The 50261-nt window shown below is 73.8% G+C and carries 46 protein-coding genes and 2 pseudogenes; 22 read left to right on the top strand and 26 right to left on the bottom strand.

The features are described from left to right. The 5 genes and pseudogenes from BBH68_RS42380 to BBH68_RS33660 all read left to right on the top strand — a co-directional run. A pseudogene (locus BBH68_RS42380) lies at positions 1-265 on the top strand (asparagine synthase-related protein); the annotation flags it as partial. 49 nt (positions 266-314) lie between these two features. After that, a complete protein-coding gene (locus BBH68_RS33675) occupies positions 315-575 on the top strand; it encodes a lasso peptide biosynthesis PqqD family chaperone (protein ID WP_065967560.1) in 261 nt (86 codons plus the stop codon). Next, complete coding sequence (locus BBH68_RS33670) at positions 572-994, top strand: lasso peptide biosynthesis B2 protein (RefSeq protein ID WP_065967559.1); 423 nt, start codon at positions 572-574, stop codon at positions 992-994. Before BBH68_RS33675 ends, BBH68_RS33670 begins: the two co-directional genes overlap by 4 nt. Positions 995-1008: 14 nt before the next feature. After that, positions 1009-1899, top strand: coding sequence for a JmjC domain-containing protein (locus tag BBH68_RS33665; protein ID WP_065967558.1), 891 nt, complete (start codon positions 1009-1011; stop codon positions 1897-1899). A 112-nt stretch (positions 1900-2011) separates the two neighbouring features. After that, on the top strand, positions 2012-3010 hold the full coding sequence (locus BBH68_RS33660; protein ID WP_065967557.1) for an AraC-like ligand-binding domain-containing protein: 999 nt from the start codon (positions 2012-2014) through the stop codon (positions 3008-3010). A 73-nt stretch (positions 3011-3083) separates the two neighbouring features. Here BBH68_RS33660 and BBH68_RS33655 read toward each other — a convergent pair whose 3' ends face one another. The 5 genes from BBH68_RS33655 to BBH68_RS33635 form a co-directional block, all read right to left on the bottom strand. Next, positions 3084-4094, bottom strand: a complete 1011-nt coding sequence (locus tag BBH68_RS33655) for a DUF2797 domain-containing protein (protein WP_065967556.1) — start codon at positions 4092-4094, stop codon at positions 3084-3086. A gap of 37 nt (positions 4095-4131) precedes the next feature. Next, positions 4132-4395, bottom strand: coding sequence for a DUF6332 family protein (locus tag BBH68_RS33650; RefSeq protein ID WP_245738434.1), 264 nt, complete (start codon positions 4393-4395; stop codon positions 4132-4134). A gap of 56 nt (positions 4396-4451) precedes the next feature. Further along, positions 4452-4928: a DUF4442 domain-containing protein gene (locus BBH68_RS33645; protein ID WP_245738433.1), complete on the bottom strand. Its 477-nt coding sequence runs from the start codon at positions 4926-4928 to the stop codon at positions 4452-4454. 61 nt (positions 4929-4989) lie between these two features. Beyond that, a complete protein-coding gene (locus tag BBH68_RS33640) occupies positions 4990-5724 on the bottom strand; it encodes a maleylpyruvate isomerase family mycothiol-dependent enzyme (RefSeq protein WP_065967553.1) in 735 nt (244 codons plus the stop codon). 57 nt (positions 5725-5781) lie between these two features. Then, positions 5782-7125 carry an MFS transporter gene (locus BBH68_RS33635; RefSeq protein WP_065967552.1) on the bottom strand — a complete coding sequence of 448 codons (1344 nt, stop codon included), beginning with the start codon at positions 7123-7125 and terminating at the stop codon, positions 5782-5784. Between BBH68_RS33635 and BBH68_RS33630 the strand changes: the two genes are divergently transcribed. Beyond that, positions 7104-8369 carry an ROK family protein gene (locus BBH68_RS33630; protein ID WP_174589126.1) on the top strand — a complete coding sequence of 422 codons (1266 nt, stop codon included), beginning with the start codon at positions 7104-7106 and terminating at the stop codon, positions 8367-8369. The two genes, BBH68_RS33635 and BBH68_RS33630, sit on opposite strands and share 22 nt — an antisense overlap. 99 nt (positions 8370-8468) lie before the next feature. On the opposite strand, the gene BBH68_RS33625 is transcribed toward BBH68_RS33630, so the two are convergent. The 7 genes from BBH68_RS33625 to BBH68_RS33595 form a co-directional block, all read right to left on the bottom strand. Further along, positions 8469-9392: a phosphotriesterase family protein gene (locus tag BBH68_RS33625; protein WP_065967550.1), complete on the bottom strand. Its 924-nt coding sequence runs from the start codon at positions 9390-9392 to the stop codon at positions 8469-8471. Next, positions 9386-9973, bottom strand: a complete 588-nt coding sequence (locus tag BBH68_RS33620; RefSeq protein ID WP_065967549.1) for a DUF4865 family protein — start codon at positions 9971-9973, stop codon at positions 9386-9388. Before BBH68_RS33620 ends, BBH68_RS33625 begins: the two co-directional genes overlap by 7 nt. 68 nt (positions 9974-10041) lie before the next feature. Continuing rightward, complete coding sequence (locus tag BBH68_RS33615; protein WP_076971263.1) at positions 10042-10635, bottom strand: TetR/AcrR family transcriptional regulator; 594 nt, start codon at positions 10633-10635, stop codon at positions 10042-10044. Positions 10636-10775: 140 nt separating this feature from the next. Then, positions 10776-11318, bottom strand: coding sequence for an ATP-binding protein (locus BBH68_RS33610; RefSeq protein ID WP_079151378.1), 543 nt, complete (start codon positions 11316-11318; stop codon positions 10776-10778). A 225-nt stretch (positions 11319-11543) separates the two neighbouring features. Then, positions 11544-11873: a hypothetical protein gene (locus BBH68_RS33605; RefSeq protein ID WP_065967566.1), complete on the bottom strand. Its 330-nt coding sequence runs from the start codon at positions 11871-11873 to the stop codon at positions 11544-11546. A 355-nt stretch (positions 11874-12228) separates the two neighbouring features. Then, entirely contained in the window at positions 12229-12702 is a 474-nt protein-coding gene (locus BBH68_RS33600; protein WP_065967546.1) for an SRPBCC family protein, read from the bottom strand. A 24-nt stretch (positions 12703-12726) separates the two neighbouring features. Next, entirely contained in the window at positions 12727-13575 is an 849-nt protein-coding gene (locus BBH68_RS33595; RefSeq protein ID WP_065967565.1) for a DeoR/GlpR family DNA-binding transcription regulator, read from the bottom strand. A 298-nt stretch (positions 13576-13873) separates the two neighbouring features. On the opposite strand from BBH68_RS33595, the gene BBH68_RS33590 reads away from it, so the two are divergent. Then, complete coding sequence (locus tag BBH68_RS33590; RefSeq protein WP_245738435.1) at positions 13874-16111, top strand: alpha/beta hydrolase family protein; 2238 nt, start codon at positions 13874-13876, stop codon at positions 16109-16111. On the opposite strand, the gene BBH68_RS33585 is transcribed toward BBH68_RS33590, so the two are convergent. The 5 genes from BBH68_RS33585 to BBH68_RS33565 all read right to left on the bottom strand — a co-directional run bounded on the left by BBH68_RS33585 (position 16081) and on the right by BBH68_RS33565 (position 23805). After that, positions 16081-18522 carry a right-handed parallel beta-helix repeat-containing protein gene (locus BBH68_RS33585; RefSeq protein WP_065967544.1) on the bottom strand — a complete coding sequence of 814 codons (2442 nt, stop codon included), beginning with the start codon at positions 18520-18522 and terminating at the stop codon, positions 16081-16083. The genes BBH68_RS33590 and BBH68_RS33585 overlap by 31 nt on opposite strands. Before the next feature lie 155 nt (positions 18523-18677). Further along, positions 18678-19280: an Rv1733c family protein gene (locus tag BBH68_RS33580; protein ID WP_065967543.1), complete on the bottom strand. Its 603-nt coding sequence runs from the start codon at positions 19278-19280 to the stop codon at positions 18678-18680. 545 nt (positions 19281-19825) lie between these two features. Next, positions 19826-20710, bottom strand: a complete 885-nt coding sequence (locus BBH68_RS33575) for a universal stress protein (protein WP_065967542.1) — start codon at positions 20708-20710, stop codon at positions 19826-19828. Positions 20711-20814: 104 nt separating this feature from the next. Then, a complete protein-coding gene (locus BBH68_RS33570; protein WP_065967541.1) occupies positions 20815-21240 on the bottom strand; it encodes an ATP-binding protein in 426 nt (141 codons plus the stop codon). Between the two features lie 183 nt (positions 21241-21423). Next, positions 21424-23805, bottom strand: a complete 2382-nt coding sequence (locus BBH68_RS33565; RefSeq protein ID WP_065967540.1) for a phosphoketolase family protein — start codon at positions 23803-23805, stop codon at positions 21424-21426. A 287-nt stretch (positions 23806-24092) separates the two neighbouring features. Between BBH68_RS33565 and BBH68_RS33560 the strand changes: the two genes are divergently transcribed. The 3 genes from BBH68_RS33560 (at position 24093) to BBH68_RS33550 (ending at position 26137) form a co-directional block, all read left to right on the top strand. Continuing rightward, on the top strand, positions 24093-24542 hold the full coding sequence (locus BBH68_RS33560) for a Crp/Fnr family transcriptional regulator (RefSeq protein WP_065967539.1): 450 nt from the start codon (positions 24093-24095) through the stop codon (positions 24540-24542). Between the two features lie 91 nt (positions 24543-24633). After that, positions 24634-25224 (top strand): TlpA family protein disulfide reductase, encoded by a 591-nt coding sequence (locus BBH68_RS33555; RefSeq protein WP_065967538.1) that lies wholly within the window; start codon positions 24634-24636, stop codon positions 25222-25224. Positions 25225-25420: 196 nt separating this feature from the next. Continuing rightward, positions 25421-26137, top strand: a complete 717-nt coding sequence (locus BBH68_RS33550) for a response regulator (protein WP_170066627.1) — start codon at positions 25421-25423, stop codon at positions 26135-26137. A gap of 340 nt (positions 26138-26477) precedes the next feature. Here the strand turns inward: BBH68_RS33550 and BBH68_RS33545 are convergent, their stop codons facing one another. Together BBH68_RS33545 and BBH68_RS33540 are read right to left on the bottom strand one after the other, a co-directional pair. After that, complete coding sequence (locus BBH68_RS33545) at positions 26478-27347, bottom strand: MOSC domain-containing protein (RefSeq protein ID WP_065967536.1); 870 nt, start codon at positions 27345-27347, stop codon at positions 26478-26480. A 148-nt stretch (positions 27348-27495) separates the two neighbouring features. Continuing rightward, positions 27496-28005: a DUF6643 family protein gene (locus tag BBH68_RS33540; protein ID WP_065967535.1), complete on the bottom strand. Its 510-nt coding sequence runs from the start codon at positions 28003-28005 to the stop codon at positions 27496-27498. 259 nt (positions 28006-28264) lie between these two features. Here BBH68_RS33540 and BBH68_RS33535 point away from each other — a divergent pair, with 259 nt between their 5' ends. Then, a complete protein-coding gene (locus BBH68_RS33535; RefSeq protein WP_065967534.1) occupies positions 28265-29584 on the top strand; it encodes a TerD family protein in 1320 nt (439 codons plus the stop codon). Positions 29585-29593: 9 nt separating this feature from the next. Here the strand turns inward: BBH68_RS33535 and BBH68_RS33530 are convergent, their stop codons facing one another. Then, entirely contained in the window at positions 29594-30820 is a 1227-nt protein-coding gene (locus BBH68_RS33530; protein ID WP_065967564.1) for a glycosyltransferase, read from the bottom strand. Positions 30821-30899: 79 nt separating this feature from the next. On the opposite strand from BBH68_RS33530, the gene BBH68_RS33525 reads away from it, so the two are divergent. From BBH68_RS33525 to BBH68_RS33515, 3 genes are all read left to right on the top strand, one after another. Further along, on the top strand, positions 30900-31697 hold the full coding sequence (locus BBH68_RS33525) for a glutamate racemase (protein ID WP_065967533.1): 798 nt from the start codon (positions 30900-30902) through the stop codon (positions 31695-31697). A 74-nt stretch (positions 31698-31771) separates the two neighbouring features. Next, positions 31772-32332: a hypothetical protein gene (locus BBH68_RS33520; protein WP_065967532.1), complete on the top strand. Its 561-nt coding sequence runs from the start codon at positions 31772-31774 to the stop codon at positions 32330-32332. A gap of 121 nt (positions 32333-32453) precedes the next feature. Next, positions 32454-33470 (top strand): methyltransferase, encoded by a 1017-nt coding sequence (locus BBH68_RS33515; protein WP_065967531.1) that lies wholly within the window; start codon positions 32454-32456, stop codon positions 33468-33470. An 81-nt stretch (positions 33471-33551) separates the two neighbouring features. Here BBH68_RS33515 and BBH68_RS33510 read toward each other — a convergent pair whose 3' ends face one another. Then, a complete protein-coding gene (locus BBH68_RS33510) occupies positions 33552-33770 on the bottom strand; it encodes an MbtH family protein (protein ID WP_065967530.1) in 219 nt (72 codons plus the stop codon). 448 nt (positions 33771-34218) lie between these two features. On the opposite strand from BBH68_RS33510, the gene hppD reads away from it, so the two are divergent. The 3 genes from hppD to BBH68_RS33495 are packed head-to-tail and all read left to right on the top strand — an operon-like array spanning position 34219 to position 37867. Then, complete coding sequence (gene hppD, locus BBH68_RS33505; protein WP_079151377.1) at positions 34219-35340, top strand: 4-hydroxyphenylpyruvate dioxygenase; 1122 nt, start codon at positions 34219-34221, stop codon at positions 35338-35340. A 56-nt stretch (positions 35341-35396) separates the two neighbouring features. Continuing rightward, positions 35397-36539 carry an alpha-hydroxy acid oxidase gene (locus BBH68_RS33500; protein WP_065967562.1) on the top strand — a complete coding sequence of 381 codons (1143 nt, stop codon included), beginning with the start codon at positions 35397-35399 and terminating at the stop codon, positions 36537-36539. Beyond that, positions 36536-37867 carry an aminotransferase-like domain-containing protein gene (locus BBH68_RS33495; RefSeq protein WP_065967529.1) on the top strand — a complete coding sequence of 444 codons (1332 nt, stop codon included), beginning with the start codon at positions 36536-36538 and terminating at the stop codon, positions 37865-37867. Before BBH68_RS33500 ends, BBH68_RS33495 begins: the two co-directional genes overlap by 4 nt. A 3-nt stretch (positions 37868-37870) precedes the next feature. On the opposite strand, the gene BBH68_RS33490 is transcribed toward BBH68_RS33495, so the two are convergent. Then, positions 37871-38926, bottom strand: coding sequence for an O-antigen ligase family protein (locus BBH68_RS33490; RefSeq protein WP_065967528.1), 1056 nt, complete (start codon positions 38924-38926; stop codon positions 37871-37873). A 246-nt stretch (positions 38927-39172) separates the two neighbouring features. Between BBH68_RS33490 and BBH68_RS33485 the strand changes: the two genes are divergently transcribed. From BBH68_RS33485 to BBH68_RS33475, 3 genes are all read left to right on the top strand, one after another. Then, on the top strand, positions 39173-39652 hold the full coding sequence (locus tag BBH68_RS33485) for an NUDIX hydrolase (RefSeq protein ID WP_065967527.1): 480 nt from the start codon (positions 39173-39175) through the stop codon (positions 39650-39652). Positions 39653-39707: 55 nt separating this feature from the next. Continuing rightward, positions 39708-40517, top strand: a complete 810-nt coding sequence (locus BBH68_RS33480; protein WP_065967526.1) for a 3-hydroxybutyrate dehydrogenase — start codon at positions 39708-39710, stop codon at positions 40515-40517. Between the two features lie 116 nt (positions 40518-40633). After that, the gene (locus BBH68_RS33475) at positions 40634-42637 is read left to right on the top strand and encodes a helix-turn-helix domain-containing protein (RefSeq protein ID WP_065967561.1); all 2004 of its coding nucleotides are present in this window, start codon (positions 40634-40636) and stop codon (positions 42635-42637) included. A 71-nt stretch (positions 42638-42708) separates the two neighbouring features. On the opposite strand, the gene BBH68_RS33470 is transcribed toward BBH68_RS33475, so the two are convergent. Further along, entirely contained in the window at positions 42709-44124 is a 1416-nt protein-coding gene (locus BBH68_RS33470; protein WP_065967525.1) for an MFS transporter, read from the bottom strand. Positions 44125-44349: 225 nt separating this feature from the next. On the opposite strand from BBH68_RS33470, the gene BBH68_RS33465 reads away from it, so the two are divergent. Beyond that, positions 44350-45354, top strand: coding sequence for a helix-turn-helix transcriptional regulator (locus BBH68_RS33465; RefSeq protein WP_065967524.1), 1005 nt, complete (start codon positions 44350-44352; stop codon positions 45352-45354). 105 nt (positions 45355-45459) lie between these two features. Next, positions 45460-45834 (top strand): nuclear transport factor 2 family protein, encoded by a 375-nt coding sequence (locus tag BBH68_RS33460; RefSeq protein ID WP_065967523.1) that lies wholly within the window; start codon positions 45460-45462, stop codon positions 45832-45834. 41 nt (positions 45835-45875) lie between these two features. Here BBH68_RS33460 and BBH68_RS33455 read toward each other — a convergent pair whose 3' ends face one another. The 3 genes and pseudogenes from BBH68_RS33455 to BBH68_RS44655 form a co-directional block, all read right to left on the bottom strand. After that, the gene (locus tag BBH68_RS33455) at positions 45876-48440 is read right to left on the bottom strand and encodes a polysaccharide lyase family 8 super-sandwich domain-containing protein (protein ID WP_065967522.1); all 2565 of its coding nucleotides are present in this window, start codon (positions 48438-48440) and stop codon (positions 45876-45878) included. A 94-nt stretch (positions 48441-48534) separates the two neighbouring features. After that, positions 48535-49407, bottom strand: a complete 873-nt coding sequence (locus BBH68_RS44660) for an IS1634 family transposase (RefSeq protein ID WP_425428879.1) — start codon at positions 49405-49407, stop codon at positions 48535-48537. Continuing rightward, a pseudogene (locus BBH68_RS44655) lies at positions 49394-50191 on the bottom strand (IS1634 family transposase); the annotation flags it as partial. The gene BBH68_RS44660 and the pseudogene BBH68_RS44655, both read right to left, overlap by 14 nt. Positions 50192-50261: the final 70 nt, after the last annotated feature.

Here is a 50261-nt window from a genome sequence, read left to right as displayed (position 1 = left end):
GCCGGATTACGTCCTCGACCGGACCACCAAGAGCCATTTCACGATGGACGTCTATACCGGTCGGAAGCGCAGCCTTCCCAAGATGCGGGAGATGTGTGAGGAGTCGCGCCTCGCCGAGCTGGGGCTGGTCGGTCGCGAAGGCTTCCGCCGTGTGCTCTCGGACCTCATGCCGGACCCCAAGCACATGGGTCCGCTCGACAAGACATTGGCCTGCGAGGCATGGCTCCGCTCCCTTTCGGTGAAGACCGTCCCGCAGTCGCGCTGACGCGCCGAAGCAGTCGCGCTGACGCGACGACCAAACCAGGAGGCACTGGATGGCAGACATAGCCCTTTCCCCCTTCGTCACGATGATCGAGTCCGAGGACGGAATGGTGTTCCTCAACCAGCGGACCGGACGGTACTGGCAGCTGAACGGCACGGGGTCGGAGGTCGTCCGGCTGCTGCTGAGCGGCGAGACCGTGGAATCGGCGGCGAGCCGGCTCCAGGAGAAGTACCCCGAAGCGTCCGGTCAGGCCGTCTCGGACGTCCGCACGCTGGTGCGCCGGCTCCAGGCCGCGAAGCTGCTCGCCCGATGAGCATTTCGATGGTCAACGAGCGGGCGGTCTCACCGCCGCCCCTGTGGATCCGCCCGCTGGCGAGATCGGCGGTCCTGCTGGCCCGAGGCATCGCGAAACTGTCGCCGGAGCGCCAGTTCGCACTGCTCGGAGCCTTCCGCCGCGGCGCACGCGCGAGTAGCGCGGACGAAGCTCACCGGGCCCGCAACGCCGTCCTCTTCGTCAGCGTGATGTGTACGGGCCCGTGGTGTCTGCAGCGGTCCATGGCCACCGCGCTGTTGTGCCGTATCTGTGGCACCTGGCCCGAATGGTGTGTGGGAGTGCGCACGGAGCCCTTCTCCGCTCATGCCTGGGTACAGGTGGACGGCATACCGATAGACGAGGACACGGAGCAACTCGAGAGCTTCCACAAGATGGTCGTCATCCGGCCGCGATCGTGACAGGAGCCGTCGACATGACGAGAGCACACGGGTTCGACCTGCTCACCGCCGAAAGCGACTCGGTCATCGAAAGGGCGTGGGGGGAACGGACGAGTTCGCTGTCCGTCGCACCGTCCTTTCTCGCCTCCCTCGACCGCATCACGATCGACCGACTGCTGGAGGAGAGGTCGCTCCGGCCGCCGGACATCACCTTCGCCCAGAAGGGAAGACAGCTTCCGGACCGTGAGGTGACCGTGGGAAGGACGAGGGCGGCGAACACGGACGCCGGGCTCCTGGACCGGATGAAGGCCCGGTGCCTGCTGGCCGACGGGGCCACCGCGATGGTCTACCACGCCCACCACCTGATCGGCCCGCTCGGCGCGGTCGCCGCGCACATCTCGTCGGCGCTGCGCGCCTCCTGCGACACGACCGTCTTTCACACTCCGGCCCACAACCCCGGACTCGGCTGGCACCGGGACGGCCAGCACGTGGTCGCCGTGCAGATCACCGGCTCGAAGGAATGGCGGGTGGAGAAGAGGCCCCCGTCGCACTGGTGGACCTCCGGCGCCCTGGTCACCGACGGGCCCGACACCGAGGTCCTCCATGTCACCCTCCGCCGCGGAGAGGCGCTCTACCTGCCGCCGGGGGTCGCCCACACCGCACGCGCCACGGACGAGTCGAGTACCCATGTGTCGTTCGTCGTCCAGGAGCCGGAGACGAAGGACCTCGCACTCGCCATGTTCGAACGCGCTTCCCGGGGTGTCACAGCCCGGCTCGAGCAGGGGCCGGTCACGGAGCGCGCGGCGCGGGCGGCCGCCGTAGCGCGTCAGCTCTCCTCGGCCATCCGCGAACTCGACGTCGACGAGTTGCTCGCCATGGTGGAGGAAGACGCCATGGAGGCCGGGCAGCCGCCTTCCCGCGGGTGACGACATGGAGCATGACGATCACGAAGGCGGCCGAAGTCATTCTGGTCCACATATGTACTCCATGCCAGGGTTGAGCCATCAGCGGTAAACCGGAAACGGGGGTGGCTGGGTCATGTTGGTGACGGATTTCAACACGGAGGTCGTGTCGGCGCCGGAGCGGTTCGCGTTGTGGGAGGAAACGACGAATCGGTCGCATATACGCAATCGGCAGCGCAGCAAAAACCACGAAGACTTCCGCGCCAGAATGCGCCTCCTGAACTTGGGAGAAGTCCATGTGTCGGCGCTGTCCTTGCCGCATCTGGAGCTCGTGCGGACAGCGAAACTGGTGCAGCAGTCCGACCCTGAGATGTACCAGATCAACTACTTTCTCGACGGGGGCGGGGCGGTCTGTCTGGACGGGAGTTCCACGGCGCTGCGCGCCGGTGACCTCATGGTGGTCGACAGCAGTCGTCCTTACCGCGGTGATGTCCGCGCTGTTCCGGACAGGTGGTCGCACATGACGGTGCAGTGCCCTCGTAGCCTGTTGCCGCTGCCGGAGAAGACGGTGCGGCGACTGCTTGCCGTCCCGATCAGCGGGCGCAGCGGCATGGGCGCGCTGTTCACCCGCTGGCTGACCGACCTCAACACGCGCGCCGGCGAGTTCACCCCCGCCGACATCCCCACCCTCGCCTCGGTCACCCTGGACCTCCTGGCGTCCGCACTCGCACGATGCGTGGAGGCCGATGCGGAGCTGAGTCCGGACGCGCGCCGGCGCGCCCTGCGGGCCCAGATCAACGCGTTCGTCGAGCAGCACCTCGCCGACCCGGACCTGACTCCCCGGACGATCGCGGACGCTCACCACATCTCCCTGCGCCATCTCCAGCAGTTGCTCGCCGAGGACGACACGTCGCCGGCGGCCTGGATACGCCACCGCCGTCTGGAACGTTGCCGCCTCGACCTGACCAACCCCCGTCTGCGCGCCCGCCCTGTCCAGGCCATCGCCGAACGCTGGGGCTTCACCAACGCGACACACTTCAGCCGCCTGTTCCGGGCCACCTACGGGATACCCCCACGGGACTACCGAAACCTGCCGCACACGGCCCGCGCGGACCGCCGACGAGCCTGCGGGTGACGAGAATTACCGGGGACGGCCCGCCGCGGCCCGCCGTCTGTCCGATCCCCGGTGAACCCGCCGGCCACCTCGCCTACGCGTCCGTCGGCGCCGAGATCGCCGAGCTGCCGAAGAGCACCTGCGGCTCCGCCGCCTCCCGCGCCGGCGCGGCCACCTCGGCCGTGGTGGCGGCGTCCGCGGGGGCCGCGGCCAGGGGCCAGCCCGCGAGGTGGCGGCTGTCCAGCAGGAGGGTGCGGCCGGCCGAGTCGGTCAGGTAGACGTCCGGCCCGGCCGCCGCCTCCACGCGGCCCGCCACGGTGCGGCCGGGGCCGAGCCGGATCAGCCCGTGCGCCGGGCGCACGCGGTCCAGGTGGAAGACGGCGTCGTGGTGGACGGGCGCACAGGGGCACAGGGTCAGGGACTCCGGCAGGCCGCCCAGGGCGACTGCCCGCGCGTGGAGCGCGGCGAGCTGTGCCGCGCGCTCCCGCTGGGGCGGCGGGGCCTCGCGGGCGGCCCGCTTGGCGGCGTACGGGAACCGGTCCGGGACGCCGAGCGCGGCGCCCAGCACGGCCTCGGCCCGGCGCGCGGCCATCAGGGGGCCGCTGCCGAGCAGCGTGTAGGACAGCGCGGCCTGTTCCAGCAGACGGGCGCCCCCGCGCTCGGCCGCGGTGATCCCGACCTTGATCAGCTCCGGGCCGAACCAGGCGAGATAGACGTCGTACGGGCGCGGGTCGTCGGTGCGGGTGTCGGCGGCGACGGAGTACGAGCGGTCGAGCCGGGCGCAGTCCGGGCACCGCGCGGAGACCGCGGACACGGGCACCTCGGCGCCGGCCGGACACGGCGTGTGCCGGGCGCCCCTGCGCACCCCGACGCAGCCGCGGCCGGTCGCCGCGCCTTCCCGCTCGCCGCTCCGTCCACGCGACGCCGTCGCGGGCACCGCGGCCGTCCGCGGCCCGGCGGCAGCGTCGGCGTCGCTCACCACGGTGAAGGCCAGCGGGTGGCCGGGCGGCAGCGGGGAGACCCGGTCTCCGTACACGGGGTGGTGCCAGGCAAGCGCGGGGCCCGAGCGGTCCCAGCGCAGCCCCGCGCAGCGCCACCGCGTCATTTCCGGGCCCCTTCCCGATGGTCCTGTGCCGGGGGCGTCAGCCGCGCCGCTTGCGCGGCAGCCACCACAGCACCTGGAGGACCCGGGCCAGGAACCCGGCGCCGGCCACGGTGCCGGCGGCCGTCACCCAGGTCTTCTCCGCCGCCGGATCCAGGTCCCCGAACAGCGCCGGGCTCGCGAAGGCGAAGAACAGCAGCGCGGCCAGCAGCGCGCCGGTGACGACCGCGAACATGATCTCCACGGTGGCGGCGTCGCGCTCGGGCTGGGTGCGGGGACCGGTCATGGCGTGGGGGTCTCTCATTCCGTCAGCTTATGCCGACTCGTCGCGGCCCTCTCGAAGGTCAGGACGATTGAAGGTCAGGACGCTTGAAGGTCAGGACGCTTGCGGCGGACGTAGAGTTGCTTCCGTACGCGGGCCACCACGGTGCCGTCCGCGGCCACGACGTCGTACCCGAACCACGGCAGTGCCTTGCCGCCGTCGGCCGTCGCCTCCCGGATCTCCTCCAGCCGGTCCTCGGTGAGCTTGAACTCGGCGAACACATCACCGCGGCCGGGCGAGACGAAGTCGATCTCCCCCGTCTTGTCCCAGACGATGTAGTCACCGCCGAGCCGGTTCATCGTCAGCAGCATCCAGAACGGATCGCCCATCGCGAAGAGCGAACCGCCGAAGTGCGTGCCGACGTAGTTGCTGTTGAAGCGGTGCAGCCGCAGCCGGACGCGCGCGCTCGTCCAGTCGTCGGCGATGTGCAGCACCCGCACACCGGAGAAGAGGTAGGGCGGCCACCAGTTCATGGCGCGGCGCAGCGCCCTGGGGGACATGGAGCGACGAGACATGAAGCGAAGCTAACATGGATTATTACTCACCGGTAACCCTCTTGGTGGCCGCCCGTCCGCCTCACAGGGCCGAGCGCTCCCGCCACAGCTCGGCCAGAGCGGGGTCGCCCGTGGCCCGCAGCCCCGCGAGCGGCAGACGGTTCCACAGGGTCAGATACAGCTCCTCCACCGACCCGGACAGCTCGCAGTCGGCGTCCCCGGCGTCGTCGGCCTCGGCGCGCGGCACGCCGTCGGACAGCCGCACCGTCCAGACGACCTCGGCGTCCGTGGCCCGCAGCCGCAGGGTGCGCGGCTCCTCGGTGCGCACCTGGCTCCGGTCCTGGCTGTGGAATCCGGCCAGCAGCTCATCGAGGCCGTCGGCCGCGAGGGCCGGGCCGACGGGGGAGAGGTCCTTGCCGAGCGCCGATTCCGCGTCCACCCGGTGGATCGCCGTCTCGTGAGCCTGGCGCCGCGCCCAGAACGCGAGCGGCGAGGGGGCGGGCAGCAGGGTGAAGTACGGCACCTGCGGATCGGCCTCGGTGAGCGCCTTGACCAGCGCGCGGTGGCCGTCGCGGAACCAGGGCGTCAGATCCGCGTCGCCGGGCTCCTGGCCGGTCCGGGGCGGCGCGAACTCGGTCAGTCTCTCACTCACGTTCCGGGTGGCCCAGCGGTGCACCATTCCGATGTGCGCCAGCAGGTCCCGCACGCGCCAGTCGGGACACGTGGGCACCTGGGCGTCCGGCCCGGCCTGCTCCGCGGCGTCGGCCAGCAGCCGGCCGTCCCGGTCCAGGGCGTCGATGAACTCGGCGATTTCCATGGCGGGATTCTGCCACCGGCCACCGACATCCGGCGCTCACGGCGGGCGAGACGGGGTTCAGGACGGGCCACCGCCGGCCCGCCCGGCCCCGCGCGTCCCGTACGCGACGACCGCCGCCACCGCCGCCAGCAGGGCGACCGTGGTCAGGGCGATCGGCAGGGAGAGCCCGTCGGCCAGGAAGCCGATGGCGGGCGGCCCGAGCAGCATGCCGCCGTAGCCGACGGTGGAGGCCGCGGCGACCCCGCTGGGCCCGGTCAGGGCGCCCGCCCGGGCGATCGCGACCGGGAAGAGGTTGGCCAGACCGAGGCCGGTGACGGCGAAGCCGAGGAGCGCGAGCCAGACGGTGGGGGCGAGCGCCCCCAGCAGCATGCCGGCCGCGGCCGTGGCGCCGCCCGCGGCGAGCGTGCGGGTCTGGCCGAGCCGTTCGAGCAGCGCGGTGCCGCTCAGCCTGCCGACGGCCATCATCAGGGCGAAGACCGAGTAGCCCGCGGCGGCGACGCCCGGACTCGCGTCGAGGTCCTGGTCCAGGTGGAGCGCGGCCCAGTCGGCCATCGCCCCCTCGCCGTACGCCGTGCACAGCGCGATCAAGCCGAAGACCGCGACGAGCCGCCGCGCCGTGCGGCGGGCCGGGTCCTCGGGCGTCCGCCCGGCCGGTGTCGCGCCCTCCTCGACCGACGCCGACGCCGACGCCGACCCCGACCCCGAAGCCGAAGCCGAAGCCGAAGCCGACGCCGACCCCGACGCCGACGCCGACCCCGACGCCGAAGCCGACAGGGCCGGCTCCGGCACCGGGAGGCGGAGCAGCGCCCGGCCCGCGACCGCGGTGACCAGCAGCCCGACGGCGGCGAGCAGCGCCAGGTGCGGCGTGGGGGCCAGCCGTCCCGCGATCAGCCCGCCCAGGGCCGCGCCGGCCATCCCGCCCAGGCTGAACGCGGCGTGGAAGCCGGGCATGACGGGGCGGCGCAGCGCGGCGATGAGATCGACGGCCGCGCTGTTCATGGCGACGTTGAGCCCGCCGAACCCGGCCCCGAAGACCAGCAGGACCAGCCCGAGGGCGAGCGCGGAGCCGGTCAGCGGCGGCAGCGCGACGCCGAGCGAGAGCAGGACGGCCGCGGCCACCGTCGTGGGATGGCTGCCGAAGCGGCGGCAGAGCCGGCCGGTCACCACCATGGTGGCGACCGCGCCCGCGGACACCCCGAGCAGGGCGAGCCCGAGGGCGCCCTCCGACGCGCCGGTCCGCTCCTTGATCGCGGGGATCCGGACCACCCAGCCGGCGAACACGAATCCGTCGAGGGCGAAGAACGCGGTGATGGTGGTGCGCAGTTGGGTCAGCGAACGGTCCGCCGTGGCGGAGCGCCGCCGGCCCGGAATGGCGCTCCATGTTTTGTTTGGCGTCGGCACAAAGTGAGAATAGGGGTGTGACCCAGACACGGACAAGGCTCGAGCGGGGCCGAAGCGCTCTCGGCCCGGCGCTGGAGCTCGTACACACCGGCCGGGCGCCCACGCGGGCGGTGCTCACGGCCGAACTCGGGGTGACCCGCGCGACCGCGGGCGCCGTCGCCGCCGAACTCGAAGCGCTCGGCCTGATCCAGGTGGACTCGCGCCCGCTCGGGGCCGCCGGGGCACAGGGCCGCCCCTCGCACCGCCTCTCGATCGCCCCCCGCGGCCCGGTCGCTCTCGCGGCCCAGGTGCACGCCGACGGCTTCCGCGCGGCGCTGGTCGGACTCGGCGGCCGGATCGTGGCCACCGCCCCCGGATGCATGACCGTGCCCGCCGATCCGGCACAGGTCATCGACGCGGTCGTCGAGGCCGGGGCCCGGCTGCTGCGCGAGAGCGGCCGCCGCTGCGTGGGCGCCGGCCTCGCGGTCCCCTCCGCGGTCGCCGAACCGGAGGGCACCGCCCTCAACCCGCTGCACATCGCCTGGCCCGCCGGCGCGCCCGTACGCGAGCTGTTCACCGAGAGCCTCGCCGCGGCGGGCGTCCACGGCCCGTCCGGGGAGCCCCTCACCGGCCTCGTCGGCAACGACGTCAACCTCGCGGCCCTGGCCGAGCACCGCCATGGCGCGGGCCGCGGCGCGCAGCACCTGCTCTGCGTCGCCACCGGCCACCGCGGGGTGGGCGGGGCGCTGGTCCTCGACGGACGGCTGCACACCGGCAGCGCGGGCCTGGCCATGGAGGTCGGCCATCTGACCGTCAACCCCGAGGGGCCGCCCTGCCATTGCGGCAGCCGCGGCTGCCTGGACATCGAGACCGACCCGCTGGCCTTCCTCCTCGCCGCCGGGCGGGACCCGGGCCCCGAGGGCTCCCTCCTGCAGCAGGCGCGCGACCTGCTGCGCGAGGAGTACGGCGAACCGTCGGTACGGGCCGCCGCCGACCTCCTCATCGACCGGCTCGGCCTCGGCCTCGCCGGGCTGGTCAACATCCTCAACCCCGACCGCATCATCCTCGGCGGGCTGCACCGCGAGCTGCTGGAGGCCGACCCGGAGCGGTTGCGGGCGGTCGTCGCCGAGCGCAGCCTGTGGGGGCGCAGCGGGGGCGTGCCCGTCCTGCCGTGCACCCTTGACCACAACAGCCTGGTCGGGGCGGCGGAGTTGGCCTGGCAGGCGGTGCTCGACGACCCGCTCCAGGCGCTCGCCGCCGGCTGACGCCGCCCCCTGCGCGCCCCCGCGGTGCTCCGGGCCCCTGCGCGCCCCGGGCCGGCCGCCCCTGAGACGGCCGGCCCTGAGACGGCCGGCCCCGGGGGGCTACCCCGCGCGCCAGGCCACGGTCAGGGCGCCGGCCGGGTTGGTGGTGAGCATCCGGCGCACCACGTCGGCGCCCACGGCGAGTTCGAGCCGCGGGCGCAGCCGGCGCAGCAGATACGGCATGCCCGGGCCGCCGTTCACCGACCGGGCCTGCGCCGTCGTCGTGTCGCCGCCCAGCAGCAGCTGTCCGGCGTACCCGGCGTCCACGAGCGCGGCCAGCGCGTCCGGCAGCCGCCAGTCGGTGGCGTGGTTGGCCCGGGAGGGCCCGTCGAAGGCGAGGAACGCCCCGGCTGCGGCCGCCTCCCGGTGCACGGCCGGGTCCGGGAAGCGGTTCAGATGGCCGAGGATCACGCTCCGCGGCGCCACCCCATGCTCGCCGCACAGCAGGTCCAGCACGTCCAGCGCGCCCGTCCCCAGCTCCAGATGGACGGCGATGGGCGCGCCGGTGCGGTGGTGGGCCTCGGCGGCCGCCGCCATGGTGCGGCGGGCGTGGGCGTCCAGCCCGTGGAAGCCGCCGGCGACCTTGATCAGCCCCGCCCGCGGCCCCGTGCCGCCGATGCCGTGCGTCAGCTCCTCGACGAAGAGCTCGGCCAGCCCGTCGAGCACCGCCTCCACCGCGCCCGGCGCGTAGTGCTCCGCCTGGTGCAGGCCCGTCGCGGCCACCAGATGGACGCCGGTGGCGCGGGAGAGCCCGGCCAGCTCGCCGGCCGCCCGTCCGAGGCCGTACGGCGTCCACTGCACCACCGTGCGCCCGCCGAGCGCGTGGAAGGCCCGCAACTCCTCCCGCGCCGAGGCCACGTCGGCCAGCTCCTGCCCGGGCAGCCGCGCGCTGCGGATGAACAGGTGGTCGTGCGCGTCGCAGACGCCCAGCGCGTCGCCGGGGACGTCGCCGAGCACGGTCCGTACGGTCGCCGCGCTCACCACTGGCGCCCCTTCGGGAGCCGGGCCAGGTCGGGCGTGGACAGATGGAGCACCTGGTAGCGGTCGCCAGGGGCGTCGGGCGGGGCGGCGTCCTCCCAGAGGGTGAAGCGCAGCAGTTCCCAGCGGCGCGGATCGACGGCGAGGGCCGTGGAGTGCACGCCGTCCGTACGGGCCGACTCCCGCAGCTCCTCCAGCGCGCCCTCGACCGCGCCCGACGGGCCGGCGCCCGCCGGGACGGCCACGGCGTGGCGGGTGGCGGCGCGCGGGGCGGCGGCCCGGGACGGGCCGGGCTCGAAGGCGAGCCCCTGCCAGTGCTCGACCACCGGCCGGCCGAAGTCCCGGACGACGCCCTGGAATCCGGGGCCCCACAGGAAGCGGTTCATGGCCTCGGGCGCGGCCCACAGGTAGAACGGCGCGTACTGGTTGACCGGGGAGCCGTCCACCCCGCGCTCGCGGATGCCGTACGCCTTCAGCCCGAGCCCCGGGAAGTCGTCCAGCAGATGGCCCTTCGACTTCACCCGATGTCGGATGATCTCCATGTCGTAGTCGGCGGGCAGGGTGATCCGGTACTGCATCGCGTGCAAGAACAACTCCTGTGGTGTCATGGCGGCGCGGGCGCGCCGGGAGGGAAGCGGGGGGAGCGCGCGGCGGCTCAGGGGGCGGGCCGGTGGGGCGCGCGGGCGGCGAGCAGGTCCAGCAGGCCCTGGACGGCGCTGTCGAAGGGCGCGGGCGACCCCGCGGCGCGCGCCAGCACATAGCCGCCCTGGACGGCCGCCACGACCGAGGCCGCGGTCCGCTCCGGGGCGAGCCCCGCGTCGAACTCCCCGCGCTCGACGCCCTCGGCGAGGACCTCGGCCAGCCGCCCGCGCAGCCAGTCGAGGGTCTCCTCCACCGGACCGCGCAGCACCGGGTCGGCGATGACGTCCGGATCCATGGTCAGCCGGCCGATCGGGCAGCCGCGCAGCACGTCCCGCTCCCGCAGCAGATACCCGCGCACGCGCTCGTACGCCGTCCCGGGCGCGGACAGGCACGCCTCGGCCGTGGCGCGCATCTGCTCGGCGGTGCGGCGGATGGCGGCGAGCGCGAGGTCGGGCTTGCCGCTGAAGTGGTGGTACATGCTGCCCTGGCCGGCGCCCGCGCGCTGCTGGATGGCCTTGGGGCTGGTGCCCACGTAGCCGCGCTCCCACAGCAGGTCCTGAGTGCTCTCGATCAGCCGTTCCGCAGTGCTCATGAGGCTACTGTACATACTAGTAAGTACAGAAGGGGAGATCTTCGCCGCCGGGACGCCGCCGGGACGCCGCCGGGGCGCCGCCTGGGGAGGGGCGATCGGCGCGGGGCCGGGTCCGGCGCGGCTGCCGGGCCCGGCGGGATGCGGCGGGAGCCGGCTCAGTGGGAGACGGCGGACCGGGCGGCGGGCGCCCGCTCCCGGACCCCGGCCGGGGGCGCGGGACGGGAGAGGTCCGTGCGGTCGGGCGGGGCGGTGCGGCCGGCCCCGTGCGCCGCCAAGGGGGGCTTGGCGGGGGCGGCGGGCTGCGGTACGGCCAGGGTGAACCACACGACCTTTCCGCTGCCGTCGTCCCGGGCGTGCATGCCCCAGCTCTGGCTGACCGAGGCGACCAGCGCGAGCCCGCGGCCGCGGGTGGCCATCGGGTCGCACTCGGGGACGCACGGCAGCCGCGGATCGTGGTCGCGGACGGAGACCGTGAGGCGGTCCAGCATGAGGACGATCTCCACCGTGCACTGCTTGTCCGGCTCGGCGTGCCGGTGGACGTTGGTGAGCAGCTCGGTGACGGCGAGCGCGGCGGGATCGATGAGCGGATCCAGGTGCCAGTAGCGCAATTGCGCGGAGACGATTCTGCGGACCTGTCCGATCCGCGACGGCAGGGCCTGCAGCTCCACCGTGCAATGTCTGCTTGGACGACTGATCACGGCTGCGACTCCCTGAAGAAGTGGTGGCTAGCCTGATGCAGATGCGGGCGTCGAACGCGCCGGCGGCCACCTTGCAGCAGTGGTGTCTGCCGGGCGCGACCGGTAAGGCCGGTTCTCAGCGTCACCGCCTGTTGACCCTCAGTGATACCGGTACGCGTCCAGGGTCTGCCCCGTCGCCCGCACGCGCAACTCAGGGGATGCCTCCCGGCGGTGGCGGGGGAGGTGTCAGCCCTTGGGCGAGTGGCCTCGCGCGCTGCGGATCACATCGAGGAAGCGGCTGGCGGCGCCGGGCGCGGCGGCCTTCGCCGCGGCGTCCCGCTCGCCCAGGGTGAGGCGGTAGCGGGTGCCGTTGACCGTCGCGAGAGCCTGGTCGCCGTCGGTGAACCACGGCTTGCTCGCGTGCACCGACTGCACGGGGGCGCTGTCGATCTCGCGGCCGTAACTGGTCAGCAACTGCAGCCTGCCGTCCTTGATCAGGACCTGGCCGGCATGCGTGACCGAGCGCAGGAACTTCTCGATCCGCACCCCACGGGCGTTGAACTCCGTATCGGCCACGGTGACCGCCTCCCCGGTGACTCTCGCCGGCATGCGCGCCGCTCTCCCACATCCATCTTCCCTGCTGCGCAGTGTGCCCGGGACCGGCCCGGGATACCAGGGCGCACAGGTGCCCACTTCCGACCCGCAAGGGTCGGAGTGCGCCATCGGGCCGGCACGAGAAGCACGGGCGGCGCACGGACGGCGCGACGGCGCTCCCGTGCCACGGCGGCGCCGCCCCGTGGTGGACGGCGCGCGGACGAGGTGCGAGAAGCCGCTCGCGCTCACGGCCGGGCCCGGCGTCCCGCACCCGCACCAGGCCGCCTACGCCGAACGGCCGCCGCGCGGGCCGGACTCGGGCCGCCCACGCCGGAGGTCACGCCGACCGCAGGCCGTCAAGGGCGCGCACCGCGTCGCGGAAGGCACGCCGCAGCCCCGGGCGCAGCAGCCACAGGGCGCCCCGCACCGGCGCCACCGCGTCCACCGCGAAGGTGTACCGCACCAGCGAGCCGGTGCCGGAGACCGACGGCACCAGCCGCCACTCCTCCAGCAGAGCCCGAAGCCCGGGCACGTTCGTCTCGTCGACGCGGTAGGCGTAGCGCTCCCCGGGATCCGCCGCCATGACCGTCTCGGCGAAGCGGACGCCGCCCCGCAAACGGATCTCGCGGCCCGCGCCGTCCTCGGTGGACCGCGCCGTGGCGACCTGGCGGTACCACCGCGGCCAGCCCTCGACGTCGGCCAGCGCCTTGAACACCGCCTCGGGCGGGGCGGCGGCCTCGGCGACGAACACCAGCCGCAGCGGGGCCGTGCGGACGAACTCCACACCCACGGGACGCAGACGATGTCTCATGCACCCACGGTAACTGGCGGGCCGTCAGATGTCTGCGGCGACAGCGGCCTCGCCCGCCACCACCAGCCCACCCGGCAGATGCTCCAGGATCTCCGCCCGCGCCTCCTCCGGCAGCCCCGGATCCGTCACCAGCGCGTCCACATCGTCCAGCGAGGCGAACGAACTCAGGCCCACCGTGCCCCACTTGGTGTGGTCGGCGACCACCACCACCCGCCGCGCCGACCGGACGAACTGCCGGTTGGTCTCCGCCTCGGCCAGGTTCGGGGTCGACAGCCCCGCCTCCACCGATATCCCGTGCACCCCCAGGAACAGCACGTCGAAGTGGAGCGAGCGCACCGCGGCGTCCGCGACCGGGCCCACCAGCGTGTCCGAGGGCGTGCGGACCCCACCGGTGAGCACCACCGTCGCCGCCCCCGGGCGCGGCCCCGCCCCACCGCCGGCGGCCGACCGCTGCGCGTTGTAGAAGACGTCCGCCACCCGCACCGAGTTCGTCACCACGGTCAGGTCCGGCACCTCCAGCAGCTGCTGCGCCAGCGCGAACGCCGTCGTCCCGCCGGCCAGCGCGATGGCCGTGCCCGGCGCCGCCATCGCGGCCGCCGCCTTCGCGATGTCCTCCTTGGCGCTCAGCTCCAGCCCCGACTTGGCCTCGAACCCCGGCTCGTACGTGCTCGCCTCGGCGACCGGCACCGCGCCGCCGTGCACCTTCTCCACCATGCCCAGCCGGGCCAGCGCGTCCAGATCGCGACGGACCGTCATGTCCGACACGTTCAGCTTGCGGGTCAGCTCGTTGACCCGCACCCCGCCGCGCCGTCTGACCTCGTCGAGGATCAGGGCACGCCGCTGCTCCGCGAGGAGATTCTGGTTGTCGCTCACCGCGGCCCGTCCCTTCCCATCGGTCCTCGCCTCCACCCGCGGGCTCATCTTCGCATGCCGCCGGGCCCCACGATCGCCCCGAACCCGTGTGATTACGATTTCGCCACGCCCGGCGCCGCCGCGTCGGGCCCGCGCGCCGCGGGCACGATCCTGGACGGGACAACCACACCGGGATCGGGGGGGCACGGTGGCAGCGGCGACACACACCGGTACGGGCACGGCGGCGGGGGACGGCGGCCAGCCCCCGCCCGACCTGGAGCTGCTGGTCCACGGCGTCGGCGGAACCACCCCGCAGGAGATGCTCACCGACCCACGGACCGTGCTGGTCACCGGCGACGAGACCGCCGGGGTCTACCGGCGCGTCGACGACGCCGACGCCGAGGAGCGCCCGCAGGACTACCGCGAGACCCCGATCCGCGAGGCCTACTGCTGGTCCAACCTCACCTCCGGCAACGGCGCCCGCGCCCTGTGGCTGCTCCTGCTGCCCTTCATGGTCGTCAACCTCGCCCACTGGATGCGGCCCGCCGCCGACCGGCGCGAGCGCACCGTACGCACCTACGGCCTCGTGGTGCGGCTGATCGCCCTCAGCCTCACCGTCCTGCTGATCGCCGGGGCCTGCGAGGTGGCGCTCGACCTGGTCGCCTGGCAGTGCGTCGGCGCCCGGGCCTGCGGCGACCACAGGTCCTGGCTCGCCTTCATGTCACCCCGCGACCACGGCTGGTGGAGCCAGCCCGGCCGCCGCCTCGCCCTGGCCTCACTCGTGCCCACCGCCCTCGGCGGACTGCTGTGGTACCTGTCCAACCGCACCTGGAGCGCGTACGAGTCACAGCCCCCGCTGCGCCGGCCGGTGGACGAGTGCGACCCCGCCGCCGGCAACCGCGCCGCCCTCTGCCTGCCCGGCTTCTGGTACGGGCGCCGGATCGTCGCCCGGCTGCGCGCCGCCCACACCGCCGCGAGCTTCCTGACCGTCGCGGCGGGCCTCACCGCGGCCACCGCCGCCTACGACCGCGAGCCGGGCGGCAGCGCCCTCCTCGACGTCTTCGGGTGGCTGCTGCTGGCACTGCTGGCCGCGGCCGGGCTGCTCGTGGTGTACGTGGTGTGCCGCCGGGGCCGCAGCGAGAGCAGGCTCGACGACGAACTGGACCGGGTCACCACCGCCGCCCTGCCCGGGACCGCCCTCGGCCTGCTCGCCCTGGCGATGCTGTACGCCGGCTGGTCCCGGCCCGGCTGGGCCTCCCACGGGCGACTGCCGGGCGACGCGACGTTCGGAATCCTCGCGCTCGTCCAGGGCGCCCTCGTCGTCGCCCTGGCCGGCTGCGCCGTGGTGCTGCACCGCACCGCGCCCGTCGGGCGCACCCCGCTGCGCGGTCTCGCCGGCCCGGCCGTCGCCATGCTGGCCTGCGGGCTGGGCGCGGTGCTCTCCGGCGGGGTCGCCCAGCGCGTCGCGGACTGGCTCGACGGCGGCGCCACGCCCGGCATGGAGCACGGCCCGATCGCCGGACCCCCGGTGCTGCTGTCCTGGCAGGCCGCGGTCATCCCCGCCGTGCTGCTCACGGTGGTGCTGGTGGCCCTGTTCTTCGCCGTCCGGGTGTGGCGGGTGCGGCGGCGGCTGGAGCGCACCGTGCCCGACGGCTACCCCGGGGAGCGGCCCGACGCGGTGCGCACCCGCAAGATCGCGGGCGCGATCGCCCGTGCCGGGCTGACCGACTCCGCCCCCGGCATCGTCGGCCCCGTCGCCCTGTTCACCCTCCTCCTCGGCGCCGCCGCGGTCGCCGGGGCCTGGGCCACCGAGCAGGTGCCGGGACGGGCCGCCGACGGCACGCCCGCCGTCGTCGAGGCCGCCGCCCAGACCGCGCAGGCGCTCGGCTCCTGGCTGATGGGCCTGGCGTTCCTGCTGCTGGTCACCTGGGCCCGCCGCGCCTACCGCAGCCCCTCCGCCCGCCGCACCATCGGCATCCTGTGGGACGTCGGCACCTTCTGGCCGCGCGCCGCCCACCCCTTCGCGCCCCCCTGCTACGCCGAGCGGGCCGTCCCCGACCTGACCTGGCGGATGGAGACCTGGACCCGGCGCCACGGCGGGCGGCTGGTGATCTCCGGCCACTCGCAGGGCAGCGTGCTGGCCGCCGCCGCGGTCTGGCAGGTGGACCGGCACACCCGCGGCCGGGTCGCCCTGCTGACCTACGGCTCACCGCTGGAGCGGCTGTACGGGCGCTGGTTCCCCGCCTACTTCGGCATGGCCGAACTGTGCTCCCTGCACGACGAGGTGCGCTGCTGGCGCAACCTGTGGCGGTACACCGACCCCATAGGCGGCCCCATCCGGCTGCCGGACGGCACCGGCCCCGAGGTCGACCACGACGGGCTCAAGGACCCGCTCGCCTACGGCCGCACCCCCGATCACCCGCTGCCCGCCCCGATCCTCGGCCACTCGGACTACCAGGCCGACCCCGCCTTCTGCCAGGAGCGGGCCGGGCTGCTGGCCCGCCTCCCGGAACAGCACACACCGCCTCAGAAGAGTTCCGGCAGGTCCTCCGGGTAGAGCAGCGTCAGCTCGTCCGTACTCGGATCGGGGAGCTGCGCCACCCGGCCCGCGTGCCGCTCCACCATGGCCTCGAAAGTCTGCCGGGCGGTCCGGCCGTTGCCGAACGCCGGGCCCTTGGGGAGCGCCGTGAAGTACTTCAGCAGCGCCTCGGCCGCCCCCTCGCCGATCCGGTACTCGTGCTCCTCCGCCTGCTGCTCCACGATCCGCAGCAGCTCCTCCGGGGAGTAGTCGCCGAAGGTGATGGTGCGTGAGAAACGGGAGGCCACACCCGGGTTGACCGACAGGAAGCGCTGCATCTCCTCCGTGTAGCCGGCCACGATGACCACCACCGCGTCCCGGTGGTCCTCCATCAGCTTCACCAGCGTGTCGATCGCCTCTCGGCCGAAGTCCCGCCCCGAGTCCTCCGGCGACAGCGCGTACGCCTCGTCGATGAACAGCACCCCGCCGCGCGCCCGGTCGAACGCCTCCTGGGTGCGGATCGCCGTCGAGCCGATGTGCTCGCCGACCAGGTCCACCCGGGAGACCTCCACCAGATGGCCGCGCTCCAGCACCCCGAGCGAGGCCAGGATCTCCCCGTACAGCCGGGCCACCGTCGTCTTGCCGGTGCCGGGGGAGCCGGTGAAGACCAGATGGCGGCGCACCGACGCGGCCTTGAGCCCCGCCTGCTGCCGGCGCCGGCCCACCTCGATCATGTCGGTGAGGGCCCGCACCTCGCGCTTGACGCTCTCCAGGCCCACCAGCGCGTCCAGTTCGCCCAGCACCGCCTTGGACGGGCGCACCGACACCGGCGGCTTCGCCTCGGCCGGCGCGGCCTGGGCGCCGCCGTCGCCGGTGCGCTGCGCCGGAATGCTGCCCAGCAGCCCGCCCGTCGAGGTGGCCGTCTCCACCGCGGGCTTCCCCGCCGCCGGGACCACCGCCCGCGCGGCGGGCGTGGCCGCGCTCTCGTCGCTCGTGCAGTCCTCGACGATCGGCCCTGCCTCGGAGAACTCGTAACCCCCGCGCGAGCACCGCTCCGTACGGCACCGGGTCAAGGTGGTCCGGCAGCCGTCGATGATGTGGAAGCCGTAGCCGCCGCTGCCGGTCACCCGGCAGTTGTCGAAGGTGCCGCGCCCCTCGGCGGACACATAGAAACCCGCCTCGGCGGGGGAGGTGACCGTGGTGCGCTCGACCGTCGGGTCGGCGCCCTTGGTGACGATCACCCCCGTCGCGGCCCCGTCGATGGTGCAGCCCGCCAGCGTGCCGCCGCTGCCGTGGTCGCGGAACCACGCGCCCGTGGCCGCCTCCCGGATCCGGCAGTCGTCCAACTGCGCGGTCGCCCCGTCGCTCACCGACACCGCCGTGTTGCGCACCTGCGACAGGTCGCTGTCGACGACATCCACCCGCGACCCCCGGTCCAGCACGAACAGCGCGTCCGGCACGTCGTGCACCCGGCACGAGTCCAGCACCGCCGTCGCCCCGTCGCTCACCCACACCGCCGGATAGTCGCCCGTACTCTCGTGCAGCTCGCACTGGTTGGCGTCCACCCGCGTGCCCGGGTCCCACACCGACAACCCGTTGCGCCCGAACCGGCGCACCTTGGACCGGGTCAGGGTGAGCACCGACCGGGACCGCAGGTCGATCGCGTTCTCCGGGACGTCGTGGATGTCGCAGTCCGCGAGCGTGAGCACCGCGTCCGTGTCCAGATTGACGCCGTCCGCACTCGTGCGGTGCACCCGGCAGTCCGTCAGATGCCCCGTGGCGCGCGCCGAGACCTGCACCCCCGCGCCCCTGACCTCGTACACCTCGCAGCCCACCGCCTCCAGTGCGCTGCCCTCGCCGGTCAGCGAGAGACCGGCCCCCGAGGCGTGGTGGATCCGGCAGCGCTCCAGCCGCGGATGTCCGCCACCGCGCACATCGACGCCCGACTGGCCGGCCGCCATCACCTCACAGTCCTCGAACACCCCGCCGGCCCCGTCCAGCACGCTGAACCCCACGCCCGCCGGGTTGTCCACGGTGCAGCGCCGCACCGTCGGGCGGGCGCTGCCGCGCACCTCGATCCCCACCGCCGAGCGCGTCGCGACCCGCACATCCGCCAACTCCGGTGCCCCGTCCTCGACGAGCAGCGCGGGCGAGGCCGAGTCCTGCCCCTCGATGTGCAGATCCTGGATGACCGCGGACGCGCGTATGGTCAGGGCGACGCCGTCCACCGGGGCGATCCGCACCGAGCCGCGCCCCGAGCCCTCGGGGCCGCGCAGCGTGACGGCCCGGCCCACCACCAGATTCTCGCGGTAGGTGCCGGGGGAGATGGAGAGCACATCACCGTCCCCCGCGGCCTCCAGGGCCGCCGAGAGGGAGGCGTACTCTCCTGTGCGGCGCCGCCACCGCGACGTTCCGCTGTGCGTCACCTGGACGACCGAGCCCTGTGCCATGGCGCTGTTGTGCCCCCACCTCGTGCGTATGCCGGCTGCGCGCGACTGTGCCGCTGTGTTGTGAAGGCCCCACCGTAGCGTGCGCGGGACCAGGCACTGAACGCCCGGCTCCGCCTCCGCGCCCCACCCCGCCACCACGCGGTGGCACAGGGCCGTCAGCTGTCGGCACCCGCCCGGCCCCAGTCCTGGCCCGCCCGCTCCCACGCGGTGTCCCACTGGGCGAAACGCCGGCGCATCAGCCGCCATACGACCAGCCGCCGGGCGCCCTCGAACAGCCCCGCCGCGCCCGCCGCGGCCGCCGTCCCCGCCAGCACGGCATGGGTGGCGGCGGTCGCCTCGTCCAGCGGGCGGCCCGTCGGCCGGCCCCGGTCGTCGGTCCAGATGCGGAACCGCTCGCCGGCGTCGGCGCCGGGGTGGGTGCCGAGCGCGCCGGTGTGCTCACTGCCGTCCGGGCCGGTCCACTTGGCGAACACCCGGCGGTGCGCGTCACGCGTGGAGGCGGTCTCCGGGTCCGAGTCGATGCGGGGGTGCGGCAGGACCTTCACCACGGTCGCGGAGACCAGATGGCGCTGGGCCCGCTGCTCGCGCACGGTCTCCCGCAGCGCCCCGTGCGTGAGCGCGCCCGTCGCCCAGCCGACGCCGGGGGCCACGAGGACGATGAGCAGCGCGGCCACGAGCGCCGCCCAGGCCTCGGCGAGGTCGGTCGGACGGCGCAGCGGGTTGCGCCGCCAGCGCCACAGTCCGCGGATCGTCCGCATGCTCACGCACCCCCTTCCCCATTCGTGGATACCGCATGCCGGGCCGGAAATACGTGGATTCGTCGAAGAGAGAGCAATATCACGAGGTCGGGCCTTCCGTCGCGTAAGGTCAGCCGGTTGCCAGGGGTACCCGCCACACGAGCCGCGTACCCCCGTCCCCGGCGCTTCGATGTGCGGCGTGCCGCCGCGCAGTTCGGCCCTGGACCGCATGTCGACCAGGCCCCCGCTGGGCGTGCCGCCGGCACGTCCGTGCCGACCGGGCCCTCCACCACCCGCGACGGGGCGAAGCCCAGCACGTCGGACGCCGACCGGACCGCCTTGGTCGCATCACCCGAGTGCGCCCCCGTACGAGGGCGACGCTCCAGCTTGCGATGTTCCCCCGGCTACCGCTGGGAGGTGCCCCCTGCGCCGGACGCCGCTCGCGGCCGGACGCCCCCTGTGACGACAGACCCTAGCCGCGCCGCGGGCCGAACGGGGCGCAACTGCCCAAGTCGCCGGATTCAGCCCCGCGCGCCCCGCTCAACCCCGCCGCGCGCCGGGCCCGTTCAGCCCTGCGGGACCACCGCCACCGGGCACTGCGCGTGGTGCAGCACCGCGTGGTTGACCAGACCCAGCTGCATGCCGAAGTGGCCCTGCCGCCGCCGCGCCCCCACCACCAGCAGGTCGGAGTGGGCCGAGGCGTCGAGCAGCGCCTTGCGCGGGGAGGCCTCGACCACGCGGTGCGCCACCGGTACGGGCGCCAGGGCCGCCGCCGAGGCACCGCCCAGCGCCTCCTCCAGCAGCTCGCCGGCGCGCCGGGCCCGTTCCTCAGGGGTGCCGTGCTCCTCGCCCGCGTAGCGCCAGGCGTGCACCGCCTCCAGCTCGCAGCCGCGCAGCCGCGCCTCGCGGAGCGCGAAGGCGGTCGCGGCCGCGCCGCAGGCGGGCTCGGGCCCGGCGGGGCGCTCGCGCTCGGCGATGCCCACCGTCACCCGGCTCATCCGGCCCTGCACGTTCTCCGGGCGGCCGCGGACCACCACCACCGGACAGTGCGCGCGGGCCGCGATGCCCAGCCCCACCGAGCCCAGCAGCAAGGACGCGAACTCCCCGCGCCCCCGGGAGCCCACGACCACCGCGTCCGCGCTCTGCCCGGCGCGCAGCAGGGCCGTCACCGGGTCGTCGGGGGCCACGTCGGTCATCACCTTGAGCGCCGAGGCGCGCCGCCCCGCCCGCTCGGCGGCCATGGCCAGCACGGTCTCGCTGCGGATCCGCTCGGCCGGACGGTCCGGCGAGGTGGAGGGGATGTACCCCTCGTAGCGCTCCCACAGCGAGGCGTGGACGATGCGCAGCGGCAGCCCGCGCCGGGTGGCCAGGTCGGCCGCCCAGTCCAGTGCGTCGAAGGCGGCGTCCGAACCGTCGACCCCCACCACGACGGGTAGCTCCACCGTGCCCACCGCCTCTCATGTCAGCACATGGATGTGTTCCTTCCCATTGTCCCGCCGGGCGCCCGCGCGGGGCGTCGTGGCCGGTCGGCGCGCGTGGCGGGCGATGGACCGGCTCACGGCAGCCGCATGGCGAGGGTCACGACGGCCCCGACGGCGCCCGCGCTGACCGCCAACCGGTCGGTGACCAGCCGGGTCAGCCACAGCCCGCGCCCGCTGGTCGCCCCGTCCAGGCCGGGCAGGATCCGGGGGATGACATCCTCGGAGAAGCCGGGGCCCGAGTCGCTGATCCGGCACTCCAGCTCGTCCCCGACCCGCCGCAGCAGGAGAGTCCCCGCCCCGCCCGCGTGCTCCACCGCGTTGGTGGCGATCGCGTCCACGGCCAGCACGAAGTCGCCCCGGCGGGCCTCGGCCAGCCCGGCCCCGGCCGCGCACTCCTCGACCTGCACCCGCAGCAAGGCCAGTTCGCGCGCGGTGAAACGGCGCTGCAGCAGACGCTCCACGGCTCGATCGGCGGACCACAGGCGGGGTTGCGCCGGCACCGGTGCCTCCCGTTGACGAGTTCGAGTGACAGCAGGGTCGATGAAGGAGCCGAGGGTACGAGCCATCCGCCGCCCGCGCACGCCAAGACCGAGAATGGCGACCCGGATACTCAATGTGACCGAAAGTGGTCGGTCAATATCCGCAACCTGCTCGGCCGTGCACAGCTTCTTGTATTTCTTGTCTCAGCCTGGCCAGCTCCACTCCGCCACCTCCGGCAGGTCCACGCCGTGCCGCCGGATCCAGTCGTGGTGCCGGTGACGCATGTCCGCCATCTCCTGGCGCAGCCCGGCGGCGCGGACCGCGAGCCCCGGCACCCGGTCCAGCACATCCATGACCAGCCGGTAGCGGTCCAGGTCGTTGCGCACCACCATGTCGAAGGGCGTGGTCGTGGTGCCCATCTCCTTGTAGCCGCGCACATGCATCCCCGGATGGACGGCCCGCCGGTAGGTCAGCCGATGGATCAGCCACGGGTAGCCGTGATAGGCGAAGATCACCGGCCGGTCGCGGGTGAACACCGCGTCGAACTCGCGGTCCGACAGCCCGTGCGGATGCTCCTCACGCGGCGCCAGCCTGGTCATGTCGACGACGTTCACCACCCGCACGGCCAGCTCCGGCAGGCGCGTGCGCAGCAGCGACGCCGCCGCCAGCGTCTCCTGGGTGGGCACGTCGCCCGCGCAGGCGAGCACCACCTCCGGCTCCCCGCCCGGGCGCTCCGTCCCCGCCCACTCCCAGATGCCGAGGCCGCGCGCGCAGTGGTCGCGCGCCTGCTCCAGGCCGAGCCAGTCGAAGCAGGGCTGCTTGCCCGCCACCACCACGTTGACCACGTCCCGGGTGCGCAGCACATGGTCGGCCACGCACAGCAGGGTGTTGGTGTCCGGCGGGAGGTAGACGCGCACCGTGTGCGGGTCCTTGTTGAGGATGTGATCGATGAAGCCGGGGTCCTGGTGCGAGAAGCCGTTGTGGTCCTGCCGCCAGGCGTGCGAGGTCAGCAGGTAGTTCAGGGCGGCGATCGGGGCCCGCCACGGGACGGTGCGGGCCGTCTGGACCCACTTGACGTGCTGCGAGGCCATGCTGGCGACGATGTGGGTGAAGGCCTCGTACGAGGAGAACAGACCGTGCCGCCCGGTCAGCAGATACCCCTCCAGCCAGCCCTGGCACAGATGCTCCGACAGCACCTCCATGACCCGCCCGTGCGGCCCCAGATGCTCGTCCGTCGCCACCGTCTCGGCCTGCCAGGCCTTGTCCGTGACCGCGTACACGTCCTGCAGCCGGTTGGACGCCGTCTCGTCCGGCCCCACCAGGCGGAAGTCGCGGCGCTCGGCCGTGTCGGCCATCACCTGGCGCAGCATCCCGCCCAGCACCCGCGTCGGCTCGTGCAGCCGCGTGCCGGGCTTGTCCACGGCGACGGCGTGGTCGGCCAGGTCCGGCAGCGGCAGCTCGCGCAGCAGCCGGCCGCCGTTGGCGTGCGGATTGGAGCCCAGCCTGCGGTCGCCGGACGGCACACAGGCCAGCACCTCGGGGCTGGGCCGGCCGTCGGCGCCGAACAGCTCCTCCGGCCGGTACGAGCGCAGCCACTCCTCCAGCTGCCGCAGCCGCCCGGGATCCTCCCGCACCCCGGCCAGCGGCACCTGGTGGGCCCGCCAGGTGCCCTCCACGGGCACCCCGTCCACCTCCGCCGGGCCCGTCCAGCCCTTGGGCGTGCGCAACACGATCATCGGCCAGTGCGGCCGCCGCCGCGCCCCGTCGCCCTCGCGCGCCGCCCGCTGGAAGGCGGCGATCCGGTCCAGCGCGAGGTCCAGCGCCGCCGCCATGTCCTGGTGCGCCCGGGCCGGGTCCTCGCCCGCGACCGCGGTGACGTACAGCGGCTCGTGGCCGTAGCCGCGCAGCAGCTCGTCCAGCTCCCCCTCGGGCAGCCGGGCCAGCACCGTCGGATTGGCGATCTTGTAGCCGTTGAGGTGCAGCACCGGCAGCACCGCGCCGTCGTGCACCGGATCCAGGAACTTGTTGGCGTGCCACGAGGTGGCCAGCGGCCCGGTCTCCGCCTCCCCGTCGCCGACCACACAGGTGACCACCAGATCGGGGTTGTCCAGCGCCGCCCCGTAGGCGTGCGCGAGCGAGTAGCCGAGCTCCCCGCCCTCGTGGAACGAGCCGGGCGCCTGCGGCGCGGCATGGCTCGGCACCCCGCCGGGCGTGGAGAACTGGCGGAACAGCCGCGTCATCCCGGCCAGGTCCCGCCCCATGTCCGGGCACAGCTCCCCGTACGTGCCCTCCAGCCAGGCCCCGGCGAACACGGCCGGCCCGCCGTGGCCCGGGCCCCACACGCACACCGCGTCCAGGTCCCGCGCCGAGATCACCCGGTTCATGTGCGTGTAGACGAGATTCAGCCCCGGGCAGGTGCCCCAGTGGCCCAGCAGCCGCGGTTTGATGTGCTCGGGCCGCAGCGGCTCGGTCAGCAGCGGATTGCCGGTCAGATAGATCTGGCCCGCCGCCAGGTAGTTCAGCGCGCGCCAGTGGCGGTCCAGGGTGTTCAGGTCGTGGTCGGTGAGGGTGGCTTGCGGTCCCATGACGTGCCTCCGTGAGCGCGGGCGGCCTCCAGGGAGCGGCTTCCCTCCGGGCGCCCGGACACACAGCCGCCCCGGAGATCGGCCGGAAGCCGCTCCGGCTCCACTCTCGGGCCGCCGCCCGGACACCGTGAGGGGCCACCCGGTACCCTCGCCCGGGCTGTTCGGCCCGTAGCCATGGGCGGGCCCCTGGGACGACCATGCCATACGAGGGGCACCGCCGCCCGGCGGCCCGCCCACACGGTCCGCTCCGAAGGGCGTGGCGGAGCGGAAGACGGCACAGTGAGGTCATGATGGGACTTATCGGCTCACTGAAGGCGGAACACCGCGAACGGCTGATGACGCTCGCCCGCGAGGTGTCCTTCCCCTCCGGCGCCCGCATCTTCGAGGAGGGCCGCAAGGCCGACCGCTTCTGGATCATCCGCACCGGCGCGGTCACCCTCGATCTGCACGTTCCCGGCCGGCGCGCCGCCGTGATCGATACGCTCGGCCCCGGTGAGCTGATCGGGTGGTCCTGGCTCTTCCCGCCGGACACCTGGCACCTGGGCGCTGAGGCGCTCAGCCCGGTGCGCGCCCATGAATTCAACGCCGAGGCGGTGCGCCGGCTGTGCGACGAGGACACCGAGCTCGGATACGCGCTCGCCCTCGCCTGCGCCCAGGTGATCGGACGCCGGCTCCAGGCCGCCCGCACCCGGCTGCTCGACCTGTACGGGCCGTACGCCGGCGGCATATCGCCCTGACCGGCACCCGGGCCGGCGCGGACCGCGGCGGACCGTGGCGTACCGCGGGCCCGGCCGTCCCGGCGCCCGTGCGACCTGCGAAGCTGATCACATGAACACCCGTCATGTCTCCTCCGGGGCGGCCGCCGCGCTGGCCGCCGCGCTCCTCCTGTCGGCCTGCGGGACGGAGGCGGGCTTCGATGACACCTCCAAGTCCGGCGGTGGCAACGAAGTGATCAGCAGGTTCTCCCCGGCCGAGCGCGAGCCCCTGCGGGGCATCTCCGGCACCACCCTCGAGGGCAAGCCCCTGGACCTCGCCGACTACAAGGGCAAGGTCCTCGTGGTCAACATCTGGGGCTCCAACTGCGGGCCGTGCCGGGCCGAGGCGCCCAATCTGGTGAAGGTGGCGAAGGACACCGAGGCCGAGGGCGTACGGTTCGTCGGGATCAACACCCGGGACCCGAGCCGGGAGGCGGCCCGCAGGTTCGAGGAGGAGTACGGCGTCCCGTACCCCAGCCTCTACGACCAGATGGGCCGGATCGTGCTCAGGTTCCCCCGGGGCAGCGTCAACCCGCAGGCCATCCCCTCGACGGTCTTCCTCGACCGCAGCGGACGGCTGGCCGCCCGCGCCCTGGCCCCGCTGAGCGAGCGGGACCTGCGCGCGGTCCTGCGGCCCCTCGTCGCGGAGAAGAAGACGGCTTGAGGCTGGAGGACGGACGGCTTGAAGACGCCTCATGCGGCCTGAGGACGGCCTGAAGACGTCTGAACGCGGCAGCGCGGCCTGAGGACGGCCTGGAACACGGCCTGAAGACCTCCTGAGGGCCGAACGGCCCCTTACCCCGCGCGGCGCCGGGGCGCGAAGCTGGGCGGCGGATCACGACCGGCGCGCCCCGCGCGCCATGGAGGGAGAGCCAGTGGCGCAGGCAGCCGAGCCCGCGGGGCCGGCGGAACGCATCGGGGTCTTCCTGCTCGACGACCACGAGGTGGTGCGCCGCGGCCTGCGCGACCTGCTCGACGCGGAGCCCGACCTGTGCGTGGTGGGCGAGGCGGCCGACGCGCGCGAGGCCATCGCCCGCGCCCCCGCCGTCCGGCCCAGGGTCGCGGTGCTCGACGCGCGGCTCGGCTCCTCGGACGACGGCGGTGACCACGAGGGCATCGAGGCGTGCCGCGCGCTGCGGGCCCGGCTGCCGCGGCTGGCCTGCCTGATGCTCACCTCCTTCGACGACGACGAGGCGCTCCTCGACGCCGTCATGGCGGGCGCGGCCGGCTATGTGCTCAAGCAGATCAACGGCTCCGCCCTGGTCTCGGCCGTACGCACGGTGGCCGGCGGCGGCTCCCTGCTGGACCCGGGCGCGACCGCGCGCGTGATGGCCCGGCTGCGCGGACCGCGGCCCAGCGGGCCGGTGGAGCTGGAGCGGCTGTCGCCGCGCGAGCGGGAGATCCTGGAACTCATCGGCGAAGGGCTGACCAACCGCCAGATCGCCGAGCGGCTGTTCCTCGCCGAGAAGACGGTCGAGAACCGCGTCTCGGCGATCCTGTCCAAGCTGGGCGTGGGACGGCGCGTCCGGGCCGCGGTCATCGCCGAGCGCATCAGGGGCCGCCGCACCGGCGGGTGACCAGCCGGGCCCGGCGAGTGAACGCGGGCCGGCGGACGGCGAGGCAGCAGACGGCGGGGGAGCGGGCGGCGGGGGAGTGAACGCCCGGGCCGGTGGACGCCCGGGCGGCGCACGGCGCGGGGGAGCGGGCACCGGGGTGACATCGCGTGGGGCGCGGGCCGGACTCCCCTTCCGGTCTCGCGCCCCACGCCACACAGGGGCCGCCCGTCCGAGGTGCTCGTCACCGCAGTGGAGTGAGAGCCCGGCGTGCCCCTGTGGTGAGGATGGTCCCAGGTGCCGCTGATCAGCATCGGCCTGCCGACCACGCGCCGGAAAGGGCCGAACGGCCCTGATTCCACCCCTAGTCGAGGATCTCCACCGGATCGCCGACGCGCAGCCTGGCCCCCGGGCCCGCTTCCCGGGACGCCCCGGAGAGCTCCGGGACCAGGTTCTGGCCGAAGAGCAGCTGATCGCCGGCGCGCCGGTGGCGGGCCAGCGTGCGCAGCGGCTCCTTGCCGCGCTCGGCGGTCTCCTGATCGGTGGTGGTGATCACGCACCGGGCACAGGGCTTGGTGACCCGGAAGACGACCTCGCCGATCCGTATCCGCCGCCAGTCGTCCTCGGCCCAGGGCGCCGTGCCCTCCACGACGACATTCGGCCGGAAGCGGTTCATCGGCAGCGGCCCCTCGTCCGGGTGATCCCCTTGGGCGATGAGCGAGTTGAGCGCGTCCAGCGACGCGGTCGTGGTGAGCAGCAGCGGGAACTCGTCGGCGAGGCTCACGGTCTCGCCCCCGCGTGCGTACTCCGCGTTCAGCGGCCGGCGGAGCGCAGGGTCGTCCAGATGGACCAGGCGGACCGCGGAGCCCAGGAAGCCGCTGAACCACGCGTCGGCCGCGGCGCCGGCCGAGACCACCTCGACCGCCTCCCGGTGCAGCCACACGGTCGACAGCGCCCCCGCGTCGTCCCCCGGCCCGGGCGGGGCCGGGACGGTCAGCGGCTCACGTCCGGGCGCGCCGAGCCGGAGGCCCCCACCAGGCAGCGGCTCGGCGGAAACCAGGGCCAGGCTCGCCTGCTGGCGCTGCGTCACATACCGCCCGCCGGTGGCCTCGACGACCATCCACCTCCGGTCGCCGACGAGCCCCCACGGCTCGACGACCGCCTCGCGGGCGGCGACCCCCGAGGCCGACTTGACCGGGTACACGTGGATGGCGCTCAGCGCTGGAATGACCATGGGGCCATCCTGCCAGCGGCCTCCGACAACACCATCCCCACGCGACATGACACCGTGACACCGACGCCGTCACACCGACCGCGGCTCCGGCTCCCGCGGGAGCCGGGCACCGTCAGGCCGGGAAGCCCCGCCACACGCGCCGGGAGGCTCAGTAGCCGCCCCCCGGCTGCTGCGGCCGCCCCTGGTACTGCTGACGGCCGTACGGGTCCTCGTACGGCGACGGCGCGGGGGCGGCCGGACGGGGCGCGACGGGGCGCGGCATGGCCGGCCGCATCGCCTCGTACCCGGCGGGCGCCGCCGGACGCTGCTGCTGCGGGGGCTGCTGCGCCCCCGGGTAGCCGCGCGGGCCCGTCGACTGCGGCGGGATGTACGGCGAGGGCGCCTGCTGCAGCCCGCCGGGCTGCGGCTGTCCCCCACCCGCCTGGTACCCCTGCGCGGGCGGATACGAGGAGGGCGACGGGGAGGGCGCGGCCGGCAGGGCCGGCAGCGCGGAGGGCAGCGCCGGGAGATGGCTGCCGGTGTCAAACGGCGGGGCCACCCGGATGGGCGCGATCTGCGGTGTCCCCCGCTCGGCGACGAGACTGTCGTAGATGGGGGTGTCCGCGAAGGACGACGAGGAGTAGTAGCCGCTGCCGTAGCTACCGCGGGGGGAGGTCATAGTCCATAAGTTAAGCCCACGATGTGCCGATTGGGGAGTCCGGTAAGAGAGTTGTTTCACCGGCTGGGAGCGGTCGGGGTTCCCCAATCCGAGCGAACCCGGGAAAAACGGTCGCCAGGGTACGTTGAGATCCTGTAGAGAGCACGTTTCCCAGGGGTTACCGGGGTGCGATCCGCTGAGCGGACGGAACCTCAGGCAGGATCGTCTTCTGCCGGGTGCCACCCCGGGGGTCCGATGAACAGAAAGGCAGGGGGACAGCATGGCGATGCGCAAAGGCAGCAACGTTCCGGTTCCGGCGTCGGCGGTGCGGGTCGAACTGGGCTGGCGCACCGGCCCGGGGGTGCCGGACGTCGACGCCTCGGCGCTGCTGCTGGCATCCGGAAAGGTCCGCTCCGACGCGGACTTCGTCTTCTACAACCAACCGGCGCACTCCTCGGGCGCCGTGCGCCACGAAGGCAAGCGGACCGCCGGTGACACCGTGACCGACACCCTTGCGGTGGACCTCGCCCGGGTCGAGCCCGCCATCGAGACCGTGGTGCTCGCCGCCTCGGCGGACGGCGGCGGCTTCGGCCAGGTCCCGGGCCTGTGCATCCGGGTGCTGGACGCCTCGGGCGGCGCGGAGATCGCCCGGTTCGACAGCGAGGACGCCACCGTCGAGACCGCGTTCGTGCTCGGCGAGCTCTACCGCAGGCAGGGCGCGTGGAAATTCCGCGCCGTCGGCCAGGGCTACAGCAGCGGACTCGCGGGCCTCGCCACGGACTTCGGCATCAGCGTCGACGAGCCCCAGCACACCTCCGCCGCCCCGGCAGCCCCGCCCGTACCGCACTCCGTGCCGCTCCCGCCCCCGCCGCCCGCCGGAGCCGCCGTGCCGCTCCCGCCGCCCCCGGCCACCGCACCCCCGGCCCCCGCGCACACGCCCCCCGGCGCCGCTCCCGCCCCGGTCAGCCTGTCCAAGGTCACCCTGACCAAGGGGGCCCCCTCCGTCTCGCTCGCCAAGCAGGGTGGCACCTCCGGTGCCATGCGGGTGAACCTCAACTGGCAGGTGCGCAAACAGTTCAAGGGCTGGGGCCACAAGCTCGGCAAGGCCATCGCCATGCACGGAGACCTCGACCTCGACCTGGGCGCGCTGTTCGAACTCGCCGACGGCAGCAAGGGCGTGGTCCAGGCGCTCGGCAACACCTTCGGCTCGCTGCACCAGCCGCCGTTCATCCACCTCGACGCGGACGACCGCACCGGCGCCCGGACGTCCGGCGAGAACCTCACCATCAACCTCGACCACAAGGACGCGTTCCGCCGCATCCTGGTCTTCGTCACCATCTACGAGGGCGCCCGCAGCTTCGCCAACCTCGACGCCACGGTGACCCTGCAGCCGCAGCACGGCGCGCCCATCGACTTCTCGCTCGACGAGTGCACCGTCCCCTCCCCGGTCTGCGCCCTCGCGCTGATCACCAACACCGGAGGAGACCTCGTGGTCCAGCGCGAAGCCCGCTACCTGGTGCCCGAGCGCGGCGTCAGCCCGCAGCGCACCCTCGACCACGCGTACGGCTGGGGCATGAACTGGACACCCGGCCGCAAGTGAGACGCCCCGTCAGGGCGCGGCGCCGGGGCGGGCGTACGTACGCCCCTTCCACGCCGCGCCGCGCCCCTGATAGTGCCGCACCGCCGAATCCACGGTCATCAGCAGATAGAGCAGCGCCGTGACCGGCAGCAGCGGGGCCAGCCACAGCGTCTGCCGGTAGTAGCGCAGCATCGGGACGTACGTCGCGGCCATCAGCGCCCACGCGCCGCCGCCCGCCGCCCACAGCCCCGGGCGGCCCTCGACCAGCCCCGCGCACAGCGCCGCCGGGGGCACCAGGTACACCAGCGCCAGCCCCGCCACCGTGGCCACCAGCAGCAGCGGATGGTGCCGCAGCTGCGCATAGGCGCTGCGCGACACCATCCGCCACAGCTCACCCAGCCGCGGATACGGCCGCACGCTGTCCACCCGGTCCGCCAGCCCCAGCCAGATCCGCCCGCCGCTCCGCTTCACCGCCCGGGCCAGCGCCACGTCGTCGATGACCGCGTGCCGGATCGCCTCGGGCACCCGGGCGCGCTCGGCCGCCTCCCGCCGCAGCAGCACACACCCACCCGCGGCCGCCGCCGTCCGCGCCCCCGCCCGGTTGACCCACCGGAACGGATACAGCTGCGCGAAGAAGTACACGAACGCGGGCACGATCAGCCGCTCCCACACCGTCACCACCCGCAGCCGCGCCATCTGCGACACCACATCCAGCCCGGAGCCGCGCGCCGCCCGCACCAATTCGCGCAGGGAGTCCGGCTCATGCGCGATGTCCGCGTCGGTCAGCAGCAGATACTCCGTGTCCGGGCGGGCCGCGGCGAGCGTCATGCCATGGCGCACCGCCCACAGCTTGCCCGTCCAGCCCGGCGGCGGCTCACCGGGCGAGTCCACGGTCAGCGGCGGCCCGCCGTGTTCCTCGGCCAGGGCACGCGCCAGCTTGCCCGTGCCGTCCGTGCTGCCGTCGTCCACGAGGAAGATCTCCACCGGCCCCGGATAGTCCTGCGCCAGCAACGACGGCAGGCTCATCGGGAGGACTGCGGCCTCGTCCCGGGCCGGCACGACGACGGCGACCGACGGCCAGTACTCCTCGCCCCCGGGGGCGCCCCCGGCGGTCCCGGCCGCGTCGCCGGAACCGGCGGGGGCGCCGCCGGGGCCGGGCGCGTCGCCGCGGGGCAGCCGTACGTCCGTACGCCAGAAGAAGCCCTGGCCCAGCAGCAGCCACACCCACGCGGCAAGGGATCCCACGGCCGTCCACATCAGCGCGTCCACCGTGGCAGTCTGCCCGAACGGGGGCCCGGTCGCAGGGAGCATCGGACCGATCCATTAAAGTGACCGGGTGAAGATCGCGCTCATGGACTCCGGAATCGGCCTGCTCCCGGCAGCGGCCGCGGTGCACCGGCTCCGGCCGGACGCCGATCTCGTGCTCTCCTCCGACCCGGAGAGCATGCCCTGGGGCCCCCGCACCCCCGAAGACGTCACCCAGCGCGCGCTGGCCTGCGTCCGCGCCGCCGCCGCGCACCGCCCCGACGCCGTGATCATCGCCTGCAACACCGCCTCCGTGCACGCCCTGCCCGCCCTGCGGGCCGAGTTCGAGCCGGGGCTGCCGGTCATCGGGACCGTACCGGCGATCAAGCCCGCGGCGGCCGGTGGCGGACCCGTCGCGATCTGGGCCACCCCCGCCACCACGGGCAGCCCCTACCAGCGCCGACTCATCCGCGACTTCGCCGACGGGGTCCAGGTGACCGAGGTGGCCTGCCCGGGGCTCGCCGAGGCCGTCCAGTGGGCCGACTCGGCGGCGATCGACGCCGCCGTGGCCGACGCCGCGGCCCGCACCCCCCGCGACATCCGGGCCCTGGTCCTGGGCTGCACCCACTACGAGCTGGTCGCCGACCGGATCCGGTCCGCCGTCCAGCCGGCCGGCGCCCCGCCGATCGCCCTCCACGGCTCCGCCGGGGCCGTCGCCGCCCAGGCCCTGCGCCGGATCGGCGCCACCCCCGCCTCCCCGGCCCCGGCGCCCCTCCCCGAGGGACGGCTCACCGTGATCCTCAGCGGCCGCGAGGCCGCCCTCCCGGACGTCGCCCTCGCCTACACCGAAGGCCGTCTGCTGGCGCGCGAACCCCTGGCCCGCGGCTGACCCGGCCCGGCAAGGGGCGACCGAACCCTCGCAGTCCCCTGCCGGGGTAGCGGAACGTGGGTACGCTGCCAGCTATGAGGCACCACCGTGAGGGCGACGAGCGGGCCGCGGCCGATCGGCCACCCGCGGTCTGGACCGGGCGCGCGCACAATCGCGCCCAGTGGCTGCTGGCCGCGGGGGGCGCCGCCTGCGTGGCGCTCGGGATCGACCTGGCCGTCGACTCTCCCTGGACCTCGGGCCTGGCCCCGCTCCTGATGTCCGTGATCGGCTGCCTCGCGGCCGGCCTGCTGATGCTCTTCGGCACCCTGGCCTTCGTGCACGTGGCCGTGCGGGTCGACGAGGAGGCCCTGGAGGTGCGCTGCGGCCACATGGGCCTGCCCCGGCGCCGCATCCCCCTCAACGACGTGGTCCACGCGGACTTCGCCCCCCGGGTCACCCCACGCCAGTGGGGCGGCTGGGGCTACCGCTGGCGCCCGGAGAAGGGCACCGCGGTGATCGTGCGCCGCGGCGAGGGCCTGGTGGTCCGGCTCGGCGACGGCCGGATCTTCACCGTCACGGTGGACGACGCCGAGGCCGCGGTCCGGGTGATCCGCGACCGCCTGCGCGGCATCACGGCCGGGGCCTCCCAGGCCTGAGCCGAAACCCATCAGCGGCCCGGAAGGTACGACCTTCCGGGCCGTTCCCCCGTTCGGCCCCGTACCACCCGGCCCCATGTGGTCCGGATACGAACGAAACCGATACGAGAGAGGTCGGCAGATGAGCGCACTCACACCGGAAGCAGTGCTCGCGGACTACCTGGCCCTGGCGGACGACAGCTGTGTGGCCGTGCTGCCGCACGTACTGCGCATCACGGCCGAACTCGGCATCGCCGAGCTCCTCGCGGCCGACACCATGACCGTCGAGGACATAGCCATCGCCACCGACGCGGACACCGAGGCCCTGTACCGCCTGCTGCGCGCCCTGGTCTCGGTCGGCGTGCTCCTGGAGGACCCGGCCCGCTCCTTCCGGCTGACCGAGACCGGACACCGCCTCCGCGCGGACGCCCCCGACAGCGTCCGCGAATCCGTGCTGAACGCCGACTCCCAGCGGGCCTGGCTCCACGGCATCGAAACCATCCGCAGCGGGCGCTCGGTCTTCGACAGCGTCCACGGCGGGGATTTCTTCGGCCACAAGAATTCCGACGGCGACGCCGACCGGGCCTTCCTGCGCCGCATGCGGGAGCGGACCGGACGGCTGTACGGACAATTCTCCACGACGCCCGACTGGCGGCAGTCGGACGTCGTCATGGACATCGGAGGCGGCGACGGCTTCATGCTGGAACGCATTCTGCGCGAAGCCGATCACGTCAAGGGAATTCTCTTCGACCGGCCCTCGGTCATCGATATGGTCGGGAACGCCGAGCACATCCGCTCGCTGGGGGAGCGCTGCCGGCTGGAGAAAGGCGACTTCTTCGAAGCACTGCCGTCAGGGGCCGACACCCACATGCTGTGCAGCGTGCTGCACGACTGGACGGACAGCCAAGTGATCACCATTCTGCGCAACAGCAGGAAAGCGCTGGGGGACGGCGGACGGCTGCTGATCGTGGAAATGCTCGTGCCGGAGAACCACGAATGGCACCCCAGCCGCTGGAGCGACATCGGCATGATGGTGCTCACCGGCGGTCGTGAGCGAACGGCGAAGGAATTCACGACCCTGCTCGGCGAGTCCGGTTTCACTCTCTCCGGCGTGACCCCGATTCCGAATTCATACTTCTCGGTGCTCGAAGCAAAATAGGACCACGGCGATGTCGGGAGCCGAGGACGGCCGGACGGTCTGCCGGACCGTGCCGTCCTCGGCCCGCGAGGCCGGGTCGTGTTACGAGGACGGGCCATTCATGGCGTCGGCCAGACTTCGGGGGCGCATGTCGGTCCAGTGCTCGTTGATGTAGTCGAGGCACGCCTGCCGGCTGTCCTCGCCGTGCACGGGTACCCAGCCGGCGGGCACCTCCACGAAGGTCGGCCACAGGGAGTGCTGGCCTTCGTCGTTGACGAGTACCAGGTACTTGCCGTCGGGGTCTTCGAACGGGTTGGTCATGGCTTTTCCTCCACTCGAGCGAGGATCAGGCACTGGGTGAGCCCCTCTTGCCGGTCCGGACTCGTCCTCCACGGGATTCTCTCTCCAGGGCAAGGAAACGCCGATCATGGCATCGACCGCTCCCGGAACCCCACGTGGGCGCAGTGTATGCACCAAGTCTGCCGCGACGTCCACGGTTTGCCAGGTTCTGCCGCTCAAACTGCCTTAGTTGCCTGGTGCTTCGGCAAGAGATCCAGTGGCACCTGCTTGGTGTCACGTCAAGGGGCAGATGCTCGGGGCCGGCCTGAGCGCCCGCACGGATGGGGCGACGGCCACGTCGCCCACCGGCTCTCGACCACCCGGGACGCGGATGCCATCACTTCCTGATACTTTCCGGAACCGAGACCAGCGCGAGACCAGTCGGAGCAACTCCAAGGAATCCTGAAGGAATCAAGGAGCGCATTTCACCATGTCTGACGGCGCCACCCTCGACACTCCCGACATATCCTCCACCTCCGCCACCCCCGCCGCCGATCCCGTCCTGGACCACATCGAGTTCTTCGTGGCCGATCTCGAGGCGACGGTCGGTCAACTGTCCTTGGGCTACGGGCTCCAGGTCCTCGTACCGCCGACCCGCGGCAGCCGCCGGGGCGACCACCGCTCCGCGCTGCTGGGGCGCGGCCGGATCCGACTGTTGCTGACGCAGGCGCTCTCCGGTGACCACCCCGCGCGGAGCTATGTCGAGCGCCACGGCGACGGGGTCGCCGACATCGCTCTGCGCGTGGCCGACGCGCGCGCCGCGCACGCCGAACTGCTGTCCCGCGGGGCCGTGGAGGTGTCGCCGCCGCGGGAGGAGGACGGCTGTGTGACCGCGGCGGTCGCCGGCTTCGGGGATGTGGTCCACACATTGGTGGAGCGGCGCCCCGGCGGGGCGGCGGACCGACTTCCCGGCCTGCCCGCGCCCCGCCCGCTGACGGCCGGGGATCCGGTCGGGCTGTTGAACGTCGACCACTTCGCGGTGTGTCTCCCGCTGGGCGAGCTGACCTCGACCGCGAGCTTCTACACCGATGTCTTCGACATGCCGGTGGTCTTCAAGGAACGCATCGAAGTCGGCCCGATGGGGATGGACTCGGCCGTGGTGCAGAGCCGCGGCGGCGAGCTGACCTTCACGCTGATCGAGCCGATGCCGGGGGCGCGCGCGGGGCAGGTCGAGAGCTTCCTCGCCGACCACGGCGGAGCGGGGGTGCAGCACGTCGCCTTCGCGACGGAGGACATCGTGCACAGCGTCGGCGCGATGGGCGGCCTCGGCGTGCCCTTCTTGAGCACCCCGTCGACGTACTACGATCTGCTCACCGCTCGGCTGACGCCGCTGCGCCACTCGGTGGACCGACTCAGGGAGTTGAGTGTGCTGGTGGACGAGGACCACGACGGTCAGCTCTTCCAGATATTCACCCGCTCCGTACACCCTCGCGGGACGTTCTTCTTCGAGGTCATCGAGCGCATCCGGGCCCGTACGTTCGGCAGCAACAACATCCGGGCGCTCTACGAGGCGATCGAGCTGCAGCGCGCTGCGAAGGGGCAGGCGGAGTGACGACGCTCCCCGTCGGCCGGGGATCGGACGACCACGTGGGCACGGAGTCCCCCCGCATGGGCGCGGAGTCCTCCGATCCGCTCGCCGCCGCCCTCTCCGTGGCCGACTTCGCGGATCTCGCGCGGACGGGGCTCGGCGAGGAGCTCTGGGACTGGCTGGAGGGCGGTGCCGAGCGGGAGCGGACGCTGGCCGGCAACCGCGACGCGTTCGCGGGCGTCGCGGTGTTGCCCCGGGTCCTCACCGATGTGTCCTCCTGCGACCCGGCCTGCTCTCTGGTGCGCAGCCCGGCCGCGCTGCCGGTGGCCGTGGCGCCGATCGCGTATCAGCGCCTGTTCCACCCGGAGGGGGAGCTCGCGGTCGCGCGGGCGGCGGCGGACAGCGGGCTGCCCTACACGGTGTCCACGCTGAGCAGCGTCCCCATGGAGGAGATCGCGGCCACCGGCGCCACCACCTGGTTCCAGCTCTACTGGCTGCGGGACAAGGGCGCCGTCCTCGACCTGGTCCAGCGGGCCGAGGCGATCGGGAGCGAGGCGCTGGTGCTGACCGTGGACGTGCCGGTCATGGGCCGGCGGCTGCGCGACATGAGGCACGGCTTCGCGCTCCCCCCGACGATCCGGGCGGCCAACCTGGACGGCGGCGGCATGAGCCGTGCCCACGAGCGCGTCGACGGCGGCTCGGCCGTGGCGGCCCACACCGCCTCCGCGTTCGCGCCCTCGCTCACCTGGCATGACGTCGAGTGGCTGCGGGAGCGGACCCGGCTGCCCCTGGTGCTCAAGGGGCTGTCGCATCCGGCCGACGCCCTGCGCGCGGCCGAGCTCGGGGCGGCGGCGGTGGTGGTGTCCAACCACGGAGGGCGGCAGCTGGACGGGGCCGCGCCCTCGGCGGTGGCGCTGCCCGCTGTCGTGGAGGCGGTCGAGGGCGCCTTCGGGGAGAGCTGCCAGGTGCTGGTCGACAGCGGGATACGCGGCGGGGCGGACGTGTTGCGCGCGCTGGCGCTGGGCGCCTCCGGAGTGCTGCTGGGCCGGCCGGTCCTGTGGGGACTGGCGGCCGGCGGCCAGGCGGGGTGCGCGCGGGTGCTGTCGCTGCTGGGGGAGGAGTTCCGGCACGCCATGGCGCTGGCGGGCTGCCCCGACCTGGCCGCCGTGGCCCGGCTGCGGACGACGACCATGCCATGCCACTGTGGGGGTGACCACCAATGACCGATTCCGGCGTCCGCGGGGCCGATGTCCACGACATGCGGCTGTCGCGGCTGCACGGCTCGCTCGCCGATCCCGCGATGGCCTCGATGAACTTCCTCAACGAGGTCGCCATCCGGTTTCCGAACGCCATCTCGTTCGCGGCCGGGCGGCCGAGCGAGGAGTTCCTGGACTTCGCCGAAGTGCACCGCTACGTGGACGTCTTCATCGACCACCTCCGCCGCGACCGGGGCATGACCGAGGCGGAGGCGAAGCGGACGGTCCTTCAGTACGGCCGGACCAAGGGCATCATCCACGAGCTGGTCGGCAGGCATCTGGAGGTCGACGAGGGGATCTCGGTCTCCAGCGATTCGCTCGTCATCACGGTCGGCTGCCAGGAGGCGATGTTCCTGGTGCTGCGCGCCCTGCGGACCGGCCCGCGGGACGTCGTCCTCGCGGTCTCGCCCACGTACGTCGGACTGACGGGCGCGGCGCGCCTGGTCGACCTGCCCGTGCGCCCGGTGCGCGGGGGCGACCGGGGGATCGACTTCGAGGACCTCGGCGTGCGGATCGCCGAGGCCCGCGCCGCGGGCCTGCGGCCACGCGCCCTGTACATCGTGCCGGATGTGGCCAACCCGACCGGCATCAGCCTGGATCTCGAGGCGCGGCGGGAGCTGCTGCGGGTGGCCGAGGCGGAGGATCTGCTCCTGCTGGAGGACAACGCGTACGGGGTGTTCGCCGGGGAGGGCAGGCTGCCGTCGCTGAAGGCGCTGGACACCGGGCGGCGGGTGGTCCGGCTCGGCTCGTTCGCCAAGACGGTGCTGCCGGGGGCCCGCGTGGGCTACGCGGTCGCCGATCAGCGCGTGGTGGACGAGGACGGCGGCACCTCGCTCCTGGCCGACCACCTCTCCACCATCAAGAGCATGCTCACGGTGAACACCTCACCCTGGTCCCAGGCCGTGGTCGGCGGGGCGCTGGTGGCCCACGACTACAGCCTGCCGGCCGCGAACCGCCGGGAGATCGAGGTCTACCAGCGCAATCTGCGCCTCGTCCTCGCGGGGCTGGCCCGCCGCTTCCCCAGGGATGCGGAGCGGGGGCCCCGGATCTCCTGGAACACCCCCACCGGCGGGTTCTTCCTCACCCTGACGGTGCCTTTCCGGGCGGACGACGAGCTGCTGGAGTACTCCGCCAAGGAGCACGGGGTGCTGTGGACCCCCATGTCCCACTTCTACGGGGGCGACGGCGGGTACGAGCAGATCCGGCTGTCCCTGAGCCAGCTCACCCCGGAGACCATCGAGGCCGGTCTCGACCGGCTGGCGGCCCTGATACGGGAGTGTTCCGCGACGAGGTGAAGGTCAGTGGGCCGCCGGGATCGGGCCCAGGGCCGGGGGTTCGCCCGCGAGAGGGCCCGGGACCGCCTCCGGCAGCCGCGCCGTGGCCAGCCCCGCGATCAGGCCGGCCCCGGCGGTCACCTCGGGGAAGCTGAGCGCGTCGCCGAGGACCGACTCCACGGCGAGCGCCGTCAGGGCGGCGGCCGCCGTCAGCACGGCCGGGGCAGGGCGCGGGGAGCGCCACAACGCGTACAGCAGCCAGCCGAAGGCCGCGCCCAGCAGGGCCGGCCCCGGCAGGCCCTGCCCGGCGGCCTGTTGCAGCGGGGCCGACCGCGGTGTGTCGCCCACGGCGGCCGACTCCTGGACGGTCGGGCTCAGCTCGCCGAACCGGTCGGGCCCCACTCCGCGCAGCGGGTCCTGTTCGGCGATCCGGGCGGCGTCGTGCCACAGTCCCACCCGGTGGTCGCCCAGCCGGTCGCGCACGGGGGCCGAGAGCCCGCCGGGGAGGGCGTCCACGGCCACGGCCCAGCAGCCGGCGACGGCCACCGCCGCGACCAGTGCCATCGCGGCGAGTCCCGGCAGCCGGTGGCGGGCCCGGGCCGCGGCGAGCGAGCACAGCAACACCAGGGCGCCGGCCACGCACCCCGCGGTGGATCCGGCCGCCATCGCCATCGCCGTGATCGCCACGGCCAGCAGGCGCAGGGCCAGTCGGCCGAGGGCCGACCGGGTGGCCCAGGCGGCGCCGCAGGCCGCCCCGACGGCGAGCGTGAACTGCGCCGCGTGGGCCCCGCCCGGGCCGCCCGCGCCGCCGGGACCGCCCGGGACCGTGCAGGCCAGGCCGAGGCCCGCGAGCGCGGCGGCCGTGGCGGAGGCGACCGGCAGCAGCGATCCGGCGATCCTGCCGCACGCGTAGCCGGCGGCCACGGCCAGCACGGCGAGCAGCACGCCCTCGGGCCGGGCGGTGCGGCCCGCGGCGCAGACCAGGGCCCAGACGGCGCAGCAGCCGAGGATCGCGGCGCCCGCGATGTCGGGCGCGCTGTGGTGTTCCCGTACGACAGGCTGTGCCGCTGAAGACGCCATCCCGTTCGACCCCCCGAGTCGTGACGGGCACCGCGTGCCGGGCCGGCCGTCGGCGGGGCCCGGGAGGCCCGCGGAGCGGCCGGAGGCCGCATGCGGGCCAGGACGGATACGGTAGCGACCGGGACCGGATATGTGTATATGTTGCGCAGAAACGATGCGGCAGATGTGTGGCGGCTGTGCAGGGGGCATGCGGCTGTGAACGAAAGGGTGTTCTGGGCCGCTTGCCCGGCCCGATAGCCTCGGCGCATGGCCATTCCCGACTTCATCCGAGAGCTGCGGGCCACCGCGGGTCATCAACTGCTCTTTCTCCCCGGCACCAGCGCCGTCGTCCTCGACGACGAGGGCAGGGTGCTGCTCGGGCGCCGGGCCGACACCGGCCGCTGGGCGCTCGTCTGCGGCATCCCCGAGCCCGGCGAGCAGCCCGCGGCGGCGGTGGTTCGCGAGGTGTACGAGGAGACGGCGGTGCGCTGTGTGCCCGAGCGCATCCTGCTCGTCCAGAGCATGGAGCCGGTCACCTACCCCAACCAGGACGTGTGCCAGTTCGTGGACATCTGCTTCCGCTGCCGCGCGGTGGGCGGCGAGGCGCGGGTCAACGACGACGAGTCGCTGGACGTGGGCTGGTTCTCACTCGACGCGCTCCCGGAGTTGGACGAGTTCGCGCTGACGCGGATCAAACTGGCGCTCGCCGAGGGCCCGACATGGTTCGACCCCACCCTTCCGAAGTGAAGTGTGTGTCGCCCACACATCGGTCGGGCCCCCGCCGCGGCCTAGCCTGCCCCTCATGAGCGCGTCCACCACACCGGGCCCCGCCACCGGGGCCGCCCCCGCCCTCGGCGGCCGTACCGCACTCGTCACCGGGGCCGCCGGCGGCATCGGCCGGGCCTGCACGCTGCGGCTGGCCGCCGCCGGGGCCACGGTCCTGGCCGCCGACCAGGACGCGGAGGGGCTCGCCGCGCTGGCGGCCCGGGCCGAGGAGGAGCCGGGGCTGCCCGGGCGGGTGGAGCCGCGGGTGCTCGACCTGACCGACCTCGACGCCGCCGAGCGGGCCGCCGCGGGCATCGACATCCTGGTCAACAACGCCGGGCTGCAACTCGTCCGCCCCATCGAGGAGTTCCCGCCCGAGGTGTTCTCCCGGGTCCTGACGGTGATGCTGGAGGCCCCCTTCCGGCTGGTGCGCGGCGCGCTGCCGCACATGTACGCCCAGGGCTGGGGCCGGATCGTCAACATCTCCTCCGTGCACGGACTGCGAGCCTCGGCCTACAAGGCGGCGTACGTCGCCGCCAAGCACGGGCTGGAAGGGCTCTCCAAGGTCGCCGCCCTGGAGGGCGCCGCCCACGGGGTCACCTCCAACTGCGTCAACCCCGCCTATGTGCGCACCCCACTGGTGGAGCGGCAGATCGCCGACCAGGCCGCCGCCCACGGCATCTCCCCGGAACGGGTCGTCTCCGAGATCATGCTGGCCGACTCCGCGGTCAAGCGGCTCATCGAGCCCGAGGAGGTCGCCGAGGCCGTCGCCTACCTCTGCGGCCCGGACGCCTCCTTCATCACCGGCGCCTCGCTCGCCATGGACGGCGGATGGACCGCTCACTGAGCGGACGGCTCCCCGGGCGCCCGCTCGCGCACCCGGCCCAGCGGGCACCGGAGCGGGCACCGGGGCCGCGCCCGGCGACTGGCGAGGTCGAGCCCGGCGAGGGTATCCCTGTGACCATGCCCGATGATCAGCCGGAGACCCCGTACCTGGAACTGCTCGCCCGCGGCGCGCCCGCCGAGGCGTACGAGCGTCCGGTGCTGCGCGCCCGCGCCGAGGGGGCGTCGGCCGCCCGGCTCGCCGCCCTGGAGCGCGCCAAGCTGCTGGCCCTGCGCGTACGCGGCGAGCTGGAGGGGCGCCGGCGCCGCGAGGCCGAGCTGTCCGCGCTCTTCGAGACCGCGCACGACCTGGCGGGGCTGCGCGACCTGGACGCGGTGCTGCAGGCCATCGTGCAGCGCGCCCGCTCGCTGCTCGGCACCGAGGTGGCGTATCTGACCCTCAACGACCCCCAGGCCGGGGACACCTACATGCGGGTCACCGACGGGTCGGTGTCGGCCCGCTTCCAGCAGCTGCGGCTCGGCATGGGGGAGGGCCTCGGCGGGCTGGTCGCCCAGACCGCGCGCCCGTACGTGACCGAGAGCTACTTCGACGACGAGCGGTTCCAGCACACCCGGACCATCGACTCCGGCGTCAAGGACGAGGGCCTCGCGGCCATCCTCGGCGTTCCCCTGATGCTGGGCAGCGGCGTCATCGGCGTGCTGTTCGCCGCCGACCGCCGCCCCCGGGTCTTCGAGCGCGAACAGGTCGCCCTGCTCGGCTCCTTCGCCGCCCACGCCGCCGTCGCCATCGACACGGCCAACCTGCTGGCCGAGACCCGCTCGGCGCTCGCCGAGCTGGAAGCCGCCAACGAGATCATCCGCGACCGCAGCGAGGTCATCGAACGCGCCTCGGAGGTGCACGACCGGCTGACCGAACTGGTGCTGCGCGGCGGCGGGGTGCACGACGTGGCGGCCGCCGTGGCCGAGGTGCTCAGCGGGACGGTGGAGTTCACCGAGGCCCACACGGCGCCCGCCGCCGCCGTGGACCGCTCCCGGGCCGACGGCCACGCGGTACGCCACGGCGAGGACTGGATCGCCGCCGTCTCCGCGGGCGGCGAACTGCTCGGCGCGCTCGTGCTGCGCGGCCACCCCCGCCTCGACCCGGTGGACCAGCGCACCCTGGAGCGGGCCGCCATGGTGACCTCGCTGCTGCTGCTGGCCCGGCGCTCGGCGGACGAGGCCGAACAGCGCGTACGGGGCGAGCTGCTGGACGACCTGCTGGACGCCCCCGACCGCGAGCCGCGGCTGCTGCGCGAGCGGGCCGCCCGGCTGCGGGCGGACCTGGACGCGCCCCACGTGGTGCTCGCCGCCGGGATCGACGCGCCCGGCGCGGCGTCCGGCGGGGTGCCCGGCCCGGCTGCCGGGCCGCCGCCGGAGGAGACGGACGAGCCGGACCGGACGGGCCGCGCGCACCGGGCGGAGGGGGCGGACGAGGCGGCCGGCCGGCAGCGCCTGTGGGCCGCCGCCTCCCATCTGGCGGCCACCCGCCACGGCCTGGCCGCCGCCCGCGACGGCGGCACCGTCCTGCTGTTGCCCCTGGCCGACGGCGAGGGGGCCGACTCCCTCGCCCGCCGGACCGCCCGCCAGCTCGGCACCGCCGTGCGGGCGGCGGTCACCGTCGGCGCCTCCGCGCCGGTGTCCGCGCCCGCCGCCCGCCCCGGCGAGGTGGCCTCGGCGTACGCGGAGGCGCGGCGCTGTCTGGAGGCCCTGCGGGTGCTGGGCCGCGGCGGCCAGGGCGCCGCGGCCGAGGACTTCGGCTTCCTCGGCCTGCTGCTGGGCGGCGCCCGCGACGGCGCGGGGGACGCCGCCCGGGTGGAGGGGTTCATAGCGCGCACCATCGGCGCGGTGGTCGACTACGACGCACGGCGCGGTACGGATCTGGTGCGTACCCTCGACGCGTACTTCGCGAGCGGCATGAGCCCGGCCCGCACCAAGGACGAACTGCACGTCCACGTCAACACGGTGGCGCAGCGGCTGGAGCGGGTGGGGCGGCTGCTCGGCCCCGACTGGCAGTCGCCGTCCCGCGCCCTGGAGGTGCAGCTCGCGCTGCGGCTGCACCGGCTGGCGTCGGCGATCGCCCGCTAGAAGGCGCTGGAAGGGCACGAGGAGAGGGGCCGGGTGGATCTCCCCCGGCCCCTCTCCTCGCACCGCCGGGCCTAGACCGACCGGGGGGCCGTGCCCGGCTCGCTCGCGTTCCGCGGGGTCGCCTCGGGCAGCGGAGCCGATGACGGGTCGATCCCGGCCAGGTCCCGGTCCCGGGTCTCCTTGGCGGCGCCGACCGCCACCAGGGTGAGCAGCGCCGCCGCGATGACGTACAGCGCGATCGGCGCCGAGCTGTCGTAGTCGGCCAGCAGCGCGGTGGCGATCAGCGGGGCGGGGGCGCCGGCCGCGACCGACGCGAACTGGGCGCCGATCGAGGCGCCCGAGTAGCGCATGCGGGTCGCGAACATCTCCGAGAAGAAGGCCGCCTGCGGGGCGTACATCGCGCCGTGGAAGACCAGTCCGACCGTGACCGCCAGCACCAGCGCGCCGAAGTCCCGGGTGTCGATGAGGGCGAAGAAGGGGAAGGCCCACGCGCCCACGCCGGCGGCGCCCAGCAGATACACCGGGCGCCGTCCGATACGGTCCGACAGCGCGCCCCAGGCGGGGATGACGGCGAAGTGCACGGCGGAGGCGATCAGCACGGCGTTGAGCGCGGTCTGCTTGCCCAGGCCCACATGGTCGGAGGTCGCGTACACCAGGACGAAGGCCGTGATCACGTAGTAGCTGATGTTCTCCGCCATCCGGGCGCCCATCGCGACCAGCACATCCCGCCAGTGGTGGCGCAGCACGGCCACCAGCGGCAACTTCTCCGCCAGGTCGGCCGACGAGGCGGCCTCCGCCTTGCGGGCCTCGGCCCGCGCCAGGGCGTCCTTGAAGACCGGTGACTCGTCGACGGACAGCCGGATCCACAGGCCGATCAGCACCAGCAGGCCCGAGAGCAGGAACGGCACCCGCCAGCCCCAGGACTGGAAGGCGTCGTCGGACAGCCAGGCGGTCAGCGCCGACAGCACGCCGGTGGCCAGCAGCTGGCCGGCCGGGGCGCCGGTCTGCGGCCACGAGGCCCAGAAGCCGCGCCGCCGCGCGTCCCCGTGCTCCGACACCAGCAACACCGCCCCGCCCCACTCGCCGCCGAGCGCGAAGCCCTGCACCAGGCGCAGCAGGGTCAGCAGTACGGGCGCCGCCGAGCCGACCGTGGCATGGGTCGGCAGCAGCCCGATCGCGCAGGTCGCGCCGCCCATCAGCAGCAGGCTGAGCACCAGCAGCTTCTTGCGGCCCAGCCGGTCGCCGTAGTGCCCGAACACCAGGGCGCCGATGGGCCGTGCGGCGAAGCCGACCGCGTACGTCAGGAAGGACAGCAGCGTGCCGACCAGCGGATCGGAGTCCGGGAAGAAGAGCTTGTTGAAGACCAGCGCGGCGGCCGATCCGTACAGGAAGAAGTCGTACCACTCGATGGTGGTCCCGATGAGGCTCGCGGCGACGATGCGCGGGAGATTGGCCGGGGGTGCTGGAGCGGTGGTTCCGGATGCCATGTGCGCCACTTCCTCGTGGACCGGTGGGGACGGGTAGGTGTCGGCACACCGTAGAAACACGCAGGTCAGGAGCCCATGTGGCGGGACACCACAGTTCGGGGCCCGGGTGTGCGCGCGGCCCCCATGCGAGTGCCCCGGCCAGCGGCCGGCCGGGGCGGGGCCGGCGGGCCGGGGGCGTCCGGCGGCCGGGCGGTGGCCGGGCGGCGGTGCGCGATCCTTGATCGTATGAAGTCGGACCGGTTGCTCTCCATCCTGTTGCTGCTCCAGACCCATGGGCAGGTGCCCGCGAGCGAGCTGGCGCGGCGCCTGGAGGTGTCGGTACGGACGATCTTCCGGGATGTGGAGGCGCTGTCGGCGGCCGGGGTGCCGGTGTACACGGAGCGGGGGCGCAACGGCGGGATCAGGCTGTTGCCGGGATACCGCACGGATGTGTCCGGCCTGACCGCCGACGAGGCTCGGGCGCTGTTCGTCCTGGTCACCGAGCAGGCGCATGCGGATCTGGGGCTGGGGCGGGCGATCGGTTCGGCGCTGCGCAAGGTGATGGCCGCGGTGCCCGCGCCGTTCCGCGGGGACGCCGACCTGGCCAGCCGGCGGATCCTGATCGATCCGGTGCGCTGGCGCGGCACCCCGCGCCCTTCGGCCGTGGACCTCGGGGTGCTCCAGGCGGCGGTGTTCAACGATCGGCGGCTGCGGCTGCGCTATCGGCACGGCCGGGACCGCCAGGTGCGCTCGTACACGCTCGATCCGTACGGCCTGGTCAGCAAGGCCGGGGCCTGGTACCTGGTGGCGGACCACCGGGGGCGGCCGATGATGTTCCGCTCGGACCGCATGCTGTCGGCCTCGGTGGTCGAGGAGCCGGTGCGCCGCCGGGGCGGGGTGGAGCTGGCGGACGTGTGGGAGGCGCTGCGGGAGGGCATCGACCGGATTCCGGCTTCGGTGCGGGTGGTCGTGCGGGTGCGGCGGTCGGCGCTGGCCCGGTTCCTGCGCTACCACGAGGCGAATCTCGCCGTCCCCGCGCCCGCGCTGGAGGACGCCGAGGCGGGAGCGGGGGACGACGGGGGGCCGGTGGAGCTGGAGTTGGGTTTCCCCGCGCTGGGGGCGGCCGAACAACTGCTGGCCTTCGGTCCGGCGGTGGAGGTGGTGGAGCCCGCGGAACTACGGGAGGCCCTGGTGCGCCGGGCCCGGGAGACCATCTCCCTCTACGCCCCGCCCGATGACGCCGTCCGATGAGGATTCATACATGACGCCAGGTGTCATATATCGCTGGTCATGATGGGGCACCAACCAGCCGGGCCTTGATTCCGGCGGCCCGGATTCCCGAAAGGAAGATTCCCCATGACTGCCACCAGCGGCTCCGCCCAGAAGATCGCCGACGAGTTCCTCCGCGCCTGGCTCGGCCGCGACGTCGAGAAGGCTCTGGGCTTCCTGGCCGACGACATCGTGTGCGAGGCGCCGAGCGGCCGCTTCGAGGGGCTGGACCGCTACCGCCAGTTCCTGGAGCCGTTCGCGTCCAGCCTCATCAGCGGCCGCGTCATCGACGTGCTGGGTGACGACACCCACGCGGCGACCGTCTACACCACCGAGACCCCCTTCGCGAAGGACTTCCGGGGCATGGACTACATCACCGTCGAGGACGGCAGGATCAGCCATGTGATCAGCGTCTTCGACCTCTCGCCGGCGATCAGGGCCCGGGGCAACCCCCAGCAGTGACGACTCGCCAGGTGTCCGGACGGCGGGGCGCCCGCTCCGGGTCAGCGCCCGCGCAGCGCCGCCGTGAAGCTGCGGCCGTAGGCGTGGCGGGTGGTGACGCGCAGCCGGGTGCCGCCGGGGACGCGGTCGACGCGCACGGCCTCGTCCGCCGTCTCGGCGCGCAGGGCGCGGCCCCGGATCACGACCGAGACCGTGTCGCGCTCGGTCGTCGGGTCGGACACCGCGAGGGACACGGCGCCGCCCGGCGTCTCGCGGAGGATCACCGAGGCGGGGCCGTCGATCCACAGTGGTCCGGCGCGATGGGTGCCGGGGGCGAAGGTGTTCACGGCGGTGAGGCCGAGCCCCCGATGCCGCACCGCCTGGACCCGCGCGGTGTTGGCCAGCACGGACACCGGCCCGTGGGCGTACGCCATCAGCTGCCCCTCGGAGGCGTGGGGGACGAGGGCGTAGGCCATCGAGTCGGGCGGCGCGCCGGCCGGTTGCTCGACGGACACGGAGAAGACCTGTCTGGTCACCGGGGCGTCGGGGTTGGACAGGCGGACGGCGCGGCGGCTGCGGGTGACCGTGTCGAGCGCGACGGTGGGCCGCCGTCCGGCCAGGAACACATAGCCGACCGCGGTGCCCTGGGTCGCGTCGGCGTAGCGCAGCCAGGCCAGCGGGGCGGTCCCGGTGCCGGACCACGGGGTGCCGTCGCGCAGCCGCCCGGTGAGGGCGATGGCGTTCGAGGGCGGGGCGACGCGGCTGTCGACGGTCGTCGTCACCGCGCGTCCCGCCGGATCGCCCACCCCCGCCGCGAGCACGACGATCTCGTCGTCGAGCATGAACCAGGACTTGGTGGCGCGGGCGTTGCGGTAGGCGACGAAGTCGTCGGGCAGGGCGCCGGCCCGCTTGGCGGCGTACGCGGCGTCGTCGGCCTGCACCAGCCCGGCCGTGCCGTACGCGCCGAGCCGCGCGCCGCCGGAGAGTCCGCCCGCGCCGCGGGGGAAGTAGACGTAGGTGTTCTGCGACTCGGAGGAGGAGGTGAAGCCGCGCTCCGGGTTGTCGTACCACAGGCCGCCGTACAGCTCGGGGACCGTGCGGCGGGTCTCCACGGGGGCGGTGACGCCGGCGAGGCGGTAGGGCGAGACGGTGGCGAAGTAGTCGACGCCGTAGGCCTGGGTCTGGTCCTGGCCGGAGAGATAGAGGTAGTGCGCGCCGTCGCCCTGGAACCACGGCATCAGGTTCTCGCCGTTCATGTACTCGTACTTGCTGATCCTCGGCGAGCTGCGGGCCAGGGCGAAGGCGAAGCCGGGGCGCCGGTGGACGGTCTTGTCCATCGCGTTGAACGCGACGTGCCGCTCCGGCGGATTGAGGTCCTCGGCCGGGATCCGGGTGTCGGCGAGGATGTCGGCGTAGCGGGCCACGCTCAGGGGGGAGACGAAGCGCGCCGGGTCGGGGGCGGCCCTGGATGTCTCCCGTACGAACTTGACGTAGCGCTGGAGAGCGGTGGCGTCGGCCTCGGCCACGTGGGCGGAGAGGTCGACGACGGCCTCGACCACCTCCGCGACATCGGCGTAGCCCGTGGTGGTCCGGGACACCCCGCGGCCCTTGACGATCTCCATCATCCAGCCCTCGAAGACGAGCGGGGCGAAGCCGCGCACCACCCAGTCCCGCGCGGTGCCGACGAGGTCCCCGCCCCGCGGGTAGGCCGTGCCCTGGAGGAGCTTGGCGGTCTGGACGACGCGGGTGAGCAGGCCCTTGCCGTAGGAGCCGGTGTAGGCCACGGAGGCGTGCTGGAGGAAGGAGCCGTCGGCGTAGAAGCCGTCGGTGACGTGGTGCCTTAGCTGGTACGGGTCGATGGTGGCGAGGACGGTCAGCTGGTCGGCGACGGCCTTGCCGATGCGGGCCTCGTCGCCCAGTACGGCGCCCTGGAGGACGCGGTTGGTCGTGATGTCGGCGAGGTTGGCGCCGGTGTGGAAGCGGGAGTCGAGGTCGACGTCGCCGTCCTTGCCGTTGCGGAGGTAGGCGTCCATCGAGGCGACGCAGGTGGCGGTCAGGTCGGGGCGGTACGCGGCGAGTTCGTCCTTCAGCAGCACCAGGGTGCGGGTCAGGTGGGTGGAGATGCCGATCTCCCAGTTGAACCAGTTGCCGTAGTAGCCCTTCGCCTGGTCGCCGTAGTAGTCGTCGTGGAGCCGCACCAGGCCGTCGATGACCCGTCGCCGCACGGCCGTGTCGTCGCCCGGGCCCGGGGCCGCGCCACCGGGGGCGCGGGTGGCGAGGGCGATTTCGTAGAGGTACTGGAAGGACGTCGTCAGGTTCGCGTCGCTGGTGCCGAGGGGGACGCCGCTGAACAACTCGCCCGGCCCGGCGCCGTCCAGGGCGGCCAGCCGGGTGCGGGCGGTCCGGCCGATGGCCGTGAGCTTGGCGGCGACCTCGGGCCGGGCGTTGGACTCGGCGGTGCCGGCCAGGACCGCGACGGCGTTGTCGATCACCGTCGCGTGGTCCGCCGCGGTTCCGGGGGCCGCCGCGTCCCGCCGGCCGGCGGCCCGGGCCCGCCACGGCCCGGCCACCGCCGACAGGGACGCCGCCGGGACGATCGACAACAGGGCACGACGCGAGATCTGCACGGGACGCTCCAGGGGGTAGGCCGGAAAGCGCTCGGCGCATTCAACCAACCCGGAGGTGCGCTGTCACTAGCCCCGGACTTCGCGGGTCACCGGTTTAGGTCTGTGGCCAGCGGGTCTGTGTGATGTCGGTGTCGAGGAGGTCGAGGAGGTGGAGTTGGACGCCGCGGGTGATCTGGACGGACGGCGGGTCGGTGACGTTGCCGATCCGCAGGGTGAGTTCGCCGAGGTGGTAGAAGATCATGCGGCCGGTGGGGCGGACCCGGCGGTTGTCCGGGTAGAGGCCGGTCATGGTCTGCTCGGGGCCGAGTGCGCGTCTGACCTGCCGTTCGATGAGGCAGAAGACGAGCAGGGCCAGGCAGATGACCTGGACCAGGGCGGCGACGCGCCGGTTGTGCTGCACGAAGACCGGTGCGACCGCGAGGGGGCCTTTGAAGTCGTGGTAGCGGCGCTCGACCGCGCCCTGGCCTTTGTAGTGGATCAGGACCTGGGCCGGGTCGGCCTGGTCGGCGGGGATGCTGGTCAGCATCGCGTACCAGCCGTCAACGGCGGCCTCCGCGTTCAGGACGTTCTGGTCGAAGTACCAGGCCAGGGCGGGGGTGTCGTGCTCGTCGGTGGTGATGGTCCAGCGCAGGCAGGCGGTGACGCGGCGCTTGGCTGCGATGACGCCGGCCCGGGCCGCGACCTTCTCCCGGGTCTTGTAGTGCTGGCCGCCTGCCGCGCCGGCGAGCTTGTCCATCTCTTCCCTGGCCCGGGCCAGACGCTTCTCGCGGGCTCTGCGCTGGCCCGCCGCGACGGCGGTGGAATGGACCAGGATCCGGCGCAGCCGGTGCACCAGATCCCGTTTGCCCGGCCAGGGTGTGGACGTCCTCCAGTACCCGGTAGACCTCCCGCTCACCGGCCGGCTTGCCCTCGTCCCTCTCGGGCACCCAGTCGACCAGATGTGCCTGCGTGAGGTCCAAGGCGGCATAGACCTCGTCTTTGACCTGCGCGGCCGGGACCGGCGCGATGAAGTCCACCCCGGCCGCGAGCAGTGCGGTGACGTTCGTGTAGGACACCAGCTTGGAATCGGCGACCATCAAGAATTTCCGCTCACCGGCCATGCCCCGCAGGTCCTTCATCGCCCCGACGACCTGGCTGACCTCGGCGACGCCGCCGCCGAAGACGCGGGCGTGGACGGGGATGCCGCCGTCGGCGGACACCGCGAGCCCGGTCTGGACCTGCTTCAAATCCACCCGCCGGTCCTTGGGATGCCCGTAGCTGATGACCGGGTACTGCTCGTCCTGGTCCTCGCTCGGGTAGGCGCCATGGACAGACATGCTGGTCATGTCCCAGTGCAGCCTCGACACGTCGATCCCGAACTCGGCGATCGCCTGCGCGCCGATAGTGCCCGCGATCTGCTCCAGCTTCGGTGCGATCGCGTCCAGGGCCCGGGCCAGACGGTCGTCGTTGAGCAGGTCCGGCTCAAGGCCGAAGACCTCCTCCACCGCCCAGGTGCGGGCCCAGTCGCCGACCCGCACCAGCGGTGCGGGCGAGGTCAGCCGGTTGGCCACCAGCGCCTCGATCACCTGCCCGTGGGTCAGATGCGCGCTCGCACCGCCCGGACACAGCTCGTCGACGATCCCGGCAACATCCAGCCGGCGCAGAAACTCGGCAGCGACAGGCAGAGCGCCCAGACGCTTCTCCACCACGGACGTCACCACCACATCAAGGCGCTGACGGACAGACCGTGGCCGCGGGGACCGGGAAGTCATCGACACACCCAACCCAACGCCACACCACCGGCCAAGGACACCCCCGGACCGGTCACACCATACGAATCAA

This window comes from Streptomyces sparsogenes (assembly GCF_001704635.1).
Taxonomy (GTDB): Bacteria; Actinomycetota; Actinomycetes; order Streptomycetales; family Streptomycetaceae; genus Streptomyces; species Streptomyces sparsogenes.
The sequence above is the reverse complement of the archived record's forward strand: the minus strand, read 5'-3'. Positions and strand labels throughout refer to the sequence as shown.

Coding starts and splice junctions, on each gene's coding strand:
- BBH68_RS33675 (WP_065967560.1), top strand. CDS start 315: ATGGCAGACATAGCCCTTTCCCCCTTCGTCACGATGATCGAGTCCGAG.
- BBH68_RS33670 (WP_065967559.1), top strand. CDS start 572: ATGAGCATTTCGATGGTCAACGAGCGGGCGGTCTCACCGCCGCCCCTG.
- BBH68_RS33665 (WP_065967558.1), top strand. CDS start 1,009: ATGACGAGAGCACACGGGTTCGACCTGCTCACCGCCGAAAGCGACTCG.
- BBH68_RS33660 (WP_065967557.1), top strand. CDS start 2,012: ATGTTGGTGACGGATTTCAACACGGAGGTCGTGTCGGCGCCGGAGCGG.
- BBH68_RS33655 (WP_065967556.1), bottom strand. CDS start 4,094: ATGACGCGGTGGCGCTGCGCGGGGCTGCGCTGGGACCGCTCGGGCCCC.
- BBH68_RS33650 (WP_245738434.1), bottom strand. CDS start 4,395: ATGAGAGACCCCCACGCCATGACCGGTCCCCGCACCCAGCCCGAGCGC.
- BBH68_RS33645 (WP_245738433.1), bottom strand. CDS start 4,928: ATGTCTCGTCGCTCCATGTCCCCCAGGGCGCTGCGCCGCGCCATGAAC.
- BBH68_RS33640 (WP_065967553.1), bottom strand. CDS start 5,724: ATGGAAATCGCCGAGTTCATCGACGCCCTGGACCGGGACGGCCGGCTG.
- BBH68_RS33630 (WP_174589126.1), top strand. CDS start 7,104: ATGTTTTGTTTGGCGTCGGCACAAAGTGAGAATAGGGGTGTGACCCAG.
- BBH68_RS33615 (WP_076971263.1), bottom strand. CDS start 10,635: ATGTACAGTAGCCTCATGAGCACTGCGGAACGGCTGATCGAGAGCACT.
- BBH68_RS33600 (WP_065967546.1), bottom strand. CDS start 12,702: ATGAGACATCGTCTGCGTCCCGTGGGTGTGGAGTTCGTCCGCACGGCC.
- BBH68_RS33590 (WP_245738435.1), top strand. CDS start 13,874: ATGCTCACCGACCCACGGACCGTGCTGGTCACCGGCGACGAGACCGCC.
- BBH68_RS33585 (WP_065967544.1), bottom strand. CDS start 18,522: ATGGCACAGGGCTCGGTCGTCCAGGTGACGCACAGCGGAACGTCGCGG.
- BBH68_RS33580 (WP_065967543.1), bottom strand. CDS start 19,280: ATGCGGACGATCCGCGGACTGTGGCGCTGGCGGCGCAACCCGCTGCGC.
- BBH68_RS33565 (WP_065967540.1), bottom strand. CDS start 23,805: ATGGGACCGCAAGCCACCCTCACCGACCACGACCTGAACACCCTGGAC.
- BBH68_RS33560 (WP_065967539.1), top strand. CDS start 24,093: ATGATGGGACTTATCGGCTCACTGAAGGCGGAACACCGCGAACGGCTG.
- BBH68_RS33555 (WP_065967538.1), top strand. CDS start 24,634: ATGAACACCCGTCATGTCTCCTCCGGGGCGGCCGCCGCGCTGGCCGCC.
- BBH68_RS33550 (WP_170066627.1), top strand. CDS start 25,421: ATGGAGGGAGAGCCAGTGGCGCAGGCAGCCGAGCCCGCGGGGCCGGCG.
- BBH68_RS33545 (WP_065967536.1), bottom strand. CDS start 27,347: ATGGTCATTCCAGCGCTGAGCGCCATCCACGTGTACCCGGTCAAGTCG.
- BBH68_RS33540 (WP_065967535.1), bottom strand. CDS start 28,005: ATGACCTCCCCCCGCGGTAGCTACGGCAGCGGCTACTACTCCTCGTCG.
- BBH68_RS33535 (WP_065967534.1), top strand. CDS start 28,265: ATGGCGATGCGCAAAGGCAGCAACGTTCCGGTTCCGGCGTCGGCGGTG.
- BBH68_RS33530 (WP_065967564.1), bottom strand. CDS start 30,820: ATGTGGACGGCCGTGGGATCCCTTGCCGCGTGGGTGTGGCTGCTGCTG.
- BBH68_RS33520 (WP_065967532.1), top strand. CDS start 31,772: ATGAGGCACCACCGTGAGGGCGACGAGCGGGCCGCGGCCGATCGGCCA.
- BBH68_RS33515 (WP_065967531.1), top strand. CDS start 32,454: ATGAGCGCACTCACACCGGAAGCAGTGCTCGCGGACTACCTGGCCCTG.
- BBH68_RS33510 (WP_065967530.1), bottom strand. CDS start 33,770: ATGACCAACCCGTTCGAAGACCCCGACGGCAAGTACCTGGTACTCGTC.
- hppD (WP_079151377.1), top strand. CDS start 34,219: ATGTCTGACGGCGCCACCCTCGACACTCCCGACATATCCTCCACCTCC.
- BBH68_RS33500 (WP_065967562.1), top strand. CDS start 35,397: ATGGGCGCGGAGTCCTCCGATCCGCTCGCCGCCGCCCTCTCCGTGGCC.
- BBH68_RS33495 (WP_065967529.1), top strand. CDS start 36,536: ATGACCGATTCCGGCGTCCGCGGGGCCGATGTCCACGACATGCGGCTG.
- BBH68_RS33490 (WP_065967528.1), bottom strand. CDS start 38,926: ATGGCGTCTTCAGCGGCACAGCCTGTCGTACGGGAACACCACAGCGCG.
- BBH68_RS33485 (WP_065967527.1), top strand. CDS start 39,173: ATGGCCATTCCCGACTTCATCCGAGAGCTGCGGGCCACCGCGGGTCAT.
- BBH68_RS33480 (WP_065967526.1), top strand. CDS start 39,708: ATGAGCGCGTCCACCACACCGGGCCCCGCCACCGGGGCCGCCCCCGCC.
- BBH68_RS33475 (WP_065967561.1), top strand. CDS start 40,634: ATGCCCGATGATCAGCCGGAGACCCCGTACCTGGAACTGCTCGCCCGC.
- BBH68_RS33470 (WP_065967525.1), bottom strand. CDS start 44,124: ATGGCATCCGGAACCACCGCTCCAGCACCCCCGGCCAATCTCCCGCGC.
- BBH68_RS33465 (WP_065967524.1), top strand. CDS start 44,350: ATGAAGTCGGACCGGTTGCTCTCCATCCTGTTGCTGCTCCAGACCCAT.
- BBH68_RS33460 (WP_065967523.1), top strand. CDS start 45,460: ATGACTGCCACCAGCGGCTCCGCCCAGAAGATCGCCGACGAGTTCCTC.
- BBH68_RS44660 (WP_425428879.1), bottom strand. CDS start 49,407: ATGCCGCCTTGGACCTCACGCAGGCACATCTGGTCGACTGGGTGCCCG.